55 protein-coding genes (2 of these 55 cut by a window edge) are annotated in these 56,202 nt (G+C 72.0%); 27 read left to right on the forward strand and 28 right to left on the reverse strand.

The genetic code is table 11. The features are described from left to right. From IO40_RS0102875 to IO40_RS0102890, 4 genes are all read left to right on the forward strand, one after another. Positions 1–228: the 3' portion of a thiamine pyrophosphate-binding protein gene (locus tag IO40_RS0102875; RefSeq protein WP_031025348.1), read on the forward strand. The gene continues 1,452 nt to the left of window position 1, outside the view; the window shows 228 of its 1,680 coding nt (coding positions 1,453–1,680); the start codon falls outside the window, past its left edge; its stop codon occupies positions 226–228. Between the two features lie 47 nt (positions 229–275). Beyond that, a complete protein-coding gene (gene frc, locus IO40_RS0102880) occupies positions 276–1,517 on the forward strand; it encodes a formyl-CoA transferase (protein ID WP_031025349.1) in 1,242 nt (413 codons plus the stop codon). Beyond that, positions 1,518–3,671, forward strand: coding sequence for an acetate--CoA ligase family protein (locus IO40_RS0102885; RefSeq protein ID WP_041968415.1), 2,154 nt, complete (start codon positions 1,518–1,520; stop codon positions 3,669–3,671). It abuts the gene before it with no gap. Positions 3,672–3,736: 65 nt separating this feature from the next. After that, the gene (locus IO40_RS0102890) at positions 3,737–5,152 is read left to right on the forward strand and encodes an OFA family MFS transporter (RefSeq protein ID WP_016470460.1); all 1,416 of its coding nucleotides are present in this window, start codon (positions 3,737–3,739) and stop codon (positions 5,150–5,152) included. 163 nt (positions 5,153–5,315) lie between these two features. On the opposite strand, the gene IO40_RS0102895 is transcribed toward IO40_RS0102890, so the two are convergent. The 3 genes from IO40_RS0102895 to IO40_RS0102905 all read right to left on the reverse strand — a co-directional run bounded on the left by IO40_RS0102895 (position 5,316) and on the right by IO40_RS0102905 (position 9,661). Then, positions 5,316–5,978, reverse strand: coding sequence for a GntR family transcriptional regulator (locus IO40_RS0102895; RefSeq protein WP_031025351.1), 663 nt, complete (start codon positions 5,976–5,978; stop codon positions 5,316–5,318). Between the two features lie 154 nt (positions 5,979–6,132). Continuing rightward, positions 6,133–8,853, reverse strand: coding sequence for an aconitate hydratase AcnA (gene acnA / locus IO40_RS0102900; protein ID WP_016470458.1), 2,721 nt, complete (start codon positions 8,851–8,853; stop codon positions 6,133–6,135). Between the two features lie 328 nt (positions 8,854–9,181). Further along, positions 9,182–9,661: a hypothetical protein gene (locus IO40_RS0102905; RefSeq protein ID WP_031174800.1), complete on the reverse strand. Its 480-nt coding sequence runs from the start codon at positions 9,659–9,661 to the stop codon at positions 9,182–9,184. A gap of 203 nt (positions 9,662–9,864) precedes the next feature. Between IO40_RS0102905 and IO40_RS0102910 the strand changes: the two genes are divergently transcribed. After that, positions 9,865–11,394 carry a helix-turn-helix domain-containing protein gene (locus IO40_RS0102910; RefSeq protein ID WP_016470456.1) on the forward strand — a complete coding sequence of 510 codons (1,530 nt, stop codon included), beginning with the start codon at positions 9,865–9,867 and terminating at the stop codon, positions 11,392–11,394. Positions 11,395–11,567: 173 nt separating this feature from the next. Here the strand turns inward: IO40_RS0102910 and IO40_RS0102915 are convergent, their stop codons facing one another. Continuing rightward, on the reverse strand, positions 11,568–12,965 hold the full coding sequence (locus IO40_RS0102915) for an NsdA family TPR-like regulatory protein (RefSeq protein WP_031174801.1): 1,398 nt from the start codon (positions 12,963–12,965) through the stop codon (positions 11,568–11,570). A 697-nt stretch (positions 12,966–13,662) separates the two neighbouring features. Here IO40_RS0102915 and IO40_RS0102920 point away from each other — a divergent pair. The 4 genes from IO40_RS0102920 to IO40_RS0102935 all read left to right on the forward strand — a co-directional run bounded on the left by IO40_RS0102920 (position 13,663) and on the right by IO40_RS0102935 (position 18,480). Further along, positions 13,663–14,601 (forward strand): acyltransferase domain-containing protein, encoded by a 939-nt coding sequence (locus IO40_RS0102920; protein WP_234324566.1) that lies wholly within the window; start codon positions 13,663–13,665, stop codon positions 14,599–14,601. Between the two features lie 209 nt (positions 14,602–14,810). Continuing rightward, positions 14,811–16,523 (forward strand): acyl-CoA dehydrogenase family protein, encoded by a 1,713-nt coding sequence (locus IO40_RS0102925; protein ID WP_234324567.1) that lies wholly within the window; start codon positions 14,811–14,813, stop codon positions 16,521–16,523. Further along, entirely contained in the window at positions 16,520–17,614 is a 1,095-nt protein-coding gene (locus IO40_RS0102930; RefSeq protein ID WP_031025369.1) for a 3-oxoacyl-ACP synthase III family protein, read from the forward strand. Before IO40_RS0102925 ends, IO40_RS0102930 begins: the two co-directional genes overlap by 4 nt. Continuing rightward, positions 17,611–18,480, forward strand: coding sequence for an SDR family NAD(P)-dependent oxidoreductase (locus IO40_RS0102935; protein WP_030405729.1), 870 nt, complete (start codon positions 17,611–17,613; stop codon positions 18,478–18,480). Before IO40_RS0102930 ends, IO40_RS0102935 begins: the two co-directional genes overlap by 4 nt. 115 nt (positions 18,481–18,595) lie before the next feature. Here the strand turns inward: IO40_RS0102935 and IO40_RS0102940 are convergent, their stop codons facing one another. Continuing rightward, positions 18,596–18,778, reverse strand: coding sequence for a hypothetical protein (locus tag IO40_RS0102940; RefSeq protein WP_031025371.1), 183 nt, complete (start codon positions 18,776–18,778; stop codon positions 18,596–18,598). A 137-nt stretch (positions 18,779–18,915) separates the two neighbouring features. Beyond that, on the reverse strand, positions 18,916–19,539 hold the full coding sequence (locus IO40_RS0102945) for a TetR/AcrR family transcriptional regulator (RefSeq protein ID WP_031174802.1): 624 nt from the start codon (positions 19,537–19,539) through the stop codon (positions 18,916–18,918). A gap of 175 nt (positions 19,540–19,714) precedes the next feature. Between IO40_RS0102945 and IO40_RS0102950 the strand changes: the two genes are divergently transcribed. Beyond that, on the forward strand, positions 19,715–20,674 hold the full coding sequence (locus tag IO40_RS0102950) for a quinone oxidoreductase family protein (RefSeq protein ID WP_031025373.1): 960 nt from the start codon (positions 19,715–19,717) through the stop codon (positions 20,672–20,674). A 90-nt stretch (positions 20,675–20,764) separates the two neighbouring features. On the opposite strand, the gene IO40_RS0102955 is transcribed toward IO40_RS0102950, so the two are convergent. From IO40_RS0102955 to IO40_RS0102990, 8 genes are all read right to left on the reverse strand, one after another. Next, on the reverse strand, positions 20,765–21,274 hold the full coding sequence (locus IO40_RS0102955; protein WP_031174803.1) for a phenolic acid decarboxylase: 510 nt from the start codon (positions 21,272–21,274) through the stop codon (positions 20,765–20,767). Positions 21,275–21,304: 30 nt separating this feature from the next. Then, positions 21,305–22,339 carry a methyltransferase gene (locus tag IO40_RS0102960; RefSeq protein ID WP_031025375.1) on the reverse strand — a complete coding sequence of 345 codons (1,035 nt, stop codon included), beginning with the start codon at positions 22,337–22,339 and terminating at the stop codon, positions 21,305–21,307. After that, entirely contained in the window at positions 22,336–23,979 is a 1,644-nt protein-coding gene (locus tag IO40_RS39615; protein WP_324604484.1) for an O-methyltransferase, read from the reverse strand. Before IO40_RS39615 ends, IO40_RS0102960 begins: the two co-directional genes overlap by 4 nt. Continuing rightward, a complete protein-coding gene (locus tag IO40_RS0102970) occupies positions 23,976–25,508 on the reverse strand; it encodes an HAL/PAL/TAL family ammonia-lyase (protein ID WP_234324568.1) in 1,533 nt (510 codons plus the stop codon). Before IO40_RS0102970 ends, IO40_RS39615 begins: the two co-directional genes overlap by 4 nt. 513 nt (positions 25,509–26,021) lie before the next feature. After that, positions 26,022–26,213 carry a DUF397 domain-containing protein gene (locus tag IO40_RS0102975; protein WP_031025378.1) on the reverse strand — a complete coding sequence of 64 codons (192 nt, stop codon included), beginning with the start codon at positions 26,211–26,213 and terminating at the stop codon, positions 26,022–26,024. Positions 26,214–26,233: 20 nt separating this feature from the next. After that, a complete protein-coding gene (locus IO40_RS0102980; protein WP_016470445.1) occupies positions 26,234–26,425 on the reverse strand; it encodes a DUF397 domain-containing protein in 192 nt (63 codons plus the stop codon). Positions 26,426–26,444: 19 nt separating this feature from the next. After that, positions 26,445–26,636: a DUF397 domain-containing protein gene (locus IO40_RS0102985; RefSeq protein WP_016470444.1), complete on the reverse strand. Its 192-nt coding sequence runs from the start codon at positions 26,634–26,636 to the stop codon at positions 26,445–26,447. Continuing rightward, the gene (locus IO40_RS0102990; protein ID WP_031174804.1) at positions 26,633–27,541 is read right to left on the reverse strand and encodes a helix-turn-helix domain-containing protein; all 909 of its coding nucleotides are present in this window, start codon (positions 27,539–27,541) and stop codon (positions 26,633–26,635) included. The genes IO40_RS0102985 and IO40_RS0102990 overlap by 4 nt, the downstream gene beginning before the upstream one ends. Positions 27,542–27,709: 168 nt before the next feature. Here IO40_RS0102990 and IO40_RS0102995 point away from each other — a divergent pair, with 168 nt between their 5' ends. Then, positions 27,710–28,165, forward strand: a complete 456-nt coding sequence (locus IO40_RS0102995; protein WP_016470442.1) for an ATP-binding protein — start codon at positions 27,710–27,712, stop codon at positions 28,163–28,165. Between the two features lie 24 nt (positions 28,166–28,189). On the opposite strand, the gene IO40_RS0103000 is transcribed toward IO40_RS0102995, so the two are convergent. Continuing rightward, complete coding sequence (locus tag IO40_RS0103000; RefSeq protein WP_031174805.1) at positions 28,190–28,978, reverse strand: helix-turn-helix transcriptional regulator; 789 nt, start codon at positions 28,976–28,978, stop codon at positions 28,190–28,192. A 168-nt stretch (positions 28,979–29,146) separates the two neighbouring features. Here IO40_RS0103000 and IO40_RS0103005 point away from each other — a divergent pair, with 168 nt between their 5' ends. Both IO40_RS0103005 and IO40_RS0103010 read left to right on the forward strand, forming a co-directional pair. Then, positions 29,147–29,431, forward strand: coding sequence for a hypothetical protein (locus IO40_RS0103005; RefSeq protein WP_030405723.1), 285 nt, complete (start codon positions 29,147–29,149; stop codon positions 29,429–29,431). Between the two features lie 322 nt (positions 29,432–29,753). Continuing rightward, positions 29,754–30,170, forward strand: a complete 417-nt coding sequence (locus IO40_RS0103010) for a nuclear transport factor 2 family protein (protein WP_030405722.1) — start codon at positions 29,754–29,756, stop codon at positions 30,168–30,170. Between the two features lie 18 nt (positions 30,171–30,188). On the opposite strand, the gene IO40_RS0103015 is transcribed toward IO40_RS0103010, so the two are convergent. Then, the gene (locus IO40_RS0103015) at positions 30,189–30,806 is read right to left on the reverse strand and encodes a TOPRIM nucleotidyl transferase/hydrolase domain-containing protein (protein WP_030405721.1); all 618 of its coding nucleotides are present in this window, start codon (positions 30,804–30,806) and stop codon (positions 30,189–30,191) included. 123 nt (positions 30,807–30,929) lie between these two features. On the opposite strand from IO40_RS0103015, the gene IO40_RS0103020 reads away from it, so the two are divergent. Genes IO40_RS0103020 through IO40_RS0103030 form a run of 3 tightly spaced genes read left to right on the forward strand, consistent with a single transcriptional unit; the run spans position 30,930 to position 33,318 of the window. Next, positions 30,930–31,325: a GntR family transcriptional regulator gene (locus IO40_RS0103020; protein ID WP_016470437.1), complete on the forward strand. Its 396-nt coding sequence runs from the start codon at positions 30,930–30,932 to the stop codon at positions 31,323–31,325. Further along, positions 31,322–32,248, forward strand: a complete 927-nt coding sequence (locus IO40_RS0103025; protein WP_031174806.1) for an ABC transporter ATP-binding protein — start codon at positions 31,322–31,324, stop codon at positions 32,246–32,248. The genes IO40_RS0103020 and IO40_RS0103025 overlap by 4 nt, the downstream gene beginning before the upstream one ends. Beyond that, positions 32,245–33,318: a hypothetical protein gene (locus tag IO40_RS0103030; RefSeq protein ID WP_031174807.1), complete on the forward strand. Its 1,074-nt coding sequence runs from the start codon at positions 32,245–32,247 to the stop codon at positions 33,316–33,318. Before IO40_RS0103025 ends, IO40_RS0103030 begins: the two co-directional genes overlap by 4 nt. 73 nt (positions 33,319–33,391) lie before the next feature. On the opposite strand, the gene IO40_RS0103035 is transcribed toward IO40_RS0103030, so the two are convergent. The 5 genes from IO40_RS0103035 to IO40_RS39620 all read right to left on the reverse strand — a co-directional run bounded on the left by IO40_RS0103035 (position 33,392) and on the right by IO40_RS39620 (position 41,002). Further along, positions 33,392–34,393, reverse strand: coding sequence for a Gfo/Idh/MocA family protein (locus IO40_RS0103035; RefSeq protein WP_031174808.1), 1,002 nt, complete (start codon positions 34,391–34,393; stop codon positions 33,392–33,394). Between the two features lie 126 nt (positions 34,394–34,519). Continuing rightward, positions 34,520–36,055 carry a sugar porter family MFS transporter gene (locus IO40_RS0103040; protein WP_031174809.1) on the reverse strand — a complete coding sequence of 512 codons (1,536 nt, stop codon included), beginning with the start codon at positions 36,053–36,055 and terminating at the stop codon, positions 34,520–34,522. A 5-nt stretch (positions 36,056–36,060) separates the two neighbouring features. Beyond that, positions 36,061–36,981, reverse strand: coding sequence for a sugar phosphate isomerase/epimerase family protein (locus IO40_RS0103045; protein WP_016470432.1), 921 nt, complete (start codon positions 36,979–36,981; stop codon positions 36,061–36,063). A gap of 808 nt (positions 36,982–37,789) precedes the next feature. Then, positions 37,790–38,962 carry an NAD(P)/FAD-dependent oxidoreductase gene (locus IO40_RS0103050; protein WP_016470431.1) on the reverse strand — a complete coding sequence of 391 codons (1,173 nt, stop codon included), beginning with the start codon at positions 38,960–38,962 and terminating at the stop codon, positions 37,790–37,792. Positions 38,963–39,010: 48 nt separating this feature from the next. Beyond that, positions 39,011–41,002: an MFS transporter gene (locus IO40_RS39620; protein ID WP_051719230.1), complete on the reverse strand. Its 1,992-nt coding sequence runs from the start codon at positions 41,000–41,002 to the stop codon at positions 39,011–39,013. Between the two features lie 74 nt (positions 41,003–41,076). On the opposite strand from IO40_RS39620, the gene IO40_RS0103065 reads away from it, so the two are divergent. Continuing rightward, positions 41,077–41,655: a CGNR zinc finger domain-containing protein gene (locus tag IO40_RS0103065; RefSeq protein ID WP_016470429.1), complete on the forward strand. Its 579-nt coding sequence runs from the start codon at positions 41,077–41,079 to the stop codon at positions 41,653–41,655. Positions 41,656–41,800: 145 nt separating this feature from the next. Here IO40_RS0103065 and IO40_RS0103070 read toward each other — a convergent pair whose 3' ends face one another. Next, entirely contained in the window at positions 41,801–42,079 is a 279-nt protein-coding gene (locus IO40_RS0103070) for a DUF3099 domain-containing protein (protein WP_016470428.1), read from the reverse strand. Between the two features lie 32 nt (positions 42,080–42,111). Continuing rightward, positions 42,112–42,858, reverse strand: coding sequence for a hypothetical protein (locus IO40_RS0103075; RefSeq protein WP_016470427.1), 747 nt, complete (start codon positions 42,856–42,858; stop codon positions 42,112–42,114). Between the two features lie 200 nt (positions 42,859–43,058). On the opposite strand from IO40_RS0103075, the gene IO40_RS37480 reads away from it, so the two are divergent. The 8 genes from IO40_RS37480 to IO40_RS0103110 all read left to right on the forward strand — a co-directional run bounded on the left by IO40_RS37480 (position 43,059) and on the right by IO40_RS0103110 (position 50,912). After that, positions 43,059–43,253, forward strand: coding sequence for a hypothetical protein (locus IO40_RS37480; protein ID WP_135567315.1), 195 nt, complete (start codon positions 43,059–43,061; stop codon positions 43,251–43,253). A gap of 5 nt (positions 43,254–43,258) precedes the next feature. Beyond that, a complete protein-coding gene (locus IO40_RS0103080) occupies positions 43,259–43,624 on the forward strand; it encodes a nucleotide pyrophosphohydrolase (RefSeq protein ID WP_016470426.1) in 366 nt (121 codons plus the stop codon). 104 nt (positions 43,625–43,728) lie between these two features. Beyond that, positions 43,729–44,187, forward strand: coding sequence for a DUF6099 family protein (locus tag IO40_RS0103085; RefSeq protein ID WP_016470425.1), 459 nt, complete (start codon positions 43,729–43,731; stop codon positions 44,185–44,187). A 656-nt stretch (positions 44,188–44,843) separates the two neighbouring features. Then, entirely contained in the window at positions 44,844–45,767 is a 924-nt protein-coding gene (locus IO40_RS0103090; protein ID WP_031174810.1) for an LLM class F420-dependent oxidoreductase, read from the forward strand. Further along, positions 45,764–46,753 carry a homocysteine S-methyltransferase gene (gene mmuM / locus IO40_RS0103095; RefSeq protein ID WP_016470423.1) on the forward strand — a complete coding sequence of 330 codons (990 nt, stop codon included), beginning with the start codon at positions 45,764–45,766 and terminating at the stop codon, positions 46,751–46,753. The genes IO40_RS0103090 and mmuM overlap by 4 nt, the downstream gene beginning before the upstream one ends. A 52-nt stretch (positions 46,754–46,805) precedes the next feature. Then, on the forward strand, positions 46,806–48,053 hold the full coding sequence (locus IO40_RS0103100; RefSeq protein ID WP_016470422.1) for an arginine deiminase: 1,248 nt from the start codon (positions 46,806–46,808) through the stop codon (positions 48,051–48,053). Between the two features lie 119 nt (positions 48,054–48,172). Continuing rightward, entirely contained in the window at positions 48,173–49,183 is a 1,011-nt protein-coding gene (gene argF, locus IO40_RS0103105; protein WP_031174811.1) for an ornithine carbamoyltransferase, read from the forward strand. A 244-nt stretch (positions 49,184–49,427) separates the two neighbouring features. After that, positions 49,428–50,912 (forward strand): amino acid permease, encoded by a 1,485-nt coding sequence (locus IO40_RS0103110; RefSeq protein WP_030405710.1) that lies wholly within the window; start codon positions 49,428–49,430, stop codon positions 50,910–50,912. A gap of 73 nt (positions 50,913–50,985) precedes the next feature. On the opposite strand, the gene IO40_RS0103115 is transcribed toward IO40_RS0103110, so the two are convergent. From IO40_RS0103115 to IO40_RS0103135, 5 genes are all read right to left on the reverse strand, one after another. Further along, positions 50,986–52,113 carry a DUF5954 family protein gene (locus tag IO40_RS0103115; protein ID WP_030405709.1) on the reverse strand — a complete coding sequence of 376 codons (1,128 nt, stop codon included), beginning with the start codon at positions 52,111–52,113 and terminating at the stop codon, positions 50,986–50,988. Positions 52,114–52,346: 233 nt separating this feature from the next. Continuing rightward, positions 52,347–52,853 (reverse strand): hypothetical protein, encoded by a 507-nt coding sequence (locus IO40_RS0103120; protein WP_016470418.1) that lies wholly within the window; start codon positions 52,851–52,853, stop codon positions 52,347–52,349. 60 nt (positions 52,854–52,913) lie between these two features. Next, positions 52,914–53,321 (reverse strand): hypothetical protein, encoded by a 408-nt coding sequence (locus IO40_RS0103125; protein WP_308103081.1) that lies wholly within the window; start codon positions 53,319–53,321, stop codon positions 52,914–52,916. Between the two features lie 110 nt (positions 53,322–53,431). Continuing rightward, on the reverse strand, positions 53,432–54,736 hold the full coding sequence (locus tag IO40_RS0103130; RefSeq protein ID WP_016470416.1) for a hypothetical protein: 1,305 nt from the start codon (positions 54,734–54,736) through the stop codon (positions 53,432–53,434). A gap of 24 nt (positions 54,737–54,760) precedes the next feature. Beyond that, a complete protein-coding gene (locus IO40_RS0103135; RefSeq protein WP_051894398.1) occupies positions 54,761–55,321 on the reverse strand; it encodes a hypothetical protein in 561 nt (186 codons plus the stop codon). A gap of 381 nt (positions 55,322–55,702) precedes the next feature. On the opposite strand from IO40_RS0103135, the gene IO40_RS0103140 reads away from it, so the two are divergent. Next, positions 55,703–56,101: a hypothetical protein gene (locus IO40_RS0103140; protein WP_016470415.1), complete on the forward strand. Its 399-nt coding sequence runs from the start codon at positions 55,703–55,705 to the stop codon at positions 56,099–56,101. 10 nt (positions 56,102–56,111) lie between these two features. Continuing rightward, positions 56,112–56,202, forward strand: the 5' end (the start) of a protein-coding gene (locus IO40_RS0103145; RefSeq protein ID WP_016470414.1) for a hypothetical protein. Its footprint extends 155 nt past the window's final position; the window shows 91 of its 246 coding nt (coding positions 1–91); the start codon lies at positions 56,112–56,114; its stop codon lies off the right edge, out of view.

Raw genomic sequence — 56,202 nt, forward strand, 5'->3', positions numbered from 1 at the left:
GCCAAGTACGGGCCGGAGCGGGAGAGGCTGGGCAACACGCTGGGCGATGTGCCCTATGACGCCTTCGCGCGGATGCTGGGCGGTCACGGCGAGGAGGTGCGGGATCCGGCCGAGCTGCGTCCGGCGCTGGAGCGGGCCCGGGCGTCGGGCAAGCCGTCCCTGATCAATGTGTGGATCGATCCGGACGCCTACGCCCCCGGAACGATGAACCAGACGATGTACAAGTGACCGGATCGAAGCGGCCGTCGGCCGACCGGCGGTCGCATGTCTGCGAGGTGACCCGCGTGAGCGGCAAGGCACTGGACGGTGTACGCGTCCTGGACATGACCCATGTGCAGTCGGGTCCTTCGGCGACCCAGTTGCTGGCCTGGCTGGGTGCCGACGTGGTCAAGCTGGAGGCGCCGGGCGGCGACATCACCCGCCGCCAGTTGCGCGACCTGCCGGATGTCGACTCCCTCTACTTCACGATGCTCAACTGCAACAAGCGCAGCATCACTCTCAACACGAAGACCGAGCGCGGCAAGGAGCTGCTGGCCGAGCTCATCCGGCGCAGCGATGTGCTGGTGGAGAACTTCGGGCCCGGCGCGATCGACCGGATGGGTTTCACCTGGGAGCGCATCCAGGAGCTCAATCCGCGTCTGGTGTACGCGTCGATCAAGGGGTTCGGTGACGGCCCGTACACGACGTACAAGGCGTACGAGGTCATCGCGCAGGCCATGGGCGGTTCCATGGCGACCACGGGGGAGGCGGACGGCCCGCCCATGGCGACGGGTGCGCAGATCGGTGATTCGGGCTCGGGAGTGCATACAGTCGCCGGCATACTGGCGGCGTTGTACCAGCGGGAGCGCACCGGGCGCGGCCAGCGGGTACGGGTGGCCATGCAGCACGCGGTCCTCAATCTGTGCCGCGTCAAACTCCGCGACCACCAGCGGCTTTCGCACGGACCGCTGTCGGAGTACCCGGACGCGCCCCGCGGCGACGAGGTGCCCCGCTCGGGCAACGCGTCGGGCGGCGGGCAGCCGGGCTGGGCCGTCCGGTGCGCGCCCGGCGGCCCCAACGACTACGTCTACGTCATCGTCCAGCCCGCCTCCTGGGTGCCGCTGTGCTCGCTGATGGGCCGGCCGGAGCTGGCCGAGGCGCCCGAATGGGCCACGCCGGAGGCGCGGCTGCCGAAGCTGGACAAGATGTTCCGGATGATCGAGGAGTGGTCCTCCCGGCTGCCCAAGTGGGAGGTGCTGGCGGCGCTCAACGCCCACAACATCCCGTGCGGCCCGATCCTGTCCACCAAGGAGCTGATCGAGGACGCGTCGCTGGCCGACGACGGCATGATCGTCGAGGTGGAGCATCCGACGCGGGGCCGTTTCACCACCGTGGGGTCCCCGTTGAAGCTGTCGGACTCCCCCGTCGAGATCACCTCCTCCCCGCTGCTGGGCGAACACAACGAAGAGGTCTTCACCGGCGAACTCGGCCTGCCCGAGGGCGAGCTGGCGGCGCTGCGCACGGAAGGGGTGATCTGAGTGGACGAGACGACAGCGGACCGTCCGGCGGCCCGGGAGAGAGTACGGAAGGTGCTGGCGGCGGCACGGGCGGCCGGGCGGACGGCGCTGGACGCCGTCGAAGCGGCCGAGGTCGCCGCCGCGTACGGCATCCCCGTCCCGCCGCAGGCGCTCGCCCACGACGTGGACGAGGCGATCCGGCAGGCGGAGGCGATCGGCTGGCCGGTGGCGCTCAAGGTGGTCTCCCCCGACGTCCTGCACAAGACCGATGCCGGGGGCGTGGTCACCGGCGTGCGGGGACCGGAGGAGCTGCGCGCCGCGCACGCCCGGCTGCTGACCGCCGTACGCGCCCACACGCCCGGCGCCCGTATCGACGGAGTGCTGGTGCAGCGCATGGTTTCCGGCGGGCAGGAGGTCCTGGTGGGCGCGGCCACCGACCCGACCTTCGGCAAGGTCGTCGCCTTCGGGCTGGGCGGTGTGCTCGTCGAGGCGCTGGGTGACCTCACCTTCCGGCTGGCACCGGCCACCCGCGAGGAGGCCGCCGGCATGCTGGACTCCGTACGGGCCGCGCAGGTGCTGCGCGGCGTGCGGGGCGCGCCGCCCGTCGACCGGGACGCGCTGACGGAACTGCTGGTGAACGTCTCGCACCTGGCGGCGGACTTCCCCGAGCTGCTGGAGATCGACCTCAATCCGGTCTTCGCCGGGCCGCAGGGGGCGGTGGCCGCCGATGTGCGGCTGCTGCTGGGCGAGCCCGTCGCGGCGGACCGGCCCCGGTACCGCACCGAGGAGATCCTCGCCTCGATGCGCCGGCTGATGGAGCCGCGGTCCGTCGCGGTGATCGGCGCGTCCAACGAGCCGGGGAAGATCGGCAACTCGGTGATGCGGAATCTGGTCGACGGCGGTTTCACCGGCGGGATACACCCCGTGAACCCGAAGGCCGGCACCGTGCTGGACCGCAGGGCGTACGCCTCGGTGGGCGAGGTGCCCGGTGACATCGATGTCGCCGTCTTCGCGATCCCCGCGCCGCTGGTGCCGGACGCGCTGGCCGAGGCGGGCCGCAAGGGCGTGCCGAACGCGGTGCTCATCCCCTCCGGTTTCGCCGAGACCGGCGAGCAGGCGCTCCAGGACCGGGTGGTGTCCGTCGCGCGGGAGTACGGCATCCGGCTGCTGGGCCCCAACATCTACGGCTACTACGCGCCCTGGCAGAACCTGTGCGCCACCTTCTGCACGCCCTACGACGTGCGCGGCGGGGTGGCGCTGACCTCGCAGTCGGGCGGGATCGGCATGGCGGTGCTCGGCTTCGCGCGGGCCACCGGGACGGGTGTGTCGGCGATCGTGGGGCTGGGCAACAAGTCCGACCTGGACGAGGACGATCTGCTCACCTGGTTCGCGCAGGACCCGCGGACCGAGTGCGTGGCCATGCACCTGGAGGACCTCAAGGACGGCCGGGCCTTCGTCCGAGCGGCCCGCGAGACCGTACGGTCAAAGCCCGTCGTCGTCCTCAAGGCCGGGCGAACGGCGGCCGGTTCACGCGCCGCCGGCTCGCACACCGGGGCGCTGGCCGGCGACGACGCCGTGTACGACGACATCCTGCGCCAGGCGGGCGTGATCCGCGCCCCCGGGCTCAACGAGATGCTGGAGTACGCACGCGCCCTTCCCGTCCTGCCCACCCCGCGGGGCGAGAACGTGGTGGTGATCACCGGGGCGGGCGGCTCCGGCGTGCTGCTGTCGGACGCGCTGGTGGACAACGGCCTGTCGCTGATGGAGATCCCCGACGACCTGGACACGGCGTTCCGCTCGCTCATCCCGCCGTTCGGCTCGGCCGGCAACCCCGTGGACATCACCGGGGGTGAGCCGCCCGCCACCTACGAGGCCGCCATCCGGCTGGGACTGAACGACCCGCGGGTGCACGCCCTGGTGCTGGGCTACTGGCACACCATCGTCACCCCGCCCATGGTGTTCGCCGAACTGACCGCGCGCGTGGTGGCCGAGGCCCGCGAGCAGGGCATCGACAAACCGGTCGTCGCCTCGCTGGCGGGCGACACGGAGGTCGAGGACGCCTGCTCCCACCTGTTCGCGCACGGGGTGGTGGCCTACCCGTACACCACCGAGAAGCCGGTCGCGGTGCTCGGCGCCAAGTACCAGTGGGCGCGAGCAGCCGGACTGCTGCCCTGACCTGCCGCCCGCCGTCCCCGCCCACCGGCGCCCCGGGCGGCGGGCTCCCCACGGAGGAGAAACGGATGGCTCGACCCGACGCCCCTGGCACACCGTTAGCCGGCACGGCAGCGCACGCCGTGGGGTACCGAGAAGTGACCGACCACAACGGGCGCGTCTACCGCGTGGGCGAGACGGACCGGGAGATCCTCGGCCATTCGCGCAAGATCATGGTCTATCTGCCCTGGCTGGCGATGATGGCGATCAGCGTGTCCGAGTACGCCTTCGGCTCCGCCGAGGACACGCTCTCCCACGCACACCACTGGAGCCGCAGCGACACCTTCTGGATCCTCAGCGTCTGGGTGTTCTTCCAGGCCGGGGTGGCCTTCCCGGCCGGCTGGCTGCGCGAGCGCGGCCTGCTGACGGCACGCAACGCGATGTACATCGGCGCCGGACTGGTGCTGCTGGGCTTCCTGGCCCTCTCCCACGCGACGGATGTCCTGTGGGCCGTCGCCGGGTTCGGCGTACTCGGCGGAGTGGGCTCCGGACTCGTATACGCCACCTGCATCAACAGCGTCGGCAAATGGTTCCCCGAGCGGCGCGGCGGCAAGACCGGCTTCGTCAACGGCGGTTTCGCCTACGGCGCCGTGCCCTTCATCTTCCTGTTCAACTACTCGTTCGACACCGGCAACTACCGCCAGGTGCTGGACGCGATCGGGGTGTACGTCCTCGTCCTGGTCGCCGTGTGCGCCTGGTTCTTCCGCGACCCGCCGAAGAACTGGTGGCCGGCCGACCACGACCCGCTGCGCCGCACCGGCCCCGCCAAGACGGTGACGGCCCTCGACAAGAACCCGCCCGCCACCAAGCAGTACACGCCCATGGAGGCGATGCGCACCGGGATGCTGCCGCTGATGTGGGTACTGGTCGTGATGACCGCCGGCGTCTCCATCTTCGGCATCTCCTTCCAGGTGCCGTTCGCCAAGGAGGTCGGCTTCGGCCCCCTGGTGGCCGCCTCCTCGATGGGCATCATGTCGGTGATCAACGGAGTGGGCCGCGGCTGCATCGGCTGGCTGTCCGACCGCTGGGGACGCAAGCCCACCCTGATCTTCGTCATCGTGGTGCTGGGCCTGGCGCAGTTCGGTGTGCTGTGGGCCGGGACGATCCACAACCAGGCGCTCTTCCTGGTCTTCGCCTTCGTCTCCGGTTTCGGCAGCGGCGCCTTCTACCCGATGTTCGCGGCGCTCACCCCCGACTACTTCGGGGAGAACCACAACGCCACCAACTACGGCATCGCCTACAGCGGGAAGCTGGTGAGCGGACTGTTCGGCGGCGGGCTGGGAGCGACGGCGGTCGACGCGTGGGGGTACGACGGGGCGTATCTGCTGGCCGGAGGCATCTCCCTGCTGGCCGCGCTGATGGCCCTCGCCCTGCACCGGCCCGGCGCCCCCCGCCGCCGGAAGATCGTCCCCAACCCCCACCCCATCAGCCGCGAGGCCACCTGATCCGGAACCTCCCCGGCCCGGCGCCGGGGAGGCCCGGGCCTCCTTCTCGGGACGAGCCCGGGGGCCCGGGCTCGTCCCCGCGCGGGGCGGGGTCCCGTCCGGCGCCGGGCCGCGCCAAGGTGGGCCGCAAGACCGCCGCGGGTCCCACACCGCGGGCGGTGGCTCAGCCCTCCCGGCGTTCGTGGTACGAGCGCCGGGTGTGCTCCGTGTGCTCGCGCATCACCCGCATCGCCGCGTCCTCGTCCCCCGCGGCGACCGCCGCGATCAACTGCCGGTGCTCCTCCCAGGAGCGGGCCCCGCGCTGCCGTGCCACCGGCCGGTAGTACCAGCGCACGCGGCGGTCCACCTGCCGCGACAGTTCGGCCAGGACCGTGTTGCCGGCCAGTTCCATCACATGGGCGTGGAAGGCCGCGTTGGCGTCGACGACCGCGTCCACGTCGTCGTCCAGCAGTGCGGCCTCGCCGCGGGCGCACAGCTCCTCCAGTTCGGCGACGCCCTCGGGGCCGGCGTGTGCCGCGGCAAGCCGGGCGGCCTCGGCCTCCAGCAGGGTGCGCACCGACAGCAGTTGGTCGGCCTCCTCCTCGGACGGCTCGTGGACGAAGGCGCCCTGTGCGGGCCGCAGATCGACCCAGCCGTCGGTGGCGAGCCGCTGCAACGCTTCCCGTACGGGCTGGCGGGAGACGCCGAGCCGGTCGGCGATTTCGCTCTCGACCAGGTGCTGTCCCGGTCGCAGCTGCCGTGTGGTGATCAGGCTCAGCAGCGCCTCGTACACCTGCTCGCGCAGCGGCCCCGGCCGCCGCAGCTTCGGTACCCCCGACAGCGTCATCGCCACCCCGTTCCCCTCGTCCCCTGGCCGGCCCGGCCCGATTGTCTACAGTCTACGGATGCCCGCCTGCGGCGGGAGCGACAACGGCCGACGGGCCGCACCCCGCGAAGGGTGCGGCCCGTCGGCCGTTGTGGTGCGGCTCGGCCGCCAGGCGTCAGTCGCGGATCAGGGACCGGAGGACGTACTGGAGGATGCCGCCGTTGCGGTAGTAGTCCGCCTCGCCGGGGGTGTCGATGCGGACGGTCGCGTCGAACTCGACACCGGTGTCGGTGGTGACCTTGACCGTGGCCGGGATCTCACCGTCGTTGAGGGCGGTGATGCCGGTGATGGTGAAGGTCTCCTCGCCGGTCAGGCCGAGGTCGAGCGCGGAGCCGCCCTCCGGGAACTGGAGGGGCAGCACGCCCATGCCGATGAGGTTGGAGCGGTGGATGCGCTCGTAGGACTCGGCGATGACGGCGCGGACGCCCAGCAGCGCGGTGCCCTTGGCCGCCCAGTCGCGGGACGAGCCGGAGCCGTACTCCTTGCCCGCGAGGATGACCAGCGGGGTGCCCTGCGCCTGGTAGTTCTGCGCGGCGTCGTAGATGTAGCTGACCGGGCCGCCCTCCTGGGTGAAGTCCCGGGTGAAGCCGCCCTCCGTACCCGGCGCGATCTGGTTGCGCAGGCGGATGTTGGCGAAGGTGCCGCGGATCATGACCTCGTGGTTGCCGCGGCGGGAGCCGTAGCTGTTGAAGTCACGGCGGGCGACACCGTGCTCGGTCAGGTACTTGCCGGCCGGGGTGTCGGCCTTGATGGCACCGGCCGGGGAGATGTGGTCGGTGGTGACCGAGTCGCCCAGCTTGGCCAGGACGCGGGCGCCGGAGATGTCCTCGACCGGGGCCGGCTCCATGCCCATGCCCTCGAAGTACGGGGGCTTGCGCACGTAGGTGGACTCGGCGTCCCACTCGAAGGTGTTGCCGGTGGGCACCGGGAGGGCCTGCCACTGGGCGTCGCCGGCGAAGACGTCGGCGTAGTCCTTGGTGAACATCTCCTGGCCGATGCAGGAGGCGACGACCTCCTCGATCTCCTGCTCGCTCGGCCACAGGTCCTTGAGGTGGACCGGGTTGCCGTCCTGGTCGGTGCCCAGGGCGTCGCGGGTGATGTCCACCTTCATGGAGCCGGCGATGGCGTAGGCGACGACCAGCGGCGGCGACGCCAGGTAGTTCATCTTGACGTCGGGGTTGATCCGGCCCTCGAAGTTGCGGTTGCCGGAGAGCACCGAGACGACGGCGAGGTCGTTGTCGTTGACGGCCTTGGAGACCTCCTCCGGCAGCGGGCCGGAGTTGCCGATGCAGGTGGTGCAGCCGTAGCCGACGAGGTTGAAGCCGAGCTTGTCCAGATAGGGGGTCAGGCCCGCGCGGTCGTAGTAGTCCATGACGACCTGGGAGCCGGGGGCCAGGGTGGTCTTGACCCAGGGCTTGCGGGTGAGGCCCTTCTCCACCGCCTTCTTGGCCAGCAGCGCGGCGCCGACCATGACGTACGGGTTGGAGGTGTTGGTGCAGGAGGTGATGGCGGCGACGGCGACGGCGCCGTGGTCCAGCTCGTAGGTCACCCCGTCGGGGCCGGTGACCTGGACGGGCTTGCTGGGTACGCCGTTGGAGACGGCCGGGGCGTCGGAGGCCGGGAAGGACTCCTTGCCCGCCTCGTCGGTGTCGGTCTCGGAGACGTAGTTGACGACGTCGAGGCCGAACTGGTGGGCCGCGTCCGACAGCGCGATGCGGTCCTGCGGGCGCTTGGGGCCGGCGATGGAGGGGACGACCGTGGACAGGTCGAGCTCCAGGTACTCGCTGAACTCCGGCTCACGGGACGGGTCGTGCCACAGGCCCTGCTCCTTGGCGTACGCCTCGACCAGGGCGAGCTGCTCGGCGCTGCGGCCGGTCAGCTTGAGGTAGCTGATGGTCTCCTGGTCGATCGGGAAGATCGCCGCGGTGGAGCCGAACTCCGGCGACATGTTGCCGATCGTGGCGCGGTTGGCGAGCGGCACGGAGGCGACGCCCTCGCCGTAGAACTCCACGAACTTGCCGACGACGCCGTGCTTGCGCAGCATCTCGGTGATGGTCAGCACCAGGTCGGTGGCGGTGGTGCCGGTGGGCAGCTCGCCGGTGAGCTTGAAGCCGACGACGCGCGGGATGAGCATCGAGACGGGCTGGCCCAGCATCGCGGCCTCCGCCTCGATGCCGCCGACGCCCCAGCCCAGGACACCGAGGCCGTTGACCATGGTGGTGTGCGAGTCGGTGCCGACCAGGGTGTCGGGGTAGGCCTTGCCGTCGCGGACCATCACCACGCGGGCCAGGTGCTCGATGTTGACCTGGTGGACGATGCCGGTGCCGGGCGGGACGACCTTGAACTCGTCGAAGGCGCCCTGGCCCCAGCGCAGGAACTGGTAGCGCTCGCGGTTGCGGCCGTACTCCAGCTCGACGTTCTTCTTGAAGGCGTCGGAGGTGCCGAAGGTGTCGGCGATGACGGAGTGGTCGATGACCAGCTCGGCCGGGGCGAGCGGGTTGATCCGGTCGGGGTCGCCGCCCAGTTCCTTGACGGCCTCGCGCATGGTGGCCAGGTCCACGACGCAGGGCACGCCGGTGAAGTCCTGCATGATGACGCGGGCCGGGGTGAACTGGATCTCCCGGCTCGGCTGGGCCTTCGGGTCCCAGTTGCCGAGCGCGCGGATGTGGTCGGCGGTGATGTTGGCGCCGTCTTCGGTGCGGAGCAGGTTCTCCAGCAGGACCTTGAGGCTGTACGGCAGCCGCGCGGAGCCCTCTACTTTGTCCAGCTTGAAGATTTCGTACGACTCGTCGCCCACCTGCAGCGTGCTGCGGGCGTCGAAGCTGTTCGCCGACACGACAGTCTCCTTCAGTGCCTTGTGTGCATCGGCCGCCGGTGCGCTATGGTGAGCGAGCCACGAAGTTAGGTAAGCCTTACCTGCCTACCGCCCGTCGTCGCCCCGCGACAGCGACCGCGACGTATGCCGTCGCCAGTTATCTCGATGTCGAGATAACTCTAGTACACGACCGCGCCACGGTCATGCCTGCCCCCGGGTGCCCCCGGCCGGACCCGCCGACACACCGCGGGCCCGACCACTCGCCGCCGACCGCTCCGCACCCACCCCTTGGCACCGAGCGCCCCCCACCGGGGCCGACCGGCAAGGGGGCCGGCCAGCAGGGACGGCATCACTCCCCGTCCGCACCCCCGTCCGCGTCGGCGGCGGCGCGCGTGCGCTCGACCAGCCGCTCGTGACGCTGCCGGGCCGCCTGCGGGGTCCCCAGCCCCAGCCCGAAGGCGATCTGCGGCCAGGTCATCCCCCGCCCGCGCGCCATCCGCACCAGCCCCTCCTCCAGCTCGTCCAACTCGCCGCGCACCCGCGGCACGAGGGAGAGGGCGGCGGTGATGTCCGCCTCGTCCACCTCCGGTTCGCCCTCCTGGAGCCGCGCGGCACCGCTGAGCAGAAACGCGACGAGCCGCACCGCCTCGTGCGGCCCCGGCATCGAGGGGTGCGCCTGCCGGCCCCGCTGCGCCTCGTCGGCCGCGTGCCGCTCGGCGATCCGGAAGAGCGCGGCGTGGGCCCGCTGCTCCCTCGCCTGTTCGGGATGCGGGGGCGTGAAGGGGTCGTCGGAGTTCTGCCCGGTCGCGGTAGCGCGTGTGGTGGCCATACGAGCAGCATGCGCGACTCGCCATGCCATTGTCAACGTCCCGTTGTGAACGATCCGTTTGCCCGCACAGCCGCAGGGCACTCTCCACCGACCGCACCCGCCCCCGCAATCCGGGCGTGGCATTCGGGCGGTTGTACGAGGCTGCACGCGCCGCGGGGACCCCCGAATGCGTGGCTATCTCACATCTGAGATAGCCTCCTGGTATGACCGACGATTACCTCGGCCGCATCGGCCAGTTGATCCGCGATGCCCGACAGCACCGTGGCATGACACAGTCACAACTCGCGGAAGCGCTCGGCACCAGCCAGAGCGCGGTCAACCGTATCGAGCGCGGGAACCAGAACATCAGCCTTGAGATGATCGCCCGCATCTCCGAGGCACTGGACAGCGAGATCGTCTCGCTCGGGTACTCCGGTCCGATGCATCTGCGCGTCGTGGGCGGGCGCCGGCTGTCCGGCAGCATCGACGTCAAGACGAGCAAGAACGCGTGCGTGGCCCTGCTGTGCGCCTCGCTGCTCAACTCCGGCCGCACGGTGCTGCGTCGGGTCGCCCGCATCGAGGAGGTCTACCGCATCCTGGAGGTGCTCTCCTCCATCGGTGTGCGCTGCCGGTGGATCAACGGCGGTGCCGACCTGGAGATCGTGCCCCCGGCCGAACTGGACCTCGACTCCATCGACCAGGAAGCGGCGCGGCGCACCCGGAGCATCATCATGTTCCTCGGCCCGCTGCTGCACCGTATGGACCGCTTCCGCATCCCGTACGCCGGCGGCTGCGACCTGGGCACGCGGACGGTCGAGCCGCACATGAGCGCGCTGCGCCACTTCGGGCTCGCCGTCACCGCGACCGAAGGCGTCTACCACGCGGAGGTGGAGGCCGGGGTCGCGCCCAAGCGGCCCATCGTGCTGACCGAACGCGGCGACACCGTCACCGAGAACGCGCTGCTGGCGGCGGCCCGCCACGACGGCGTCACCGTCATCCGCAACGCCTCGTCCAACTACATGGTCCAGGACCTGTGCTTCTTCCTGGAGCAGCTCGGCGTACAGGTCGACGGCATCGGCTCCACGACGCTGACCGTGCACGGCGTGCCCGTCATCGACACGGACGTGGACTACTCGCCCTCCGAGGACCCGGTCGAGGCGATGAGCCTGGTGGCCGCCGCCGTCGTGACCGAGTCGGAGCTGACGGTCCGCCGGGTGCCGGCCGAGTTCATGGAGATCGAACTGGCCGTCCTGGAGGAGATGGGGCTCGACTTCGACCGCAGCGCCGAGTACGCGGCCGACAACGGGCGCACCCGGCTGACGGACCTGACGGTGCGGCCCTCCAAACTGGAGGCGCCCATCGACAAGATCCACCCGATGCCCTTCCCGGGCCTCAACATCGACAACGTCCCCTTCTTCGCGGCCATCGCCGCCTCCGCCCAGGGCAAGACCCTCATCCACGACTGGGTCTACGACAACCGGGCCATCTATCTGACGGACCTCAACCGCCTCGGCGGCAGGCTCCAGCTGCTCGACCCGCACCGCGTCCTGGTCGAGGGCCCGACCCGCTGGCGCGCGGCCGAAATGATGTGCCCGCCCGCCCTCCGTCCCGCCGTCGTCGTCCTGCTGGCCATGCTGGCGGCCGAGGGCACCTCGGTGCTGCGCAACGTGTACGTCATCAACCGCGGCTACGAGGACCTGGCGGAGCGCCTCAACGAGGTCGGCGCGCAGATCGAGACGTTCCGGGACATCTGATACGCGGACCCCGCCGCGCCCTGTTCCGGCCTGCTGCTCAGTGGGCCGGGGACAGGGCGCGGCGACGTCTTCGGGACCTTTCCGGGAGTCCGGGCCGGCGACGGGCGGGCTTCGCGTGCTTGCCCGGAGCCGCCGTCGGGCTTCCGGGCCCGGACTGCCCGGCACGGCCCGGTCTACGGCGTGCCGCCGGAGTCGGGTGGGGCCGGTCGGGTGAGGCGGGTGAGGTGGTCGCGGACCTCGCGTGCCTGGGGGTGTCGGCGGTAGGGGGCGAGGGAGCGCCGCAGGGCGGTGAGTGCTGTCGTGGTCCGGCGGGAGGACGTGTGCGGGTAGTGCGCGGCGGCCTGTCGGCACTGGTCCAGCGCGGCATCCAGTTGTCCGAGGTCCAGCAGCGTCCTGGCCAGCTGCGCGTGGGTGAGCAGGCGGGAGACGTGGTGTGCGGACGGGCGTGCGGCCAGTGAGTCCTGGAGGGCGACGGCCGCCTGCGCCCGGTCTCCGAGCCACAGCAGGACTTCGCCACGCTGGTAGCGGAACGCCGCGGGCGGGTACCGGGTGAACAGGTCGAGAGGTCCGGCGCCCGCATCGGCTTCCGCTTCGTGGCAGCGCTCGGCGGCCAGCAGGTCCGCGAGTGCCCCTTCCCGCTCACCGTCCGCGGCCCGCACCACCGCTCTTCCCGCCAGGAGGTAGCACCGAACGGGCGAGGTCGCGGTGGGGGCCGCCAGTTCGAGGGCCGACTGGGACCACTGCCGTGCGTGGGTCAGGTCGTCCAGGCGCAGCGCCTGCACCGCCATGGTGCGCAGGGTGATGGCGTAGAGGTTCCGGTTGTCCGCCCGGTGGGCCAGTTCGAGGGCGGAACGGTAGCAGTGGTAGCCGAGGTTCGGCAGGCCGGCGTCGGCGAGCATCATGCCCAGCAGATGCATCAGACAGGCGCTTCCGGTCAGCACTTCGGGGTCGCGCGTTCTGGTGTGGGGCGATGTTCTCAGGCGCGGGACGATGTCGTCGGCGATGTAGGCGCCCAGTGCGGAGCGCGCGTGCGCACCGCCGTATTTCTCCGCCAGTTCGGCGAAGATCGTGACCACGTCCGCCAGCCGCGGGTCGGCGCCCGGGGGCTCCGGTCCCGCCGTGCCGCCGGGCCGGACGACGGTGTCCGGTCCGGCCGTGGGCGGCCAGGTGGGCAGCCGGATGCCGGTCGCGGCGAACATGTCCCGGTTGAGTGCCAGTCGTCGGGCCGGGTCCGCGTCGGCGCGGCACAGGGCTGTCATGCGGTCCACCGGGTCTGCGTTTCCCAGTACGGCCTCGGCCGGGTTCCCGGTTGCCGCCGTCCTCGCCAGCCCCGTCTCGCCGACGTGTACGACGCGGCCGAGGCGACGCCCGAACACCTGGGCCACCAGGCCGGGAACAGGCGGGCGTGGCCGGGAGCCTTCCAGCCAGTGTGCGACGGCCGTCCGGTCGTACCGCAGTCGCAGGCCGTATTTGGTGCCCAGGGCATTGACCGCGCGGGCGAGTTCGCCCGCGTTCCACCCGGACTCCGCCAGCAGAGCGGCGAGTTGCCGGTTCGGGGTGCGACGGCCCATGGAGTCCCCCGCTAGCTCCGCCCGGCCACACAGGCCGGGGCTTTCAACGCGTTCACGCCTTGGTGACCGGAACCGGTCGGCACCGCACTCGTGCTTGTGTTTCGGTGGACGTATACCCGAACCGCGCGCTCACCCCGTGAACCCGACGGCGGTTTCCGGACTGTACGGGAGATGAGCCTGGGGCTCGCGTTGTCTGTGCGGCTGTTGTTGCCGCTCCAGCACGGTGGCTCCACCGCGCGGGACGGCGGCGGGCAACGTCACTGCGCACGTCACCGGCGCCGCCTGCCCCGGCTGCCCCGGCAGGAGAGCCGGCCGCAAGCCCCTTCGCGGAAAAGTCCAAAAAGGGCGCCCTCCGGTGACGTGGCCACCGGCCACATGGCCGCGACAGCGGAGCCGCGCCGCAGGACTCCCCCACAGCGCGGAGGAGCTCCCCACCTCGTCAGCAGAACACCATGCCCCCATATGAGGAAGAACAAGCGATATGCCACCACCACATGACCGGCCGAGGGCCTCGACGCCCTGGACGCCCTCGCCCGAGAGGGCCGGAAGCCCAGGAAGGGCCGGAAGCCCAGGAAGGGCCGGAAGCCCAGGGAGGGCCGGAAGCTCCGAAACGCCCGGCAATACCGTCCACCTCTTCCCCGGTCAGGGGGATTTCGCCGTCTCGCCCCTGGTGCGGGCCGCTCGTGCCCACCCCGTCGTGCGCGCGGCCCTCGCCGATGTGTTCTCGCAGGTGGATGAGGTGAGCGCGGCGTACGGGATTCCGGCACTGGGTCCCGCGCTGCTGGGCGACACGCCACCAAGCGGCAGGGAGCTGGCCGCGGGACCGGTGGGTACGCCTCAAGTGGCGCTGTTCGGGGCGTCCATGGCGGTCCACCAAGCGCTGTGCGCCATCGGGGCGGCACCTCGGCGGATGGTCGCCGTCAGCTTCGGGGAGATCGCCGCGCTCACGGCGGCCGGGGTGTTCGGCGTGCCCGACGGTACCCACATCGCGTGCCGGCTCTCCCGTTTCCTGCGCCGCTGCCGCGGTGGCCTGACGGTGCTGTCGGCGGGAGCCGGCGAGGCCGAGCGGCTGATCGGTGCCGCCGCGGCCCGTGGGGTCGCGGTGGCCTGCGTCAACGATCCGGGCGAAACCGTCCTCAGCGGCCCAGTCCAGGAACTCGGCCAGGTGGAGGCGCGGGCGGCGGACCAGGGGACGGACGCCGTGCGGCTCCGGTTGCCCTTCTCCTCCCACCACCCCTCTCTCTCCGCTCAGGCGGAGGGTTTCGCGGCTGCGATCCGCACCCTGCCCGAGCAGCCTGCCCACACCCCTGTCCACTCGGCCGTGCACGGCGGGCCGTACGGCGGGGACGACGACGTGTGCGCGGGGCTGGCCGCGTGCCTGACGCGTCCCGCCCGGCTGCCCGAGGTGCTCCGCGGGGCGGCGGTGCCGGGGCCCACCCTCGTCCTGGAGGCCGGTACGGGGCAGGCCCTCACCCGCAATGCCCGGCGCGTCCTCGACGGGCAGGAGGGCCCCTTCGCCACGCACAGCCCGCTCCAGGACCCGGACTTCCCGTGGGAGCGCCCGGGCCGTCTGCACCGGATGGGCGCCCCGGGCCGCGGGCACCGCGCACCTGACCGGGAGGAGGAGATCGCGTGACACCGGCCTCGACCGGCAGGCCGACCCCGTCAGCCCCGTCAGCCCCGTCAGCCCCGTCGGCCACCGGCTCTCCGCCACCGGCAGATCCCCTGCGGACACCGCAAGCGCGGCTCCTGGCCGATGCCCTCGGTCCGGTCCGCCCTCCCGCGCCGACGGAGGGGACGAGCCGCAATCACCTGGCGCACCAACAGCTGGGCCGGCTGGCGGCGGTGCTGCCGCCGGCGCGGGAGCTGCTCCACGACGGCGACTGGCTGGCCGCGCTCAGCTCCTGTGCGGCGCTCGCGGACCCGGCGCTCTACATGACGGTCGTCAACCACCATGTCCTGTGTCTCGGCTCCGTCGTCGCCTCGGCCGACCCGCGGCAGCTGCGTGCGGCGGATCTCGCGCGGGTCGTGGACGAGTTGGAGAGCGGCCACCGCAAGGGCGTCTTCCTGGTCACCGAGATCGGGGACGCCAACAGCCACCTGGCGCTGCGCACCACCGCCGAGTTCGACCCGGCGGCCGGGGAGTTCGTCCTGCGGACGCCGGACCGAGGTGCTGCGAAGTTTTCCAGCGTCGGCGTGCCGGGCAGGCCCCAGTCCGCGGTGGTGTGCGCCCGGCTGGTGGTGGACGGCACCTGCTACGGCGTCCATCCTTTCCTGGCCGACCTGTGCGACGAGCGGCACACGGCCCCCGGGGTCACGGTCTCCGGCGCGTTCGGTGTGGAGACGCTGCCGCTGGAGTACGCGCTGGTGCGGTTCGACGGCGCGAGGCTGCCCTACGACCGCTGGCTGCGCGGCACGGCCCGGATCGACGGCGAGGGTGTCTTCCACGACCCCCACGGCGATGCCGGCCGTGCGCTCCGGCGCACGCTCGATGTCGGCCGGCCGCTGTGGGCGACGGTGCCCTCGGCCGCCACGGCCACCGCCCGCGCGTCCGCCGTCGCGGCCCTGCGCCACTCCCGGCACCGGCGCTCGCACGGCCGGCTCGCACCGGGAGCACCCGTGCTGGCCTACAGCACCCAGCAGCGGTCGGTGCTGGGCGCCTCGGCCGAGGCGTTCGCCCTCAGCTGCGCTGCCGGCAGTGCGCTGGATCTGTGGCAGCGCTCCCAGGACGCAGGCGGGGAGACGGAGGAGTCCGCGGCGGCGGAGACGGCGTTCTCCCCCTGGGCGGCGGTCGACCGCCGGCTCTCCGCTTTCAAAGCGTTCGCGGTGGACGGCGCGGCCCGGGTCTCGGCCGAGTGCCGGCGCCGTTGCGGCGTCGCGGGCCATCTCGCCGTCAACCGGGTGAGCGGTTACGCCGGATTCGCGGAGGCCTTCGGCGCGGCCGGGGGCGACAACCGGCTCATCCTGCTGGACATCGGCCGCGCTCTGGCGGACGAGGACACCGACGAGGCCGCACATGCCGCTGCCCCGCCTGCCCCCGAGGGCACTTCGGCAGCGGCCGGCACCGACGATCCCCACTGGTGGCCGCGGACCGTCGGCGTGCTGGAACGACGGCTGACGGCCCGGCTGCGGGCGGCGCTCGACGAAGGCCGGCGACGGGGACTCGACGGCATGGACCTGTGGAACCCGCTGCTGGAGCGGGCCCGTCAGCTGGGGGAGGTCCACACCCTCCGGCTCGCCGCACGGTCCGTGGCGGACGCCGTGACCGCAGCGCACGGCCACGATCCGGTCGGACGAGCCCTGGCCGCCCTCTACGGCACCACCCAGGCGCTGCGGCTGTCCGGCCCGCTGCAATGGGCGGGCGTGCTCTCCGGCGAGAGTGCCGCCTCGCTGGAGTCGGCAGCGGACCGGCAGTGCGCCGAACTCGCGCCGTACCTGGACGAGATCGCCGCGCGCCTGGCCCCACCCGAAGACCTCGCCCCCACCCCGCTCGCCGCCCCCGACTACGCGGCGGCGCTCCACTCCGCCCTCTCATGGCCCGACGGAGGAGACTCATGACAGCCACCTTCCCCGATCCCTCTCCCGCTGACTCGCACAGCGCGGAGCGACCCCGCATCGGCATACTCGGGATGGGCACCTATCTGCCCTCCCGGCAGCGCACGAACGACGAGGTCGCGCATGCGGCCGGGGTCAGTCCCGGCTGGATCGCCGAACGCACCGGGGTGCGCAAACGCCATACGGCCGCCCCGGACGAGGCGGCCTCCGACATGGCGGCAGCCGCAGTCCGCTCCGCGGTGGCGGCGGCCGGGGTGGACATGGACCGACTGGGCCTGCTGGTGCTGGCCACCTCGACCCCCGACGAACTGGGCCCGGCCACGGCCTGCCGCGTCCAGGCCCTCACCAAGGCGCGCAATGCCGTCGCCCTCGACGTGAGCGCCGCCTGCTCGGGCTGGCTGTTCGCGACCCGCGTCGCACACGACTACCTGAGCGCGGACGCCGGTACGGGCTACGCGGCCGTGGTCGGCGTCGAGGCCTACTCGAAGTTCCTCGACCCGGCCGACCGCGGGACCGCCGTCCTGTTCGCCGACGGCGCCGCCGCCTCCGTACTGGGCCCGGTGCCCGCCGAGGAAGGGTTCACCGACTTCCGGCTCGGCTCCGACGGGTCCCTCGCCGACCATGTGCTCATCCCCGCCGGGGGCAGCCGGGCACCGGCCAGCACCGACACCCTCGCCGACGGAGGACACACCATCCGCATGGACGGGCGCGCCGTGCGGGATTTCATCGTCGAAATGTTCCCGGTCGTCGTCTCCGACTGCCTGACCCGCAACAGGCTGCGCATGGACGACATCGACTCCTTCGTCACCCACCAGCCCAACCCCAGGATGCTGCGCTCCGTCGGCGCTGCGCTGGGCATCCCGCCCGGCAGGCTGCCCATCGTCGCGGACGAGGTGGGGAACATCGGCGCCGCCTCGACGCCGTACGCGCTGGCCGCAGCCGCTGTGGACGGCCCGCTGCGACGCGGTGACCGCATCCTGCTCGCCACGTTCGGAGCCGGCATGACATGGGGCAGCGCGCTGCTCACCTGGAGCGGCGCCCCCGCCATTCGCACCGGCCCCACCGCCGAATCCCTGGAAAGGAGCGCACGGTGAACAACACGCCCGGCACCCTTCCCGCCACGACGGCCGAAGCCTTCCGGCTCGACGGTGCCCGCGCCCTCGTGACCGGCGCCTCCCGCGGCATCGGACGCGCCGTCGCCCTCGCCTTCGCCGACGCCGGTGCGGATCTGGCGCTGTCGGCCCGCAGCGAGGAGGCGTTACGGGACACCGCCGCCGAAGTGACCCGCCGGGGACGGAAAGCCGTTCCGGTACCCGGTGATTTCACCAAGGCCACGGCGGCCGCCGCCGTGGTCGACGAGGCCGCCGCCGCGCTCGGCGGACTCGACGTCGTCGTCCACAACGCCGGAATCCTGCCCAGCGGACCGGACGGTGCACCGCGGCTCGCTCCCCTGCAGCACACCCGGCAGGAGGACTGGGACTCCGTGGTGACCGTCAACCTCAACGCCTCGGCCGCGCTGTGCCGGCACGCACACCCGCATCTGGCCGCGTCCCCGCGGGCCAACGTGGTGCTGATGTCCTCGGTCGCCGGCGCGGTGGGCACGCCCATGATGGAGGCGTACGCGGCGACGAAGGCGGCACAGATCTCCCTCGCCCGCAGCCTGGCCGCCGGCTGGGCGCGGGAAGGCATCCGCGTCAACGCCCTGTGCCCGGGGTGGACCCGCACCGACATGACGTCGTTCGCCTCGCACACCGCTCCGCTGTCCGACTGGCTGATGGCGCACGTGCCGCTGGGCCGCTGGGCGGAACCCGAGGAAGCCGCGTGGGCAGCGCTGTACCTGGCCTCGCCCGCCGCGGCCTTCCTGACCGGTCAGGCGCTGCTGCTGGACGGGGGGCTCTCCGTTCCGGACGGCGGTCTTGCCGGTATCCCCAAGCCCGCCTCGCCCTTCGCCGAGGTGTGATCGCACGGCCTCGACATCCTGCGCCCGGCTGCCCGGCCGCACCCTGTCGAACCGGCTGTCAGCAACTCGTGCGGCTTCGGGGGCCACAACGTGGCTCTCGGGTTCGTCCGGGCTCCTACGGCCCGCAGCGTGTGAGGGCAGCGGGACCGGGCTCGTACGGGACCCTGCGGGTGCTGTCGTCGTCGCCGGGCTCGTCGGCGGTACGCGTCGCCCTCGGCCGCGGCTGCTCCTGCGGTACGGCGGGCCCCGGTGCGGGTCCGCCTCCCATGGCCAGCGCGTAGTGCTCGGGATCGGTCATGACCGAACGGATACCTCCCGGCGCCGCTGGGCGAGGGAGCCGCGTCGGAAAGACCACCCGGGCGGCCGTACGCGTCACCGCCCGCCCCCGCCGTTCCGAGGCCCCGGGCTCCGCTGGCGTGCCGTCGCTGCCGGTGCTCAGTCTTCCGGCTGCGCGTCGTGGGGTGGCAGGCCGAGCAGGGGGAGCCATACGGCGTCGACGATTTCGACGATCGTCTCGTCCGGGACGGCGCCCATGCGCATCAGCATGTCGTGGCGGATCAGGTCGAACGGAAGGTTCACCGTGCGTGCGGAGCGCGGCGCGTCCGCGAGTTCGCCGCGTTCGACGGCGCGGTCCACGAGCCGTTCGAAGGGGGGCGTCCGGTCCGCGGGGAGCAGGCGGTCGCGCAGGTCGTTGAAGCTGGTGCCGGTCTCGCGGAAGTAGTCCGCCAGCTGGATGCGCATGAGGATCACCGTGCGGTCCCGCTCGGCGTTGATCGTCCGCAGGAGGGTGAGGGCGTCCTGGCGCAGGCTGCCGGTGTCAGGGATGTCCAGGGGCCGCCAGTGCCGGGTGAGGCTGGCGAGGAGCAGGTCCTCGCGCTGTGGCCAGCGCCGGTAGAGCACCGGCTTGCTCGTGCCTGCGCGCGCCGCCACGGCCTCGAAGGTGAAGCCGCCGTAGCCCTGCTCGACCAGGATCTCCCAGGCCGCGTCGGTGATCGCCTTCTCCAGTGCGGCGCCCCTGCGTCGGGTGGGGGTGCTCTCCGCGCGCTGCTCACTCACCACTACCCCCGTTTGTCCGATTCCGTGGCATTCCACCCGATTATTGGATCCGCTTGCGTATCTTATCTCGGGGTCGTAGCCTGGGAGCAATAAGATACGGGAGCGTTTCTTATAGCTCGGTCGCCGCTTCAGCCCCGGCCGAGCCCGCTCGCCACCGACCCGCACTGGGGAAAAGCACATGCCCATGATCAACGCCGCGCTCGTGGAGTCCTTCGACGAGCCGCCGCACTTCCGCTCCATCCCCGCCCCCGAGGCCGCCCCCGGCCAGGAAGTGGTGGACGTCCTCGCCGTCGGCGTGCACCCCGCCACCCGGGGCATCGCCGCCGGCAAGCACTACACGAGCCCCAAGGAACTGCCCGCCCCGGCCGGTGCCGACGCAGTCGTCCGCCGCGCGGACGGCAGCCTCGCGTACGTCATGGTGCTGGGCGCCGGCTCCCTGGCCGAGCGCATCGTCATCGATCCGGCCACCGCCATCCCGCTCCCGGACGGAGCCGATCCGGCGCTGCTGGCCGCGACCATGAACCCCGCCCTGTCCTCCTGGTGTGCGCTGCGCACCCGAGCGGACTTCCGGGCCGGGCAGTCCGTCCTGGTGCACGGCGCGACCGGCAACGCCGGCTCGATGGCCGTCAAGGTGGCCAAGCACCTCGGTGCCGAACGAGTGATCGCCGCCGGACGCAACCGCACCCGCCTCGACGGCCTCACCAGCGAGGGCGCGGACGAGATCGTCCAGCTCACCCCCGACCAGGACGCCACCGCAGCCGCGCTCGCCGGCGCCGCCGCAGAGGTCGACGTGGTCCTCGACTACGTATGGGGGCCGCCCACCGAACTCGCCATGCGCGCCGTCCTCGAAGCACGCACCCAGCACACCCGCCCCCTCGACTGGGTCCAGGTCGGCGGCATGGGCGGAGACTCGATCACCCTGTCCGGGCACGCCCTGCGCTCCAACGCGTTCCGCATCCTGGGCAGCGGCTTCGGCCAGGTGGACATGCAGGTCATCCAGCGCGAGCTGACCGAGCTGGCCGCCGCGGTCGCCGCGGGCGGCATGGCCGTGCGCCCCCATCCGTTCCCGCTCGACCAGGTCGAGGCGGCGTGGGCCCACAAGGACGCACCCGGCGAGCGCACCGTCATCCTGCTGTGACGCCCACGCCACCGCCGGCCCGGCCCGGTGTCCGGGCGCCCGCCTTCCGGCACAGGGCACGGACCACGATGCGTGCCCTCGTGCCGGCCGTCACGGAAAGCCGCGCGGGGCACCGTCGATGACGGTTTCGTCGTCAGGTCCCACGTTCTCGATCAGGGTGATGTCCGAGAACTCGGCGACGACATGAATCGGGTACGTGGGCCCTTCGTCGCGGTAGGCGTACATGCGGTCCAGGTGGTCGTTCTGGAAAAGGACGGTGCGTTCGGGGTGTTGGGCGACCCAGCGCGGAAAGAAGATGACGCCGTGGGAAATCCGCGCGGCCGGCACCAGGGTGACGCACACCGATGTACCGGTGGGTTCGCTCCAGGAAATCTTGTACACGCCCTCGGTGAGAGCGACGAGGTCGACTTCCTGGTTCTTGACCCAGCGGCCACCGACCATGCCGCTGTGAATGCGGTAATCAATGGTCGTGGCGTTCTTGATGTACATCTCGTAGCGCCAGCCATTGGCGTAGGTGTATTCGACCCTACGGCCGATGATGCCTTCGATGTCCTTTTCGCCTGCCGTGCTGCTGGGAGGGAATATCGCTTGATGCGTCATACGGAACTCCGGTGAACGGGCGCCGGACGGTCAGGGTTTGCGGGCGATCACGCCTGCATTGGCGGTGGGTGCTTGCACGCGGGTGACGTGGATGTCGGTGAAGCCCGTCTCGGCGAGCCAGTCGGTGAGTTCGGCGGCTGTGAAGCCGCGGCCCCAGGTTTCCACCTGCATCGCAAGACCCATCAGGGCGGCGTCGAGCGGGCCGTCCTCGTCATCGTCGATCAACAGCTCGGCGATGACGAGCCGGCCGTTCGAGGGCAGGGCGGTGAAAGACCTGGTGAGCAATTCGCGGCACCGGGAGTCGGGCCAGTCGTGCAGGACGGAGGAGAACAGGTGGGTGTCGTAGCCTCCGGGGAAGCACGTGTCGGCGAAGAAGTCACCGGGGACCGTGGTGATGCGGTCCCCGAGGTCCGCTTGGTCGATCTTCTTCTGCGTGAGCTCGCACACGTGGGGCAGGTCGTAGACGGCCGCCCGCAGCGAGGGGTGCATACGGCACAGCTCGATGTCCCAGGCGGCGCCGCCTCCCCCCACGTCGAGCAGCGCGTGCGCCTGTGTCAGGTCGATCCGGGAGCCGAGCGCACGCGCGGTGACGGCGGAGACTGCCGTCATCGCCTCCCAGAACGTCTCCAGCATGACGGGGTCGGCATTGTCGAAAAGGGAGTTCTGCTCGTCCGGGTCCCAGGCGGTGGGTCGGTCGTGGCGCAGGGCGTCGTGCAGACGCATCCACCCGGGGTAGTCATGGCGGTCGAGCATCTCGACCCAGCCGCCGAAGTAGGCGGGACTGGTGCGCACGAGGTGACGCTGTGAGAGCGGGGTGTTGAAACACTTCTCGCCGACGCGGGTCAGCAGCCCGAGTGCCGCACAGGCAGCCAGGAGTGACCGGGTGGGGCGGGCGGAGGTGCCGAGCTTGCCGGCCAGTTCGGCGCACGTCGCACCGGGGTGGGCGGCCAGGGTGCCGAAGAGGTCCAGATCCAGTGCGGTGGACAGCGTCTTGGACACCCAGAGGCCGGAAGCCAGCTCCATGATGCGCTGCGGTCCCTCCGCCTCAGGAAGCGAATCCGTCATGAGCGCGCCTCCTTCTCGTCGTCACGCTTGCGACTCAGGGTCAGGCCGTCGGCGATGGGGAGCATCACGTTCTCGACGCGGGGATCGTCCTGGACGTGCGCGTTGAAGCTCCGGATGGCCCCGGCGTTTCCGGTGGCGTGCGGGTCGGCCGCATCACCGGCGTAGAACACGTTGTCGGCCAGGAGTACGCCTCCGGGACGGACCCGAGGGAGCAGTTCCTCCCAGTAGTCCCGGTAGGAGGGCTTGTCGGCGTCGATGAAGGCCAGGTCGAAGGACGGCTCCTCCGGAAGGGAGCGCAGAGTCTCCAGGGCCGGACCCAGACGCAGCTCGATGCGGTCGGCGACGCCTGCCCGCTCCCATGCGTCCTGGGCGATGCCGGTCCACTCCGTGGTTTTGTCGCAGGTGATGACGCGGCCGTCGGGAGGGGCACCCAGCGCCAGCGCGAGGGCCGAACAGCCCGTGAAGGTACCGATGTCGATGATGTCGCGGGCGGCGGTCAGCTTGGTGAGCAGGGTCAGGAACACCGCCTGCTCGTGGGGAATCCGCATCTCGGCGACTGTCCCCAGGGCCTCGGTGTGCTCCATGAGGTCTCGCTGGACGCGGCTGGGTGCCATCGTGTGGCTGACCAGGTAGCGGTGCAGAGCGGGGGTCATGGGCACGGTCTTCGCTTCGTCGGTCAGGATCGTCATGGCACCTCCCATGTGTGCGCCGGGGCCGAGGGGAACGGACGCGGAAGACGTCAGGTGGCCGGCCAGTTCCGTGAAGAGGCCGACGGCGGAGCCGAGCAGGGCGTCGAGGTCTGTCCGGTGCTGCGCGGCGACCCGGGGCGGCTGTTCCAGGTCGTTCAGGCCGTAGGTGCGGATGTCGCACACGACGCGGACCAGCCGCCTCACGGCCTGGGCGATGAACGCCTGCTCGCAGACGGGCGCGCGCCGCACGCGGAAGAAGTCGTCGATGACCTCGCACTCGGCCTCCGTCGGCTGCGAGCCTGCGTGCCTCCCGGCCTGCTGGAGCAGCGACTGTCCGCCGGGCACGAGCTTGCCCGCGACAGCCATGTGGACGTGGTGGCTGCGTTTGACCGCCGCCTTGAGCGGAGCCAGCACCGATGCCGGGCAGGTGGCCCGCGCCTGGCGCAGCAGCCCGGTGAGGGCCATGTGGTCCCTGTGCCACTCACCGCTCAACGCGGGGTCGTGGGCCGCCATGTCGGCCCGCACTGTCGCCGCGTAGCGTGCGGCCGAGCAGCTGCCCGTGTAAAGGAACAACAGCGTGTAGATGTCGTACAGCCGTGCGGCGCGGTCAGCGGCGTCGCGGGCGGACGTGCGGACGAGCTCCCGCAGGGTGGGCTGGAGCAGCCGCCAGACGCTGAAGGCCAGTTGATGGCCTACGAGCCAGCGGTGGCGCATACGGGCATCGGGGTCCGACGGTGGCCGTTCCGCGGGGGGCGCGGGCCCGTGCGCGACTCGGGTGAGAAGCCTCAGGTCGTCCTCGATCCGCTGGGCGGCACGCGTGCAGGCCCCGCCCGGGCAGCGGCGACAGGTGGTGAACTCCTCATCCGGACGCGGCAGCGTCAGCAGCACCTCGTCGGCAGCGGCACTGCAAGTGCCCGTGGGGAAGTACCGATCGGTGGGCTGTCCCGTCACAGGTCCTCCCCGTCGGTCGGTTCGGTGCCGGCCATGCCGTCGAGGAGAGCGGCGGCGCGACGTACGTCGGCGTCCAGAGGGCGGTCCCTGTCGATGGGCGGAATCTCCTCACTGATCACGTCGAGGGCCTGGGCGCACAGTGGTGCTGTCGGCTTGCGGGTTCCCACATGCGCGGCCTGGCGCAGGGCGACGGCGAGGGACCCGTGCAGGAGCCGCAGCTTCATGGCGAGGTCCAGGGCGTTGAGCGCAGCCTGCGTGCCGAACGGGACGACGTCCTGGTTGTGGAGGTTCGTCGGCAGGCTCTGGGCCGAGGCCGGTGTGGCGGCGCGACGCATCGAGGCGATGACTGCGGTGGCCGCGAGTTGTACGCCCTGCAGGGCGTGTTGACGCCCCGGCTCGGGCGCCAGCATGGGCGGGAGATCCCCGTTGCGGCGAGGATCGATGAGCAGGTCGAGTTGCCGCTCGGCCAGGTTGCCGAGCTGTACGGCGGTCAAGGCGAGCGCGTCCCCGCTGAACGCGGCCGGCTGGCCGAAGAAGTTGCCGCCGTGCGCGATCATCTCCTGCTCCGCGAAGAACAGCGGGTTGTCGCTGACGGCGTTGATGTCGTCGTGCATCACGGCTGCGCAATGCTCCACCGATGAGGCCGCGGCGCCGATCAGCTGAGGAGCGCAGCGGATGCTGTAGGGCTCTTGCAGCCCGCGTGTGCCCGACGGCACGAGGCCCTTGAGCAGCCGGTTGAGACGTTCACCCGCCAGGGCCACATGCGGGTGTCCGAAGGCGGTGAGCAGCCCGGCGTCCGCGAACGCGGCCGAGCAGCCCAGCACGTCCACGAGCAGCGCCACGAGCAGCAGCGCACTGTGCAGGGACCTCCGCAGGGAGGACACGGCCAGGGCACCCGCACCCGCGGTCAGGGACGTTCCGTTGACCAGGGCCAGCGCGTCACGCCCGTCGAGCCGCACCGGCTTCAGACCCAGCCGCGCCAGAGCCTCACCGGCGGTAAGACGCTCCCCGTCGGCATAGGCGTGGCCGTGCCCCTGGAGTGCGCGGGCCAGATAGGCGAGCGGAATCAGATCGCCGCTCGCCCCGAGCGACCCCAGGCTCGGCACAGCAGGCGCGAATGTTGTGTTCAGGGCATGTGCCAGCCCTTCCACGACATCGAGCGACACCCCGGATCGGCCCTGGCACAGCGAACGCAGCCGTACGAGCATCGCCGCCCGCACGACCGAGGGCTCCAGGTCGGCTCCTTGTCCTGCGACGAGGTGGTTGAGCGCGTTCTCGCACTGCTCCGTCGTGGTCTCGCGCCCACGGAAACCGACCAGCGGGCCGAATCCGGTCGTCGCCCCGTACACGGCCCGACCGCTCTCCAGGCTGCGGAACACGAAATCGCGACACGTGTGAATGCGGTCACGCACGTTTTCATCGATCAGAATTCTCATCGGCTCACGCACCCGGTCCACGTCGCGCAGACGGAGTGCCGAACCGGGGGATATCCGCAGCACCGGCCCGGATTCGCTGGCCAGCGAAGTCACGCACACCTCCATACAGACAACAGGGAGAGCCGAGAGCCCCGCACCTGGCGGGCCCTCGTTCCGTGGCGTGGAATTGCCCGTACTCGGGGCATCGCCCGTACTCTTCTGCATGGTGACAACGGAAAAAACCGCGTCGGAACCCCAGACTGCCACCGGATGCGTGAACACGTTGAAAGCGCACGCCGCTGCCCGGTGAACTCGGTTGACGGTCCCCTACAACAGGCCGACCCGTCACTCCGCGCAGGCGGTCCGGGACGGTCGGGCCGTCCAACCCCGACCGGCGCACGTCACCTTCGAAATGCCGTGCGTTGTCGCCTCACCGGAGGCTCCGGCGGTCCCGGGCATCTTCGAAGACCGGGTGAATTCACTGCGGTCGGATCTCGTCGGGAACGCGCAGGTTCTTGTTGTCCGGGGGGGGGGAAGGGATGGGGCTCCCTGACAAAACAGGGCGTGGACCCGCTCATCGCGAGCGGACCCACGCCCTGTCCGGGTCCGGGAGCAGAACGCCGTGCCTCAGCGCTCCGAGGCGAACCGTACGAACTCGCCCCAGCCCTCACGGCTCACCGCGAACGGCTGACGGGACACGTCCTTCGAGTCCCGCACCTGAACCGCCTGTTCAGCGAACGCGACCTCCACACAGCTGTCGCCCTGGGTGCCGCTGTAGGTGGACTTGAACCAAGCAAGTGTCGTTGTACCGCTGCTCATGGCAACCCTCCCAGGCGGCCTCAGCCCTCCGAGACGAACCGCACGAACTCGCCCCAGCCCTCACGGCCCACCGCGAACGGCTGACGGGACACATCCTTCGAGTCCCGCACGTGGACGGCCCGCTCGGCGAACGCAACCTCCACGCAGTCGTCGCCCTGGCTACCGCTGTAGCTCGACTTGAACCAAGCAAGTTCCGCCGTACCACTGCTCATGCCTCACCTCGCAGACACTTCAACGCTCCGACGCGAACCGCACGAACTCCCCCCAGCTCTCACGGCTCACCGCGAACGGCTGACGGGACACGTCCTTCGAGTCCCGCACGTGAACCGCATGTTCAGCGAACGCAACCTCCACGCAACTGTCGCCGTCGCTGCCGCTGTAACTGGACTTGAACCAGGCGAGATCCGCCGTACCGCTGCTCATAGCTCTCCTCGCAGTCGCTCCAGCAGGGCCCGTGATTCTTTGGGGCTCAGGGCCTGCGAGCGCAGTGTGTCATAGCGCTGACAGAGGAGTCTCACCTCTTTCCGGTCCGAGATAAGCCGCCCGTTCCGCTGTCCTTCGGAGTAGCAGAGCCGCTGGCCCGCCGGGGTCTCCAGGATCTGTACCGGCCCGTCCATGCACGCATGCAACCCTGTCTGCAGCGGGACCACCTGGAGCGTGACATTGCGCGGAGCACTGCGCGCGAGTACCTCGCCCACCAGCTCACGCATCACGTCCGCATCACCGAACCGCCGCCGGAACACGTGCTCTTCGACGATGAAACTGAACGGCACCTTCGGCCGCTCCCTCATCATTGCCTGCCGCTCGATTCGGGCGGCAAGCTGTGCCTCCATCTCCTCGTCCGTCCGCAGCGGAATCGTGCCGTCGAACACCGCCCGCGCGTACGCCTCCGACTGCAACAGTCCCGGTACCAGTCGGCACTCGTACGTGCACAGGCTCACGGCCTTGCGTTCCAGTCGTGCCCAGCGCCGGAACCACGCCGCGAGGCCCACCTCGCCCCGGGTGAGGTGGCGAGCCGCCTTGCGCAAGGCTCCGGTTTCACCCAGCGCCGCTTCCGCACGCTCGACGAAGTCGTCGTCCGGCATGCGCCGGCCCAGTTCGACGGATTCCACGGTGTGTTTGGAGAACTGGACGCGGGTGGCCAGTTCCGCGCGGCTGAGCCCGGCGTGCTCGCGGAGGGCCTGGACTACCGCTCCGAACGTGCGCAGACTGTCCGAGGGGTGCGGTTCCCGTTCCCACTCCCCCGCCGGGGCCGTCCCCTCGTCGGTGTCCAAGCCACCGTCCCCGGCTCGTTCGCTGCCGTTGGCGCCCCCATCGGTGATCTCCATGCGCCACCCCCTCCGTTCCACCCATCGACGGCTTCTCGCAGCCGTCTCGTCAACGACTCACAGTGACGCTCCGTTCCGCGTACCGTCCACCCCCTGTGCCCGTACGCTCACTCCGCGTACGTGGTGCCGCGCTCGCTTTCGCTGATCCGCGCGCGCCACGCTGACGCCATGAACCAGCCATTTCCCCAACTCAGCGCCGGTTGTTGCCACACCTTCGCGCAGTTGCTGTCGTCCACCCGGCGCGGGGCCCGGCTCGCCCGGCTGCTCAGCGTGACGCAGCTTCAGGAGTGGGGTGCTCCGCAGAGCATTACAGAGCGTGCTGAACTTGTCGTCGCGGAGCTTGCGGCCAACGCGGCCCTGCACGGGCGCGTCCCCGGGCGCAGCTTCCGGCTGACGCTCGTCTTCGATCCGCCGGCCGGCCGCCTCCGCGTGGAAGTCACCGACGCGCGCGGGGAGTTGTACCCGCAGGTCCCTCCGCCACAGGCCGCGTCCGGCGTACCGCGCACGAGCGGGTACGGTCTGTCGCTCGTGGCCGCGCTCGCCGACCACTGGGACACCGTCCCCCACCCGCCGAGCGGCAAGACTGTCCGGGCGGTGCTCTGCGCACCACCCGGTGCTCGTTGACGGGGCTCTCGCGGCGGTGCGGAGTCACCCCCGGCCGCTGCGGGCGGCCGGCAGGAGGCCGGAGCGCTGGGCCTTCAGGACGGTGGCGAGGCGGTCCTGGGTGCCGAGCTTGCGGTAGATGTTCTCCAGGTGTTTGTGGACCGTACGGACCGATACGCGCAGGCGGCGTGCGATGGCCGGCGCGGTCAGTGTGTCGGCGAGCAGCGCCAGCACGGCGGTCTCGCGCGGCGTCAGGCGGTACGCGGCGGCCAGGTCGGTGCCGGACCCGGCGGGGTGCAGGCCCGCGTGCCAGCCGCTGAGGATCTCGCTCTGCCGGTGGATTCCCGACAGCAGGGGCTGCGCGCGGAGGGCGAAGTCGAGGTGGGCGTCGGTGAAATCCTCGCGCGGGCGGTAGACGAGAGCCCCGCGCAGCGGCCTGGCGCTGCCCGGCAGGGGGAGGCCGAGGACGTGGCGGATGCCCAGGGAGGTGTGCAGCAGGTGGGCGGCCTCGCCGCCGCGCCAACTGCGTTCGCCGACGAGGCGGGCGGCGGTGACCGGCCGGTGCGCGTTGGGGGTCTGGCTGGGGCTGATGAAGGGGTGCCCCGTACGGATCAGCCGCTCGGTGGAAGGTTCCAGGCGGATGTCCTCCTGCGTCCCCTCCCTGGCCCAGGGGCAGAGCACGCCGGACTCCTCCGTCCACTCCTGCGTCTTGTGGATGAGCAACTCGCCGCCGCAGCCGCGCAGCAGCTCCGCCGTGATCAGCGGCCACAGTTCGCCCGGGTCCCATTCGTGCAGTGCTGCCACGGCGACCTCGGCCAGTCTGCTGTCCGACACCGCTCCCCCATCACGCGATTGTCGATACGTACCCCTACGCATACCAGTTCCGCGCCGGACCGTGTGGACTTGGTGATCGACACCTCATGGCGGGACCGGCCGGCGCCGGTCCCGCCCCCCCGGGGCCGTCGGCACCGGGGACAACTTCGACGCGTTGGGGGAACGCAGATGAGGACACGTATACGGAAGACCGCTTCGCTGCTGGCCGTCGCGGGGGCGGCCACGCTCCTGCTGGGGACCGCGGGGTCCGCGAACGCGGCCTCGGCGCCCGCTTCCCAGGCGGGCACCAAGGCGGTGTCCCAGCCGGCGGCCGGATGGGAGTTCTTCGACGACTACTGGACCTACGACGGCTGCGAGGCCGAGGGCTACCGGGGCAAGGAGCGGGGCGAGTGGCTGGACTTCCAGTGCCGGCCCAGCGCCGTCGACTGGAACCTGTGGGTGCTGCGGCCCTGACACCCGTGCCCCGCGAGGGGTGACTTCTGGTCCCGCCGGGCCCCGGCCGTTTGCCGGGGTCCGGCGGGAGCAGGGCCCCGTGCCTGTCGGAGGGGGGCGGCACGGGGCACGGTCCGGGCGGCGGGAGAGCTACGGACTCGTCCGCCGCCCGGGCCCGCGACGCTCCGCACGTCCGCGCCGCCGGCCGGTTCCCGGCGGCGCGGTGGCGGCGCGCCCGCACAGACGCGAACCATCGCGGGGACGCACCCCGCGAGCAGGCCCGGGGAAGGCGGCGGGAGAGTTGTCCCGGACACCAGGGCGGGCCGGTGACGGCACCGGTCCGATGAGCACCGACATCGTTTCCGAGGCATTTCAGGCGCTTCTCGGCAACGACCCCGGGCGGATCGCCGCGGTCTTCACCAAGGACGCCGAGTGGCTCTCCCCTCCGGGGAACGCCACCGCCGTCGCGCTCGACGCGCCGCATCACATGGTGGGGCGGGAGGCGATCGCGCGCTTCTTCACCGAGGACCTGCCCCGGCTGTTCACGCGGGACGTCGGTGCCGTCCTGCACGGTTCCCACACCGACGGGCAGCGGGTGACGGTCGAGGCGACCGTGACGGCGACGCTCCCCGACGGGAGCCACTACGCCAACGAGTACTGCTTCGTCTTCGAGCTGCGGGACGGGCTGATCCACCGGGTCCGCGAACACACGGACACCGCGCGCGGGCACCGCCTCGTCTTCGGCGGCCTCCCGCGGTAATCCCGCCGCGCCCGGCCCTCAGAGGCCGGCGAGCAGGCCGTCGAGCGGGGCGGGGGTGCGCTCGGGGTCGAGTGCCTCGACCAGGACACGGCCGTAGTGGATCTTGCGCCCCTTCTTCGTGCCGAAGAAGCGCCGCAACTGCTGCTGCGAGGTGCGGCCCTGCTGTGCGGGCTGGTGCAGGAAGGTCCGCAGGGCGCGCATGTCGCCCTCCTCGTGGACGAGTTCCTCCACCCGCGAGACGCCCAGTGCACGGATCAGCTCGTCCTCCAAGTCCGCGGCGCAGACGAAGAATTCCTGCTCCGCGGCACCGGCCCGCTCCCAGCCGCGGGCGTAGTAGCGGCGTTCCCTCTCGTCGCACAGCCCCGTCAGGCGGAGGCCGAGGCCGGAGGGTCCCAGGAGCGTGGCGAAGCGTCCCACGTTCATCGCGCCGCCCATCGACACCAGGCAGATGCCCTCCGCCGCCAGGTCCCGGTCGCGGCCCGCGGCCAGCGCGCTGATCGCCGCGACATCGCTGGGCCCTTCGAGCAGCACGACCGCCCGTACGCGCGAGCGTGCCGCCGCCTCCCGCGCGGGGCCCTCCGGACCCCCTGCCGCCCATGCGGTGACCGCTTCGTGGAACGCCCCCATGTCAGTCATGGCACGAGTCTCCCCTGCCCCGCCCGCCAGGGGGAGGGATTTTCCGCAGGGGCGCGAGTTGACAAACGGGTACCCCTAGAACCACCCTTTCACTACTTGATTAGTGAAAGGGTGGTCGGTCGGATGATCGAGTACCGGATCGACCGGCGCAGCGGCATCGCCACCTACCTCCAGATCGTGCAGCAGACCAAGCAGGCACTGCGGCTCGGACTGCTGGAACCCGGCGACAGGCTGCCACCGGCCCGCGAGGTCGTGGAGGCGACCGCCGTCAATCCGAACACGGTGCTCAAGGCGTACCGCGAGCTGGAGCGGGAGGGGCTGGTCGAGGCGCGGCGCGGGCTCGGCACCTTCGTCCGCAAGGCACTCGGCACGACGGTGGGCGACTCGCCGCTGCGGGCCGAACTCGTCGCGTGGGTGGAACGCGCCCGGCGCGAGGGGCTGGAGCGGGACGACGTCGCCGCGCTCTTCGCCGCCGCACTGGACGAGCACTTCCAGGACAGGAAAGAGGAACAACGATGACCACCACGGCCATCGAGGCGAGCGCGCTGGGCAAGCGGTTCGCGCGGCGCGGGAACTGGGCGCTGCGTGACTGCTCGTTCCGGTTGCCCGCCGGACGGGTCTGCGCCCTCGTCGGCGTCAACGGCGCGGGCAAATCGACGCTGCTGGCCCTCGCGGCCGGGCTGATCGCCCCCACGGAGGGCGGCATCACCGTGCTCGGCGGCCACCCCGCCGACGCCCGGCCCGACCTCGGGTACGTCGCCCAGGACAAGCCGATGTACCCGCAGCTCACCGTCGCCGAGACCCTGCGCATGGGGGCGGACCTCAACCCCGGCCGCTGGGACCGGGACACCGCCGAACGGATCGTCTCGGGCGGCGCGCTGGACCGCGACGCACGGATCCGCTCGCTCTCCGGCGGACAGCGCACCCGCGTGGCCCTCGCCCTCGCCCTGGCCAAACGGCCCCGGCTGCTCCTGCTGGACGAACCGATGGCCGACCTCGACCCGCTGGCGCGGCGCGAGCTGATGGGCCTCCTGATGGCCACGGTCGCCGAGCAGGGCACCACGATCCTCATGTCCTCGCACGTGATAGCCGAGTTGGAGGACTCCTGCGACCACCTGCTGGTGATCGGTGACGGCCGGGTGCGTCTGGCGGGCGACATGGAGGAGCTGCTGGCCGCCCATCGCCTCCTCGACGGCCCCGCACAGGACGGCACGTCCGGCGCCGGCCCCGAGCTGGGACAGGACACCGTGGTGGTGTCGCACACCACCACCGGCCGCCAGTGCACCGCCCTCGTCCGGGACGCGGGCGCCGCCCCGCCCGACGGCTGGCGGGCCGCCGAGCCCTCGCTGGAGGAAGTGATCGTCGCCTATCTGCGCAACCCGGAAGTGCCCGGCCTCGCCCTCGACACCGTTTTCGCCGCGCCCAAGGAGGCGACCGCATGACCGCCCGGACACTTCACTCCGCCCCCTCGGCTCCCTCGGCCGCCTCGGCTCCCTCCGCTGCCTCGCCCGCTTCGCCGGACGCGCGGCCCTCCGCCCGGCCCCGCCAGATCCGATGGCTGCTCCGCCTGCACCGCCCGGCGCTGTACGCCTGGGCCGCGCTCGTCCTGGTACTGGCCGCCGGGCTGCTGTGGCTGGGCGGGCCGCTCACCGACGCCGCCGCGCAAGGATGGCGGCAGTTCAGCGCCTGCGGCATGGCGGAGGCCTGCGCCTACGACCAGCCCGCGATCCTGCGGTACCGGGACTTCTACCTGTACGCGACGATCGCCGTGCTCGCCGTCCCGTTCCTCGTCGCCGCCTGGGCCGGCACCATGCTGACCGGCCGGGAACTGGAGACGGGCACCGCGGGACTGGCCTGGACGCAGTCGGTGACCCCGGCGCGCTGGCTCGCCGCCAGGCTCCTGGTGCCCGCCGCTCTCGTCACCGCCGGCACCGGTCTGCTGGCCGGGCTGCACCACTACGTGTGGAGCGCCGGACGGGGCCGTATCGACACGGCCAAGAGCTGGTACGACTCCTCCACGTTCTTCGCCAACGGCCCCGTCCCCGTCGCGCTGGCCCTCACCGGACTGGCCGTCGGCGCCCTCGCGGGCCTGCTGTGGCGGCGCTCCCTGCCGGCCCTGATCACCTCCGTCGCGGCCACCGGCGGCGTGTTCGTCGCCCTCCACTGGGCCCTGCCCTACCTGTGGCCCACCGTGCACCGGGTCAGCAGTCTGAAGCTGGACACCCCGGCGGGTGTCGGGCTGTCCGCCCACTCCGGCGTGGTGACCTCCTCCGGCGAGCAGCTGCCCCAGCCGTGGTGCGGCAGCAGCGTCAGCCCGCAGTGCCGGGCCGTCTACGAGAAGCTGGACGCGGTCGGCTACTTCCGCGACTACCACCCCTTCTCCCACCACTGGCCGCTCCAGCTGACCGCCACCGCCGTCGTCCTCGCCCTCGGCGCCCTGCTCACCCTCGCCGCGTTCCGCGTGCTGAGGGCACGCACCGGCGCGGTCCGCGGCATGAAGACCGCCGCCTGACCACGGGCCGCCCCGGTACCGCGGCCCTCCCGCCGGGGGGCGGGAGGGCCGCTTCTTGTGGGCACTTTTGTGGTCAGGCCCGCACCTCTGCGACGGTCACCGGCTCGCCCTTGCGGCGCGACAGATCGCATGCCTCGGCGACGTAGAGGGCCTCCAGCGCCTCGGCCGCCGAGCACGGATTGGCCGCGCGGCCCGCGGCGACCTCCACGAAAGCGGCAAGCTCGGTGACGTAGGCGTCGTGGAAACGTTCCATGAACGTCGCGTAGGGCGTGCCGCGCCGCCACGACAGGGCGGGCTCTGCGGTCGGCAGGGGCGCGTGGTCGTCCAGACCGACGACACGGGTGTCGCGGGAGCCGCACACCTCCAGGCGCACGTCGTAGCCGGCGCCGTTGTAGCGGGTCGCGGTGACGGTGGCCAGCGTGTCGTCGTCGAAGCGGAGAACGGCCGCGCAGGTGTCCACGTCGTCGCCCGCCGCGAAGAAGTCCTCGCCCCGGTTGGCGCCCAGCGCGAAGACGGAGACCACCTCGCGGCCGGTGACCCAGCGCAGGATGTCGAAGTCGTGGATGCTGCAATCCCGGAACAGCCCGCCCGAGGTGGGGACGTACGAGGCGTGCGGCGGCGCCGGATCGCTGGTGCAGGCCCGCAGGGTGTGGACCCAGCCGAGGTCACCGGCGCGCAGGGCCTCCCGGGCCGCCCGGTAGCCGGCGTCGAACCGGCGCTGGAACCCGATCTGCACCGGGACCGTGGCGGTCCTCGCCCGCTCCACCACCGCCAGCGTCCCCGGCACGTCCGCGGCCACCGGCTTCTCGCAGAACACCGGCACGCCGTGGTCGAGCGCATGGTGGATGAGGGCGGCGTGCGCACTGGTCGCGGCGGCGATCACCACACCGTCGAGGCCGTCCGCGTACAACTCGTCCACCGACCGGGCCGCCTCCACCCCCGCCGAGGCGGCCAGCGCCTGCGCCCTGGCGGTGTCCACGTCTGCGACAACCACCCGCTCCACGCCGGGCACGGTCTTGAGCGTCGCCGCGTGGAACGCTCCGATACGTCCGGTACCGATGAGGCCGATCTTCATATCAGGTCCTTGCGTCGGGGAAGGGGAACCGAGGGAACGGGAACGGGTGGGGGCGGGAACGGGTGGGGGCGGGCACTCACGGTGGGTCCGGAGCCGGGAACGGGCCGGGTACACGGGCTCGGAGCCTCATCCGGCCGAACGCCCGGCGGGCCGGCCCGCGGTGTGCCGCAGCTCGCGCTCCAGGTCCTCCAGAGCCACCCCCTTGGTCTCCGGCACCCACCGCTTGCAGAAGGCGAAGGACAGTACGCACATCGCCGCGAACACCCAGAACGTGGTGCCGGCCCCCACCCCGTCCAGCAGGACGGGGAAGAGCAGCGCCACCGCGAAGTTGCACAGCCACATCACGAACACCGCCGCGCCCATGGCCAGTCCGCGCACCTTCAGCGGGAACATCTCCGCGAGCAGCAGCCACACCCCGGTGTTCAGGGTGGCCTGCATGAACGCCATGTAGACCACCATCAGTGCCAGCACCAGCACACTCGTGGCCGTGGAGTGCGGCAGCCGGAAACAGGCGCCGAGCACGGCGAGGGAGACGCCCATGCCGGACAGTCCGCCCAGCAGCATCGGCCGCCGGCCCACCCGGTCGATGAGGGTCATGCCCACGACGGTCGCGGCGACCGACACCACACCGACCGCGATGGTGGCGGTGATCGAGGTGTCGATGCCCAGACCCGTCGAGCGGAGGATCTTCGGCGCGAAGTAGACGACGGCGTTCACACCCGTGATCTGCTGGACGGCGGCCAGTCCGACCCCCGTCAGCAGCAGGCGCCGCACCCACGGGGTGCGCAGCAGTTCACCGGCGCCGCGCCGCGCCTCGGCCTCCCTGCGGCGTGCGCGCACGATACGGTCCAGCTCGGCGGGCACCTCGCCCGCCGGCAGCGTACGGCGCAGCACGGCGGCGGCGTCCCCGCTCCGGCCCCGGCCCGCGTACCAGCGCGGGGTGTCGGGCAGGAAGCACATCCCGGCGAACAGCGCGAGGGCCGGCAGCACCGCCAGGCCCAGCATCCACCGCCACGCCGCCCAGTGGGCCAGCACGGCGTCCACCACGTACGCCAGCAGTTGTCCGCTGACGATCATCAGCGAGTTGAGGGAGACCAGACGGCCGCGGATGCGCGCGGGCGCGATCTCCGACAGATACAGCGGCGTGATCACGGACGCGCCGCCGACGGCCAGCCCCAGCACGAAACGGGCCACCACCATCCAGGCGACCGTCGGCGCGAGCGCCACCGCGAGGGCGCCGACGACGAAGACGGCACCCGCCCACAGCAGTGCGAGGCGCCGGCCGAGGGCGTCCGCGGCCCGGCCGCCCAGCACCGAACCGAACGCCGCACCGATCAGCAGCGCGCTGGTCACCACGCCTTCGCCGAGCGAGGACAGCCCGAAGTGCTCCGCCATGAACGGCAGCGCCCCCGAGACCACCCCCGTGTCATAGCCGAACAGCGCGCCGCCGAGCGCGGCGACCGCCGCGACGGCGAGCACGAACCGGCGGGCGGCACCCCCTCGCGGGGCGGCGGCCGGACGGCGGGGTCGGTGCGGATCGTCGGGGCCGTGCCGGTGGTGCGGGTCGTCCGGGCTGCGCGCGTGGTGGGGGCGGTCCGGCGTTTGCCGGTGGTACGGGTCGTCCGGCGAGTACCGGTCGTGCGACGGCTGCCGTGCGGTCATACAGGTCAGGCTCCGCAGGACCGCAGGAAGCGGCGGGTCCGCTCGGCGATCGGGAAGGGCTGGTCAGGCGGGCAGGGATACATGTCCTGTTCGACGATAGCGAAGAGGTCCACGCCCAGTTCCTGGGCCGCCTCCAGCACCGGCGGCAGCTCCGGCACACCACGCGGCGGCTCGCACATCACCCCCTGCCGCACCGCCGGACCGAACGGGGTGCCCTTGGCCCGCACGTCGGCCAGGACGTCCGGATCGACCTGCTTGAGGTGCAGATAGCCGATCCGCTCCCCGTACCTCCTGATCAGTTCGACGCTGTCACCGCCGCAGTACGCGTAGTGGCCGGTGTCGAGACACAGCTTGACCAGCTCGCCGTCGGTGGCGTCCAGGAAGCGGACGACGTTCTCCTCCGTGTCGATGTGGGTGTCGGCGTGCGGGTGGACGACGATGCCCAGGCCGTACTCCTCCCGCACCCGGCGGGCGAGACGCTCCATCCCGGCCGCCTGGTGCCGCCACTGCTCGGCGGACAGCCGGCGCGGCTCCAGCTCCTTCGCCGTCTTGTCGTCCCGCCAGAACGACGGGATGACGACCAGGTGCGAGGCGTCCAGCGCACCGGCCAGCGCCGCGACCCGCGCCACCTGCTCCCAGGTGGCCTCCCACACGGCCGGACCGTGGTGCAGCGAGGTGAAGACGGTGCCCGCCGACACCTTCAGCCCACGCCGGGCCGTCTCCTCGCGCAGCACCCCGGCGTCCGTCGGCAGATAGCCGTACGGACCCAGTTCGATCCACTCGTAACCCGCCTCGGCGACCTCGTCCAGAAAACGCCGCCAGGGGACCTGCTGTTCGTCCTCGGGGAACCACACGCCCCACGAGTCGGGTGCCGACCCGACACGGAGCCGGTCGAGGACGGGGGTGGCCGGACGCGGTACGGACATGGAAGCGGCTCTCCTCCCCCGGTCGGCGGTGACCGGAAAGGCCCGAGTGACGGTGTCGTGGCTGACGGTGTCGTCGGCTCAGCGTGCGGGGCAGCAGCGAACACTGTCAAGACTTCGTCCTGACATAAGGACTTAAGGACTTGGCCGGACTTCGCCGGGTCGGCGCTCTCGCCGCTCCGCAGGCGGTGCGGTGCCGGGGGCGTCGGGCGGTGGTGGGCCGTGGTGGGCGCGGGGCACGGGGTGCCACCACGCTGTGCCGCGGTCGCGTACCCGGCGGCGGGGCGCACCCCTGCGTGGCCGTGGGGGGCGGGCGGCGCTGGGGGCGGGACGGCGCCACGGCAGCGCGCCGTCCCGCCTCTGTACGCGCGGAGCGGGCGCCGTCCGCACGGCGGGCGGGCGGACGGGCGGGCGGGCGATCGGCCACGAGCGGGGCACGGCGGTTCCTGCGGCCTGCCGAGGTGTCCGGTGGCCCGTCCATGCCCGCTGCCGGCACGTCCGGTGGTCCGCCCACTCCCGCTGCCCGCACGTCCGGTGGTCCGCCGATGCCCGCGCCGGTCTGCCTGCGCCCGCTGGTCTGCCGCGGCGTCCGTGGGCCGCGCCCGTTTGCCTGCCGCGGCGCCCCTTCGGCGGTCGCCGGGCCCGCGGTGATCGCGGGACCTGTGGCGGACGCCGGACCGGTGGGGGGTCGCGGGACCCATGGCGGACGCCAGACCCGTGGCCGTCCGTGGGCCCGGTGGTGGATCCGTCGTACCCACGGGGTCCGTGGGTCCCGTGGGGTGGGTCCGTCGGGCCGTGGACGGTCCGCGGGTCAGGGCGCGGGGGTCATGGGCCGGTCGGGGGCGAACGGCGACAGGTCGAGGGGCACGGGACGGCCGAGCGCCAGGCGGGCGGCGAGAGTGCCCGTCCAGGGACCGGCGGTCAGGCCCTCGGCGCCCAGGCCGTTGGCGACGACGAGACCGTCGAGCCCGGGCACGGCGCCCAGCAGCGGACGGCCGTCCGGGGACGCCGGGCGGAACCCGACGCGGGTCTCCACATGGGTGGCGGTGGCCAGCCCCGGCGCCACCGCCAGCGCGTGACCGAGGACTTCGGCGAGCCCGGCGGCAGTGACCCGGTGGTCGAAGCCCGTCCCCTCCTCGCGGGTGGCGCCGACGACGACCCGCGAGTCGTCGAAGGTCAGCAGGTAGTGGCCGGTGAGCGGCAGGACGACCGGCCAGTGGGCGGTGTCGGCACCGGGCAGCCGCAGATGGACGATCTGACCGCGTTGCGGAACGACCGGCACGCGTACCCCGTGCGGCTCCAGCAGCGCGGGCGACCAGGCACCCGCCGCCGCGACGACCGCGTCCGCGCCGAGGAGTTCACCGGCGACCCGCACCCCGCGCACCCGGCCGCCGTCGGCCTCCAGTTCGGCCGTACCGGTGACGGTCCGCAACCCGTGCCGGCCGGCCGCCGCCACGAGCGCGTCCCGCATGCTGCGGCCGTCCAGCCTGGCAGCGCCCGAGAGGTGGAGCGCGGTGCCGGAGAAGCCGCCGTCATGGCCGGCGCCGGGTGGCGCGGCACCGTCCGGGTGGCCGTCCCCCGGGGCCAGCGCGGGGAAGAGGCGGCGGGCCTCGGCGGCGTCCACGGTGGTCACCTCGCCCGCGTGCGGGGCAGCTGCCGCCACGTGGGCGGTGACCCTGTCACGCACCCGGGCGGCCTCGGCCGCGTCCTGCGGCAGCAGCACCAGGGCCCCGACCTTGCGGTAACCGACGTCGCCCTGGCCGTCTTCCGCGAGCGCCGCGAGGAGTTCGGGATAGTGGGCGGCCCCGGTGGTGGCGAGCGGGTCCTTGTCCCTGTTGGTCCAGGGGCAGATGATGCCGGCGCCCGCCGAGGTGGCCCGGCCCTCGTGCGCGGCGTCGACCAGTACCGTCTCCGCCCCGGCCCTCGCCAGCTCGTACGCGGCGGCGGCTCCCACTATCCCGGCTCCCACGACGACGATCCGCACGCTGCCTCCTCGCTCCCGGTGCCGCGCACAGATCATCACCCGTGACGATCACCCGTCAATGCCGCCCGCGGTCTGTTCTCCTCCCCGGTCCGGGACGGGTCGCGTGCGGGTGGCACGGGCCCGGCGGTCGAGGAGCCGCAGCAGCAGCGCGGCGAGGAGTTGGAGGGCCGCGACGGCCAGCACCAGACCGGCGGCGGGCAGCCGGGCGAGAACACCGACGAGGGCCGCACCCGCCGCTGCGGCGGTCAGTTTCAGCCCCGCGCCCAGGGTGAAGACCTGGGTGCGCACGGCGGCCGGGGCGTGGTCGGCGCGCAACCGCAGCGTGGCCGTCAGCAGGGGGCCGTCACCCAGCCCCGCGAGGGCGAACAGCGCCACGGTCAGCGGGAAGGACGGCACGGCGGCGGCGCCGGCCAGAGCGACCGCGGTGGCCAGCAGGCTCCCGAGGGCGAGCCGGCGGGGCTCCGGCGCGCCGCGCCACCGGGCCAGACCGAGCGCACCGGCCAGGCCGCCCACCGCGAACGCGGTCAGCAGTGCCCCTCCCCCGTCGGCGCTCCCCCGCTGCGCCGCCAGCAGAACCGCCACGACGGGCAGTCCGCCCAGACCGAGAAAGGCGACACACGTCGCGACGGTGACGGCCCGCAGAGCCGGAACACGCCACAGCACCCGCACGCCCGCGGCGAGCTGCCCCCGGAAGCCACCGCCGGGGCGCGCGACGGCACCGGTGGCCGGACCTGACGGAGCGTCGGTTTCCGGGCCCGGCCCGGCGGCGGGGTCCGGCGCCGACGTGGCGCCGGTCCCCTTGCCCGGCGTGAGGCCGTTCCCCTTGCCCGGCGTGGGGCCGGTCCTCTTGCCCGGCGTGGGGTCGGTTCTGCGGCCCGACTCGGCGGTGGACTCCGGGCCCGGTGTGGCTTCGGCTCCCGCACCCGACATGGCGTCGCTTCCCGGACCCGACCCGGCGGCGGGCGCCCGGACGGACGCGGCATCGATCTCCTTGCCCGGCGTAGTCCCGACTTCCAGATCCGGCTCGGTGGCAGACCCCGGGCTCGACGCGGCCTCGGCTCCTCCCGCACCTGGAATGGAGGCGGCTTTCGGCCCCGGCTCGGCGGCGGGCTCCCGGCCCGATATGGCTTCGGCTCCCACGCCCGACTCGGCGACGAGGGCCCGGCCCGACACGGCGTCGGTTCCCGGGGCCGACCCGGAAGCGGTCACCGAGCCCTGCGCCGCATCGGTCATGGGGCCCTGCGCCGAGTCGGCTTCCTGGTGCGGCCCGGGAGTGTCGGCGGCTGCCTTCCGGGCGAGCGGCGGGGCCGTGGGACGCGGCGCGTCCGTTCGACGGCGCCCGGTCGTACGACGGAGTCCGGTCGTCCGAGGAGGTCCGGGAGTCGGGTGCCTTCTGGCTGTGGGGCTTTCACCGGCACCCGGGTCCGGGGCGACCGTCGGGCTTTCACCGGCAGTGGAGCTTTCACCGGCCGTGAAGTGCGGAGCGGCCGTCGGGTGCGGGGTGGGCAGGGCGGTGGTCGTCAGTGCTGCGGCCGTCGCCGAGGCGGCCAGCAGTGCGGTGGCCGGGCCGGGCGCGAGCAGTGCCGCAGTCGTGCTGACGGCCGCCGGTGCCAGCACGCCGGCGGCGTTGTAGGTGCTGGCGTCCAGGGCGTAGGCGCGGGTGCGGTCGGGGCCATCGGGGGTGAAGGTGGCCAGCAGGCCGGAGAGTCCACCGGTGACGACGGGCCCCGCACTGCCGCCGAGCAGCGCCACCACGAGGGTGAGCACCATCGGGGCGCGGCCCACGGTGAGGGCCAGGGTGGCGATGGCGGCGCCGAAGAGCGCGAGCGCGCAGCCGTGGAAGAGCCGCGTGCGCCGGGCGCGTTCGGCGAGGGCGCCCACCACGGGGGCGGCGACCGCGTGCGGTGCCAGCCAGGCGGTGAGGAGGAAGGCACCGGGTGCCGGACTGCCCGTACGGTCCAGGGCGAGCAGGGCGAGGGCGACGGCCACGCCCTCGTCGGCGAGCCGTGCGAGGAAGGCCGTCGTCAGATATGCCCGCATGGTTGTCCCTCCCGCCTGTCCGCCCGCCCGCTCGGCCGCTCGGCCGCTCGCCACCGTAACGCTTCATCCGTATGATGCGTTACATGGTGCCAAGTACGCAGCTCCCCGGCGGATTCCGGCCGGGAGAGCGCCTGATCGACCTGGCGAACGCCGTGCGGGAGGATCCGGAACTGCCCCGGGACGCGCTGGCCGCCGTGCTGGCCCGGCACGGGGAGAGCGAGCGGGATCTGGCGAGCCTGAACCAGGCGGAGGCGAACGCGCTGCGTGCGGCGGTCGCCGAGCTGACGGACCGGGTCCTGACGGAGGACGACACCGACCGTGCCGCCGCCGCGCTCAACGACCTGTTGGCGCGGTGCGGCGCCCGCCCCCGGCTGAGCCGGCACGACGGGCACGCCTGGCACCTGCACGTGGACCGCGGCGACGACGCGAGCTGGGCCGACTGGTTCACCGCCACCGGGGCGCTCGCCCTGGCGCGGCTGCTGAGCGAGCGAGGCGGCATCGACTGGGGCGAGTGCGCGGCCCCCGGCTGCCGCCGCCTCTTCCTCGGCGGCGGTCCTGGCGTACCGCGCCGCTACTGCTCGCGCACGTGCGCCACCCGCACCCGGGTGGCCGCCCACCGGGCGCGCACGGCACGCGGCGGTGGCGGGCAGTGAGCCGTACGCGACGACCTGCGGCGGGGCACCACGCAAGACAGCGGTTCGAGTACGGGCACAAGGCAGGTTCGGTGGTCGCCCGAGTTCGGTGGCCGCCCGGGCGAGCCGTCACCGGAGCCGACCCCCGGGACGACACGCGGGGCACTCACCGGCGCGGGCCGTCACCGCGACGCCCGCCGCCCCGCGTGCCACCATCCCGCGTGTCGTCGCCGGGGTCGCCGTCCGGGGGCTCGTCCCACCAGCGGTCGTCGGGCTCGCGCCGGTTGCCGATGATCGCGGCGACCGGCGGGATCACCATCGCGACCACACACATGGCGATGGCCGCCGGTACCGACCACAGCCGCACGAAGGCCCACGCGCTGACGAACAGCACCAGGCAGACCGCCATCAGCGCGAAGTAGCGTCGGCGCCTCCTCGCGTACACGTCTCCACCGTACGGCGCGGTCCCGGGGACCGTCAGGCGGCGCGGTCGGTGAAGCGCACGGCGAGCTTCTCCAGTGCGTCGGCGGTGCCCTCCGGATCGGTCAGCGGGCTCAGATGGTGCGAGGTGCGGCGCAGTACGCGGTGACCGAGGGACTCGGCGTGGATGGCGGTCTCCTCGTACTGCGGGCTCAGCCGCAGATAGGCCGTGCGGGTGCGGTCGGGGTCGGGCTCCGCCTCCGGGGCGGGCTCCTCGGCGTAGGCCAGCGGCGCCCGGGGCAGACCGGCGCGGAAGCGGGCGCGCAGGTCGGGGTCGGGCACCTCGTCGGCGAGTTCCCGTTCGGGGTACCAGGTGTCCCACGGGGGAAGCCGCCCGCCTGCGGCCAGCCCGCGCAGCCAGGCGGCCTGGTCGGCCGGCACCGCTTCCAGCCAGCTGCGGCCGGGGTGCGGCCACTGCGCGTCCACGTACACGGAGCCCGCGACGGTGCGGGGGCCGCGCTCGCGCCGGGTGAGCCGCCGGCCCAGCGCGGGCAGCAGCGGTCCGGCACCGCCGTGTCCCACCAGCACCACGGGCATGTGGCCGGGGCCCGGGGGGACTTGGCGTTCGGCGGCGGCGAGCAGCAGGGGATAGTGGGGGCCCGCGCCGTCGAGGGTGCCGCCGAGAGCCGGAGCGGTGACGGTCCGGCCCCGTGCGCGCAGCGCGCCGGCGACCGGCTGCCACAGCACGTCGCCGGTCAGCGGACTGTGCACCAGCACCAGCTCGGCCTGCTTCGCAGCGGGCACATTCCTCCCCTTTCGGGCTCACGGCACAGGGTGTCAGGGAGAGGGATCAGCGTAGACCCGCACGGCCGCCGCACACCCGGGGATCACTACATACCGACCGGTACGGCGCCGGTCGCTCCGGTTCGCCACCCTCCTCCGATCGGACGAACGGTCAGGTGCGGGAACGGTTCGCCCGGCAAGCGCCGCATACGGTCCCCGGCATGACTGCGGCACCGGAGACCGGCGGGACGGTGGGCGCCGTCGGTGCGGGCGGCACGGACGGCCAGGTGCTCTCGGCGAGCCCCACTCCGCGGACGGCACCCCGGGGCCGCCCCGGGTACGGCCGCGGCGGGGTCCGCCGCCGGAACGGCTGCCGGGCCGCCGCTCAGGGACGGCTGGTAGACCTTGCGTCGTGAACGAGATGCACGACGACACGTACGACAGCACCCCTGTGACGATCGCCGGGCTCCAGCAGCGGCTGGCCCGGTTCGCGGCGGAACGGGACTGGGGGCAGTACCACACGCCGAAGAACCTCGCCGCCGCGCTCAGCGTCGAGGCGGCCGAGCTGGTGGAGATCTTCCAGTGGTTGACTCCCGAGCAGTCGGAGCGGGTGATGGCGGACCCGGAGTCGGCGGGCCGGGTGGAGGACGAGGTCGCCGACGTCCTCGCGTATCTGCTCCAGTTCTGCCATGTGGTGGGGGTCGATCCGCTCTCCGCGCTGGAAGCAAAGATCGAGAGGAACGAAACGCGTTTCCCGAGGCCCGGAACCGGTCACTCTATGGAGTGACGGAGTTCTTCACACGACCCTTTTTATCCACAAAATTCCGAAACCCCCTGGCGGAGCTGGCCATTGACAGTCACGCTGGGTAGCGACCAGTGAGGGGGAAGCAGATGGATGCGGTACGGCTCATCGCCGCCACGCGCCAGGCTCTCGCGCTCAGTGCGGACGTGGCCGACGTCGTGACGGAGGCCTGGCAGGCCCAGGCGCTGGCCGTCGCGGTGGGCAGCCATCTCGCGGTCAGCGGTCCTCCGGCGGTGCGGTCGGAGGCGCTGGGGCTCAGCGAGGTGGGCACCAGAGCCGGCGGCTCCCGCCACCACACGGCGCCGCGTGCGGGCGGTCTGCGGGCCGCCCAGCTCTCGGCCATCGACGATCCGCGGCGCACACTCGACGACCTGGGCGCCCTGCTGGGCGAGGCGGGGGTGGCCTTGGTGGGCGTCGCCGTCACCGCCGAGGACGAGACGCTCTACTGGCAGTGCATGGAGGCCATCGACGCGGCGGACGAATCGGGTGACCGGGTCACCGCGATCCTCCGCACCCTGTCGATGCGCGAACGCGGCAGCCTCGCCTAGCAACGCGGCAGCCTCGCCTGGCGGGGCACCGCCTCGGCCGCACCGGGCTCCGGGTCGGTGCGGGGTTCGCAGCCCGCCCCCTCGACCACCGCGCCGACGGCCGCGGTGCCGAGCGGGGCTTCACCGTTGACGGGACGGTTCCCCAGGCGGCACCGGCCGTCACGGCGGTGACACCGGCAAGACCCGCGGGCGCCTCGGCGGCGAAGCCGACGCAGTGGCGGCAGGCCATGCCGCGCCCGGTGCAGGCGTGGACCGCCGCACCACCGCCGGGTGCAGATGTGGACCGCCGCACCACCGCCGGGTGCAGGCGTGGGCCGGGGTGCCGCCGCCGCGTGCCGTCATGCCGGAGCCCGGCCCCCCGGGCCGGCGAAGCGCGCGCCACGCCCCAGTCGCGGAGCTTCCGGCCCGCGTCGTACGGCGGGAACAGGCGTACGGCGAGGACAGGCGGACGGCGAGCCGGCCGGTGACCGCCGCTGTCGCGCTCGCGCACCCCACCAGCGCGGAGACGAGCACCGGCCGGCGCCCCCGCGCAGGCCCGCAGCCCCCCTCGGCATCGCACCGGCCCGCCCGCCGGGCACCACCCGAGCCGCACCCGGACCGACTGCGCGGTGAGGGCGCCGGGCCGCACCGGGCCCCCGGAAGGCAAGATGGGGGGCATGCGACTGCGAATCTTCACCGAGCCCCAGCAGGGGGCCGACTACGACACGCTGCTGAAGGTCGCGAAGGCCACCGAGGACCTCGGCTTCGACGCGTTCTACCGTTCCGACCACTACCTGGCCATGGGCGACTCCGACGGTCTGCCCGGCCCCACCGACGCCTGGATCACGCTGGCGGGGCTGGCCCGCGAGACCAGCCGCATCCGGCTGGGCACCCTCATGACGGCCGCCACCTTCCGGCTGCCGGGCACCCTGGCGATCCAGGTCGCGCAGGTGGACGCCATGTCGGGCGGGCGTGTCGACTTCGGGCTGGGCTCCGGCTGGTACGAGGACGAGCACACCGCCTACGGCATCCCCTTCCCGAAGGAGAAGTTCGGGCGGCTGGAGGAGCAGCTGGCGATCATCACCGGGCTGTGGGAGACGCCCTCGGGCGAGAAGTTCGACTACGAGGGCACCTACTACCAGCTCAAGGACTCCCCGGCGCTGCCCAAGCCGTACCAGGAGCGCATCCCGGTGCTGATCGGCGGCTTCGGTGCCAAGCGCACCCCCCGGCTGGCCGCCCGGTACGCGGACGAGTTCAACGTGCCGTTCGGTTCGCTGGAGGACAGCAAGCGGCAGTTCGACCGGGTCCGTGACGCCGCCGCGGAGCGGGGCCGGGACGCGGACGAGCTGGTGTACTCCAACGCGCTGGTGGTGTGCGTCGGCAAGGACGACGCCGAGGTGGCCCGCCGTGCCGCCGCCATCGGGCGGGAGGTGGACGAGCTCAAGGAGAACGGTCTGGCCGGCTCCCCCGAGGAGGTCGTCGACAAGATCGGCCGGTACGGCGAGCTGGGCAGCTCCCGCATCTACCTCCAGATCCTGGACCTGAGCGACCTGGACCACCTGGCGCTGATCGCCGACCAGGTGCAGGCCAAGCTGGCGTGACACCGCGTCCGTCCGGGCCCGGGCAGGACCGGGCCGCCGCCTCCTCGGCCGGGGGCGGCGGCCCGGTTCCGCTCGCCGCGGCGCTCGGGGCCGGTCCGGTCCTGCTCGACGGCGGACTGTCCAACCAGCTGGAGGCCCAGGGCCACGACCTGGCCGACGAGCTGTGGTCGGCCAGGCTGCTGGCCGAGGCACCCGGGGAGATCGAGCGGGCGCACGCCGCGTATCTGGCGGCGGGGGCACGCGTGCTGATCACCGCCAGCTATCAGGCGTCCTTCGAGGGGTTCACCCGGCGCGGGCTGCCGCCCGGCCGGGCCCGGGAGCTGTTCGGCCGCAGCGTACGGCTGGCCCGCCGGGCGGCGTCCCGTGCGGCCGGGCCGGTGTGGGTGGCCGCGTCCGTCGGCCCGTACGGCGCGGTCCTGGCGGACGGCAGCGAGTACCGGGGCCGGTACGGGCTGGACGTGGCGGAGCTGGCCGCCTTCCACCGGCCGCGGATCGAGGCACTGGCCGAGGCCGGGCCCGATGTGCTCGCGCTGGAGACGGTGCCCGACGTGGTGGAGGCCGAGGCGCTGCTGCGGGCGGCGGACGGCTGCGGGGTGCCGGTGTGGCTGAGCTACACGGTCGCGGGTGGCCGCACCCGGGCCGGGCAGCCGCTGGCGGAGGCGTTCGCCGTGGCGGCACACGATCCGCAGGTCATCGCGGTCGGCGTCAACTGCTGCGAGGCCGGCGAGGTGGAGGCGGCACTGGAGGCGGCGGCGCACGCCTGTCCGGGCCTGCCGCTGGTGGCGTACCCGAACAGCGGTGAGGGCTGGGACGCCGAGCGGGCCGCCTGGACGGGGGCGCCGTCGTTCTCGGCGTCGGCGGCCCGTGGCTGGGTGGCGCGCGGCGCACGCCTGGTCGGCGGCTGCTGCCGGGTGGGTCCCGACGGGATCGCCGCGCTGGATGCCGCGCTGCGCCGGGCGGCGGGGCCGGGCCCGGCTGACGTCTGACGGCCGTGTCCGGATCCTCGCGGGTGCGGGGGTGCTCCGCGAGGATGAGCGCATGGGATTCCATGTCGACTCCGAGACCGGGCGGCTGCGCCGCGTCATCGTGCACCGGCCGGGCCTAGAGATGAAGAGGCTCACCCCCACCAACAAGGACGACCTCCTCTTCGACGACGTGCTGTGGGTCCGGCGCGCCCGCCAGGAGCACGACGCGTTCGCCGGCGCGCTGCGCTCCTTCGGGGTCGAGGTGCTGCTGTTCGCCGACCTGCTGGCGGAGGCGCTGGAGGTGCCCGCGGCCCGCGCGCTGGTCCTGGACCGGGTCTTCGACGAGCGCGAGTACGGGCCGCTGGCCACCGGTCATCTGCGGGACTCCTTCGACCGGATGCCGACCGCCGAGCTGACCGAGGCGCTGATCGGCGGTATGACCAAGCGGGAGTATCTGGAGCGCTGCGCGGAGCCGGCCTCGGTGCGGTTCCACGTGATGGAGGCGGACGATTTCCTGCTGGCCCCGCTGCCGAACCACCTGTTCACCCGCGACACCTCCGCCTGGGTCTACGACGGGGTGTGCATCAACGCGATGCGGTGGCCGGCGCGGCAGCGCGAGACCGTCCATTTCGAGGCCGTCTACCGGCACCATCCGCTGTTCGCGGCCGAGGCGGCGTCCGGGGGTTTCCACACCTGGGCCGGGGGCGCGTCGGGTTCGCCGTCCACGATCGAGGGCGGGGACGTGCTGGTGCTGGGCAACGGCGCGGTGCTGGTGGGGATGAGCGAGCGGACGACGCCGCAGGCGGTCGAGAAGCTGGCCCGGGGGCTGTTCGCGCGGGGCTCGGCGCGCACGATCGTGGCGCTGGACATGCCCAAGCGGCGGGCGTTCATGCACCTGGACACGGTGATGACGATGGTCGACGGGGAGACGTTCACCCAGTACGAGGGGCTGGGGATGCTCCGCTCGTACACCATCGAGCCGGGCCCGGACGGGGCCGGCGGGCCGGAGCTGAAGGTGTCCGACCATCCGCCGGAGCACATGCACCGGGCCATCGCCGCCGCGCTGGGCCTGGACCGGATCCGGGTGCTGACGCCCACCCAGGACGTGCGGGCCGCGGAGCGCGAGCAGTGGGACGACGGGTGCAACGTGCTGGCGGTGCGGCCGGGCGTGGTGGTGGCCTACGAGCGGAACATGACCACCAACACCCATCTGCGCAGGGAGGGTATCGAGGTGGTGGAGATCCCCGGCAGCGAACTGGGGCGGGGCCGCGGCGGGCCGCGGTGCATGAGCTGCCCGGTGGAACGTGACCCGGTGGGGTGAGCCCGGCCTGCGGGCGGGCCGGGGCCGGGCAGATGCCGCCCCGGGGCAACTCGCATAGAGATTCGTGGGACTGTATACAATTGCGGGCGACAGCGAAGGCAGCGCGAGCAAGGAGCACCATGGGAGCAGACCTTTCAGGCCGCCACTTCCTCAAGGAGCTGGACCTCACCCCCGAGGAGTTCCGCGGCCTCCTCTCGCTCGCGGCCGAACTGAAGGAGCAGAAGCGGACCGGCACCGAGAGCGACCACCAGCGGTTGCGCGGCCGGAACATCGCCCTCGTCTTCGAGAAGGCCTCCACCCGGACGCGCTGCTCGTTCGAGGTGGCCGCCGCCGACCAGGGCGCCCGCACCACCTACCTCGACCCGTCCGGCTCGCACCTGGGCAGCAAGGAGTCCGTCAAGGACACCGCCCGCGTGCTGGGCCGGATGTACGACGCGATCCAGTACCGGGGCAGCGGCCAGCAGATCGTCGAAGAGCTGGCCGCGCACGCCGGGGTGCCCGTCTACAACGGGCTGACCGACGAGTGGCACCCCACCCAGATGCTGGCGGACGTGCTCACGATGACCGAGCACGCGCCGCGGGGCCGCGCCCTGGAGGAGCTGTCGTACGCCTACCTGGGCGACGCCCGCAACAACATGGGCAACTCCTACCTGGTGACGGGCGCGCTGCTGGGCATGGACGTCCGGATCGTGGCGCCGCGCTCGCTGTGGCCCGAGGAGCCGGTGATCGCACAGGCCCGCGAGCTGGCGGAGGGCACCGGGGCACGGATCACCCTTACGGAACAGATCGAGGAAGGCGTGCGCGGCGCGGACTTCCTCGCCACCGATGTGTGGGTCTCCATGGGGGAGCCGCAGGAGGTGTGGGACGAGCGGATCGCGCTGCTGCGGCCGTACGCGGTGACGATGGACGTGCTGCGCGCCACCGGCAACCCGGACGTACGGTTCCTGCACTGCCTGCCCGCCTTCCACGACCTGGGCACGGCGGTGGCCCGGCAGATCCACGAGCGGCACGGGTTGACCTCGCTGGAGGTCACCGACGAGGTCTTCGAGTCGGAGCACTCGGTCGTCTTCGACGAGGCGGAGAACCGGATGCACACCATCAAGGCGGTGCTGGTCGCCACCCTCGGCTGAGGTGACGGAGCCCGTCGGCAGGGGCGGGCGTGTGCGCATCACCGACCGGGGTCGCCCGGCCGGTGTGTCCGTGGTCAGCCGGCCGGGCGTGTGTGCATAGTCATACGCATAAACGAGGGACCATGCATAAACGGCCGTTACGATGGAGTAAGCCTCGAAGGGTCCGGGCCACCGCCCGGACCCTTCCTTGTGGGCGTTCGCGCCCACCCGTGCACGACCCCCGCACTGTTACGGAAGTCCCCCCATGCCCCGCACCGGCCTGCGCCTCAAGTCCCCCGAACAGCTGGTCGCCGAATCCGGCGCCGATCTGGAGGGACACGGCCTCAAGCGCACCATCGGCCCGTTCCAGCTCGTGTGCTTCGGCATCGGCGCGATCGTCGGCACCGGCATCTTCGTCGGGCTGTCCGACACCGTGGCCGAGGCCGGCCCCGCGGTGATCGTCTCCTTCTTCCTGGCGGCCCTGACCTGCGTGTTCACCGCCTTCTCCTTCGCCGAGCTGGGCGGCGCCATCCCCGTCTCCGGCAGCTCGTACTCCTACACCTACGCCTCGCTCGGGGAGCGCGCCGCCTTCCTCGTGGGCTGGTGCCTGCTGCTGGAGTACGGCGTCTCCGTCTCGGCCGTGGCCATCGGCTGGGGGCAGTACCTCAACGAACTGCTGGAGAACACCGTCGGCTGGCGCATACCCTCCGCCCTGGCCGACGCACCGGGGCACGGCGGCATCGTCAACGTACCCGCGGTGATCGTGATGCTGCTCGCCGCCGTCCTGCTGGTGCGGGGCATCCGGGAGAGCGCACGGGCCACGGCGGCGATGGCCGTCATCAAGGTCGGCATCCTGGTGCTGTTCTGCGCCATCGCCTTCACCGCCTTCAAGGCCGGCAACCTGATGCCCTTCGCCCCCGCGGGCATCGGCGGCATCGGCGCCGGCGCCTCGCTGGCGTTCTTCTCCTTCATCGGATTCGACGCCATCTCCACGGCCGGCGAGGAGGTCAAGAACCCCCGCCGCAACATCCCCCTCGCCATCCTGGTGACGATCGGCTGCGTGGCCCTGCTGTACTGCCTGGTGTCCGTCGCGGCACTCGGCGCGATGCCGTGGGAGCAGGTCGGCGGCAAGCCCGCCGCGCTCTCGCTCATCGTCAACCACGCCACCGGCTCGACCTTCGGCTCCACCGTCATCGCGCTGGGCGCGGTGGTCGCCATCGCCTCGGTGGTACTGGCCGTGATGTACGGGCAGACCCGCATCCTGATGTCGATGTCCCGCGACGGGCTGATGCCCAAGGTCTTCGAGCGCATCTCGCCCAAGACCTCCACCCCCGTGGCCAACACCTGGATCGTCGCCGTCGTCTTCGCGGTGCCCGCCGCCGTCGTCCCGCTGGACGTGGTGCTGGACATGACCGTGATCGGCACCTTGGCGATCATGGCGGTGGTGAACATCTGCGTCCTCGCCCTGCGCCGCTCCCACCCCGGCCTCCAGCGCCGCTTCCGGGTGCCGTTCTACCCGGTGGCGCCGCTGCTGGGCGTCGCCTTCAGCCTCTACCTGATGTACGGGCTGCCGCTGCTCACCTGGATCCAGTTCGCCGTCTTCGTCGCGATCGGCCTGGTGCTCTACTCCTGCTACGGGCGGCGCCGCTCCCGGCTGGGGAACGCACGGCCCGCCGACCGGAGCGGGGAGACGGAGCAGGGCTCCGAGGCGGGGGCGCCCCCGTCCGCGGTGACGGCCCCGCGCCCCTGACCCGGGCGGGCGCCGCGCCCGGCGGGACGGGCGCGGCCCGCGCCTTCCCTCCCGCAGCGCCACGGAAGTGCCCTCATCTGGCGCGTTTGCGTCCTCTGCGGGCGATCTCCTCCTCGCTCAGCCGCCGCAGCAGCTCCACACGGGCCGCGAACTCCGGGTCCTGCTCCTCTTCGTCCTCGTCGTCCTCCACCAGACCGCCCTCGGCCCGCAGCCGCTGGTCCTGGACCATCACCGGCTCGTCCGGGTCGTAGTCACTGGGCCGGGGCCCCTCCGGACCGTCGGGGCCGATCCGGACGAACCGCTCGACGCGGACGAGCCGCAGATGGCGTCCGGCGAAGCTCAGTTCGACGCCGCGCTCGGCGTCGAGCCGGTCGGCTGCCTCCTTGTAGACGGCGCGGGTCTCCTCGTCCAGCCCCTGCATGGCGGGCGCGAGCACCCGCAGCAGCATCGTGAGCGCGTCGCGGGCCTCCTGCGGGGTGCCGCTGTCACCCGTCTCCGAGCGCCAGGCGCCGCCCTCCTGCTCCGCGAAGAGGAACGCGGGTGGCAGCAGCACCCCGCCCGGATGCGTCACGGCGGCTCTGCGCGCGTCCGCGCGGACCTGCGGCGGGTCGCCCTCGCGGTGCGCGAGGGCGAGCAGTTCCGCCTTGAGGACACCCTCGGAAGGGCCGGTGGGGATGACGGTGTCGAGGACGAAACCCTCCGTACGGTCGGGCAGCCGGCCGCCGGCCCCCGGTTCGGCCGGGTCCGGGTCGGAGGGGCGCGGCGGCTCGGGGCCGTCACGCCCGGCACGGATGACGTTCTCGGCGCGCACCACGCGGTACCGGTCGCCCAGGACGGTCAGCTCGTCCAGCGGCTCCCAGTCGAGGCGCTCGGCCGCCGCCCGGCAGGCCGCGCAGGTCTCCGCCTCGCCCGCCTCCTCGGCCTCGTGGGCGCGGCGGCGGAAGTGGGAGGCCAGCGAGTCCCGCGCGGTCTGCGGGGTGGGCGCGCCGAAGGACGGCAGCAGCTGCCAGCCGCCCTCCTGCCGTTCCCGGGCGACACCGAAGACGGGCCGGAAGCCCATCAGCACCGGGTACCGCTCGCGTGCCCGCCACGCCTCCTCGTCCGCCATCGCCGCCACGGGCTCCACGACGGGTGCCACCCGGATCGTCCGGTAGGCCGGCACCTCGTCACTGTCGGCATCGCTGTCCCGCTCACCATGCATGCGGCAAGTATGCGCGCGACTACCGTACGTACGGGGCGAGTTGGCCGCACTCCCCCGCCCCGCGAAAACCGGTCATGCGTCCGGACACCCCCACCCGGGTGAGCAAGGGGCACACGGCTGCCGATTCCCCCACTTTTCACACGAACCGGCCACTGCTGGAGCACGTCCTGAGGACCAACAGAGCTGTCACATCATGATGCGAGCCGACAGCCAAGGGCAGGGACGACCGCTTCTCACAGTTTGCCGAGCGTCACTCCGCGCCAGGTCCAACCGGCCTGGAGAACGGTGTTCCGAAGAGGTTCCTTCAGCTCCCCGCTGTCGAACCGAAAGTCCTCCGTGACTTCGAGGCCGCCACCGTCCTCCTTCCGCCCGATCGTCCACCGGAAGGACTTCTGATTGACCGGCCCGCGCCCGTACTCCTTCGACACCGGGACACCTTCGACCCACTGGATCTTCCATTGCTCCTCGAGCGCGCGCACCTCGTTGTCAGCGGGAACGAGGCGCATACGGATCCGGATGCGGCGGCTCAGCCGAGTGCGGGCGAAGAACGACTGCCAGGCTGGCTCCGTCAGCCGCCATTCCGCCACCAGGTGCGCGCCCTCCCCGGCGCCGTAGCGCACCACGTAGGGAACCTCAGGCCCGTTGAGGCCGAGCAGCATGATCTTCAATTCCTCAGCAGACCGCAGCGGAACATCACTGCTGGGGCGTTTCGTGCCGTTCAGTTTGTCGAAGAAGCCCATAACCAACCTATTGGGTGTCATTGCTGTACGAACGGTCGTGTTCATTTTGGCGACAGCGCATCACGAGGCGGCTCCGGTGTCCGGGCGCACGCTGCGTACGAGGGACTGGAAACCCTCCACAACGGAGGGGTACTGGACTGCGGTCGCGGTGAGCGTGAGCTGGAGCACCGCTCGCCCGTTCGAGTCGCCGTCCAGCATGGCCAGATACACCTGCGACTGGACAAGATCACGCCGACCGCCGCCGACGACAGCCGAGAAGCAAATCGTCTGCGCTAGACCAGGCACATCGCATGACCCGACTTCTTTGCGGTCGACCACTTTCACTGACTCGGCCACGGCGCGAATGCGTTGTACCGATGCAACGGCAATCTCGGCCAGCGAGGCATCGTCTGGATGATACTCACCGCTGATGGAAATATTTGCAGTGAACCCGGCATCAGACTGCGCATGGACTGCGACGAAAGCCACGTCCGAAACGCCCACGCTGTCCGGGGGCGCCGTCCCCCAGCCGTCAGGCAGTTGGAATGTGATGGGTACCGGAAGACTCGTGGGCATTTCGTGGAGTCCCTTCTCGAGCGTCAGAGCAGGCCTGTGATGGTCTTCTTCAATGATCCGGCCATGTCTCCCACCGCATCGGCTGCATCGTTCGCGGTGTCGGCCACCTTGCCTGGATCGATGACGATTTCCGCACCCACCTTGCCTCCAACAATCGGTGATGCACCCAGGTCAGCCCCTATATGGAACTTGCCGTCGTCATTCTTCTCCCCGAATGTGAGGTCCGCTTCCACGCCCGGGCCGGCCCACGCCTCTCCCGTCGCACCGATGCTTATCCCGCCAGCTTCGGCACCTCCAGCCGCGCTGACCTTACCCCCGGCAAACGCTTTTCCACCGGCGCTGAATCCGTCAGCCCCCAGGCTGACGTTGGCACCGGCCTCCCCGCCCGTGAAGCCGGTGCCCCGACCATATATGCCTGCGAAATCGGACTCGAAGCGTCCCTCGGTGAATGCTCTGAGACCACCGGACACTTCAGCGGTTCCGTCGATTCCCGCCTCAGTGATCCCGCCACTCGCTGACGCTCGGACGCCTCCGTTGGCATCGGCAATTCCGGACAGTTTCATTTCTCCCCGGGTGAGCGAGCCTTGCGCCGTCACATGGAAAAGGTCGGCATACGCCTTGGCCATGCCTTGCCTACCGTAGCCGGGTCCGGACAGTGTGACGTCGGCGCCAGGGCCTGTGGCGTCGAAAGAACCCTTGGAGACCCATCCGTCGATCTTTGTGCGGGTCGGGCGCGCTGAACCCGCCGTTTCCAGGTCACTCTCAGCGTGCGCATTGAAACCGCCGATGCCGTCACCGTCTGTCGATAGGTCACTCACAGCGCGGACGAGCGCCCGCTTCACCTTCTGGTCAGCTTCGTCCACAGCTTTGACAGCCTTAGCGATCTTGTCGGTCCACGCCTGCGCTGCCTCCACACAGGCTGCGGAGTGACCGGGATCGTTACCGGCGGTTCGTTTCTTGTCAGACCCCACATAGGTGGCGACGCCCGAGCTGTCGACCTCGTAGCCCCTGTCCTCGGCGTCGGTAACAAGATCCCGCACGACCTCCCGCAACCGCGTCAGCTCAACGTGAGCCTGGCGCAGGAGGCTGGCGACTGCCAGTGCCTCTGTCTCAGCTGCGGCGAACTCGAAAGCTGTGGATCGGGCATTCATCTGGTGGGCACTGAAAGATTCCCCTTGCCAATTACCGTTGGCCAGGGCACGCGGAACATGCTTTACGTAAGCGCCCATCAATTCACCGAAGCGCTCCCCCATGTGTTGCCATGCCTTGGCCAAATCCACCAACTGGGAAAGGTCGGCGCTCATCACGTCCTGGTAGCCCAGCGGCATGATTCTCCCCCCCCCCAACCGCACTTACAGGTGGTCGAGCCCACTGGGCAGGGGCCGTCGCCCCTCATCCGACAAGCTGCTCTCCGGCGCGGCAGCGATTTCCCGTCCTTGGGCGATATCACGTTCCTGGAGGAGATTCTTCGTGCCCCTCAACGCCTGCAGCTCCCCCTGCAGCCTGGACACCAGGCGTAGCACTTGAGCCTCCCAGACTGATAGCGCTTCTGACATCGCTTTCGCTGTGGCCCAGTCGGAAAGCCCTTGCAGGCCGGTATCCGGCTGGAGAGCCGTCACTCCCGGAGCCTGCGGCCCAAGGAACGACGGAGCCACTTTGCCGCCGCCCTCCCCCATACGTCCGGCAGCCTGCGTATCGGGCAGCAATTGCTCTGTCAGGAACTTCACCGCCCGTTTCTTGTCGCTCCGCGAGCTCGCAAGCGTCTCCGGTCCTTTCTGGCCTCTATGGCCGCCTGCTCCGTCCAACTGCACACGCTGCTGCACAGCATCGTCGGAAATCAGAACAATCCCCGCCCTCGCTTGGCCCTTCAAAGTCCGCGCCACGACCGGCACCCGGAAGATACTTCGGTTCATAATACAAGTTGCCCAGCGCGACAAGTCAACCACTTACCGTTCCCGACCAGCGTCTTCTTCCGGGTGACGAAGGGGCTGAACAGTCAGCGCAAGCTGCCGGTCGTTCTCCTCAGGCAAGGAGGCGTCCAGGGCGCCATTCCCGGATGATCTGGCGTCCGACCGTGGTCCTGAGGGAAACACCACCATCGACACTGGGAGCCGGGTCGCCCGACCTCTCCCGGGCCGGTGTACGGGAAAGGCGAGCTCACCGCCGGCACGTCCCCGCCCCGCACTAAGGCGGGCCGTTCGATGCGGTCGGCATGCGTCGGGGGCGTTGGGGGGAGGGAATCGGAGGCGAGACGCACGGCGAAGAGCGAGGCACCGGACACCGCGGAGGACATCATGCGCGTCGCACTGCTGCGGGCGGTCGGCATGGCGACGGCCGCCTACGGCATCGCCGTCACCGCCCGGCCCCGCCTGCTGGCCGCACCGTCCGGGCTCACCGACGAGCAGGGCCGCACCGGCGAGCACACCCTGATCTCACTGCGGCCCGTGGGCGTGCGTGACGCGGCCAGCGGGCTCGCCCTCGCGCTGGCGCCCGAAGGCCCCGCGCTGCGGACCGCCGCCCTGCTGCGGATCGCCGCCGACCTCTCGGACGCCGTGCTGCTCGGTGCGACGCTGCCGCGCCCGGCCCGCGCCAAGGCAGTGGCCGTCTCCGTGGGATGGGGTGCCCTCTCACTGGCCGCTCTGGGCACCCGGCCCGCCCCGGCCGCACGGAAGGGCCGCCGCTTCCCCCGTTAGGGTGCCGCACATGACAGTGACGGACATGCGGCAGGGGCAGTGCCCGGGGTGCGGATCGGGCGAGATCCACGACGTGGAACGCCACCCCCAGCAAGGCGGCA

It is taken from the genome of Streptomyces albus subsp. albus, assembly GCF_000725885.1.
GTDB lineage: Bacteria > Actinomycetota > Actinomycetes > Streptomycetales > Streptomycetaceae > Streptomyces > Streptomyces albus.

Coding starts and splice junctions, on each gene's coding strand:
- IO40_RS0102890 (WP_016470460.1), top strand. CDS start 3,737: ATGGCTCGACCCGACGCCCCTGGCACACCGTTAGCCGGCACGGCAGCG.
- IO40_RS0102895 (WP_031025351.1), bottom strand. CDS start 5,978: ATGACGCTGTCGGGGGTACCGAAGCTGCGGCGGCCGGGGCCGCTGCGC.
- IO40_RS0102905 (WP_031174800.1), bottom strand. CDS start 9,661: ATGGCCACCACACGCGCTACCGCGACCGGGCAGAACTCCGACGACCCC.
- IO40_RS0102910 (WP_016470456.1), top strand. CDS start 9,865: ATGACCGACGATTACCTCGGCCGCATCGGCCAGTTGATCCGCGATGCC.
- IO40_RS0102915 (WP_031174801.1), bottom strand. CDS start 12,965: ATGGGCCGTCGCACCCCGAACCGGCAACTCGCCGCTCTGCTGGCGGAG.
- IO40_RS0102930 (WP_031025369.1), top strand. CDS start 16,520: ATGACAGCCACCTTCCCCGATCCCTCTCCCGCTGACTCGCACAGCGCG.
- IO40_RS0102940 (WP_031025371.1), bottom strand. CDS start 18,778: ATGACCGATCCCGAGCACTACGCGCTGGCCATGGGAGGCGGACCCGCA.
- IO40_RS0102950 (WP_031025373.1), top strand. CDS start 19,715: ATGCCCATGATCAACGCCGCGCTCGTGGAGTCCTTCGACGAGCCGCCG.
- IO40_RS0102955 (WP_031174803.1), bottom strand. CDS start 21,274: ATGACGCATCAAGCGATATTCCCTCCCAGCAGCACGGCAGGCGAAAAG.
- IO40_RS0102960 (WP_031025375.1), bottom strand. CDS start 22,339: ATGACGGATTCGCTTCCTGAGGCGGAGGGACCGCAGCGCATCATGGAG.
- IO40_RS0102975 (WP_031025378.1), bottom strand. CDS start 26,213: ATGAGCAGCGGTACAACGACACTTGCTTGGTTCAAGTCCACCTACAGC.
- IO40_RS0102980 (WP_016470445.1), bottom strand. CDS start 26,425: ATGAGCAGTGGTACGGCGGAACTTGCTTGGTTCAAGTCGAGCTACAGC.
- IO40_RS0102985 (WP_016470444.1), bottom strand. CDS start 26,636: ATGAGCAGCGGTACGGCGGATCTCGCCTGGTTCAAGTCCAGTTACAGC.
- IO40_RS0102990 (WP_031174804.1), bottom strand. CDS start 27,541: ATGGAGATCACCGATGGGGGCGCCAACGGCAGCGAACGAGCCGGGGAC.
- IO40_RS0102995 (WP_016470442.1), top strand. CDS start 27,710: ATGAACCAGCCATTTCCCCAACTCAGCGCCGGTTGTTGCCACACCTTC.
- IO40_RS0103005 (WP_030405723.1), top strand. CDS start 29,147: ATGAGGACACGTATACGGAAGACCGCTTCGCTGCTGGCCGTCGCGGGG.
- IO40_RS0103010 (WP_030405722.1), top strand. CDS start 29,754: ATGAGCACCGACATCGTTTCCGAGGCATTTCAGGCGCTTCTCGGCAAC.
- IO40_RS0103015 (WP_030405721.1), bottom strand. CDS start 30,806: ATGACTGACATGGGGGCGTTCCACGAAGCGGTCACCGCATGGGCGGCA.
- IO40_RS0103020 (WP_016470437.1), top strand. CDS start 30,930: ATGATCGAGTACCGGATCGACCGGCGCAGCGGCATCGCCACCTACCTC.
- IO40_RS0103025 (WP_031174806.1), top strand. CDS start 31,322: ATGACCACCACGGCCATCGAGGCGAGCGCGCTGGGCAAGCGGTTCGCG.
- IO40_RS0103030 (WP_031174807.1), top strand. CDS start 32,245: ATGACCGCCCGGACACTTCACTCCGCCCCCTCGGCTCCCTCGGCCGCC.
- IO40_RS0103035 (WP_031174808.1), bottom strand. CDS start 34,393: ATGAAGATCGGCCTCATCGGTACCGGACGTATCGGAGCGTTCCACGCG.
- IO40_RS0103040 (WP_031174809.1), bottom strand. CDS start 36,055: ATGACCGCACGGCAGCCGTCGCACGACCGGTACTCGCCGGACGACCCG.
- IO40_RS0103045 (WP_016470432.1), bottom strand. CDS start 36,981: ATGTCCGTACCGCGTCCGGCCACCCCCGTCCTCGACCGGCTCCGTGTC.
- IO40_RS39620 (WP_051719230.1), bottom strand. CDS start 41,002: ATGCGGGCATATCTGACGACGGCCTTCCTCGCACGGCTCGCCGACGAG.
- IO40_RS0103065 (WP_016470429.1), top strand. CDS start 41,077: ATGCGTTACATGGTGCCAAGTACGCAGCTCCCCGGCGGATTCCGGCCG.
- IO40_RS37480 (WP_135567315.1), top strand. CDS start 43,059: ATGACTGCGGCACCGGAGACCGGCGGGACGGTGGGCGCCGTCGGTGCG.
- IO40_RS0103080 (WP_016470426.1), top strand. CDS start 43,259: ATGCACGACGACACGTACGACAGCACCCCTGTGACGATCGCCGGGCTC.
- IO40_RS0103085 (WP_016470425.1), top strand. CDS start 43,729: ATGGATGCGGTACGGCTCATCGCCGCCACGCGCCAGGCTCTCGCGCTC.
- IO40_RS0103090 (WP_031174810.1), top strand. CDS start 44,844: ATGCGACTGCGAATCTTCACCGAGCCCCAGCAGGGGGCCGACTACGAC.
- IO40_RS0103100 (WP_016470422.1), top strand. CDS start 46,806: ATGGGATTCCATGTCGACTCCGAGACCGGGCGGCTGCGCCGCGTCATC.
- argF (WP_031174811.1), top strand. CDS start 48,173: ATGGGAGCAGACCTTTCAGGCCGCCACTTCCTCAAGGAGCTGGACCTC.
- IO40_RS0103110 (WP_030405710.1), top strand. CDS start 49,428: ATGCCCCGCACCGGCCTGCGCCTCAAGTCCCCCGAACAGCTGGTCGCC.
- IO40_RS0103115 (WP_030405709.1), bottom strand. CDS start 52,113: ATGCATGGTGAGCGGGACAGCGATGCCGACAGTGACGAGGTGCCGGCC.
- IO40_RS0103120 (WP_016470418.1), bottom strand. CDS start 52,853: ATGGGCTTCTTCGACAAACTGAACGGCACGAAACGCCCCAGCAGTGAT.
- IO40_RS0103130 (WP_016470416.1), bottom strand. CDS start 54,736: ATGCCGCTGGGCTACCAGGACGTGATGAGCGCCGACCTTTCCCAGTTG.
- IO40_RS0103135 (WP_051894398.1), bottom strand. CDS start 55,321: ATGAACCGAAGTATCTTCCGGGTGCCGGTCGTGGCGCGGACTTTGAAG.
- IO40_RS0103140 (WP_016470415.1), top strand. CDS start 55,703: ATGCGCGTCGCACTGCTGCGGGCGGTCGGCATGGCGACGGCCGCCTAC.